This is a genomic window from Mitsuokella multacida DSM 20544, assembly GCF_000155955.1.
GTDB lineage: Bacteria > Bacillota > Negativicutes > Selenomonadales > Selenomonadaceae > Mitsuokella > Mitsuokella multacida.
The window spans coordinates 355689-412435 of sequence record NZ_GG697142.2; the positions used below are offsets into that span (position 1 = coordinate 355689).

52 protein-coding genes, 1 tRNA gene, 1 pseudogene, 2 riboswitches and 1 other annotated feature (1 of these 57 only partly in view) are annotated in these 56747 nt (G+C 60.8%); of the genes and pseudogenes, 43 read left to right on the plus strand and 11 right to left on the minus strand.

Going from position 1 to position 56747, the window contains the following annotated elements; translation table 11 throughout:
* Positions 1-29 precede the first annotated feature (29 nt).
* Entirely contained in the window at positions 30-1292 is a 1263-nt protein-coding gene (locus MITSMUL_RS08425; RefSeq protein ID WP_005841759.1) for an NAD(P)-dependent oxidoreductase, read from the minus strand.
* A gap of 377 nt (positions 1293-1669) precedes the next feature.
* On the opposite strand from MITSMUL_RS08425, the gene MITSMUL_RS08430 reads away from it, so the two are divergent.
* The 24 genes from MITSMUL_RS08430 to MITSMUL_RS08545 all read left to right on the plus strand — a co-directional run bounded on the left by MITSMUL_RS08430 (position 1670) and on the right by MITSMUL_RS08545 (position 26149).
* Positions 1670-3052, plus strand: coding sequence for a GntP family permease (locus MITSMUL_RS08430; RefSeq protein ID WP_005841761.1), 1383 nt, complete (start codon positions 1670-1672; stop codon positions 3050-3052).
* 103 nt (positions 3053-3155) lie between these two features.
* Positions 3156-4046 (plus strand): DMT family transporter, encoded by an 891-nt coding sequence (locus MITSMUL_RS08435; RefSeq protein ID WP_040636097.1) that lies wholly within the window; start codon positions 3156-3158, stop codon positions 4044-4046.
* Positions 4047-4370: 324 nt separating this feature from the next.
* Positions 4371-5564 carry a cell division protein FtsZ gene (gene ftsZ, locus MITSMUL_RS08440; protein ID WP_005841763.1) on the plus strand — a complete coding sequence of 398 codons (1194 nt, stop codon included), beginning with the start codon at positions 4371-4373 and terminating at the stop codon, positions 5562-5564.
* A gap of 98 nt (positions 5565-5662) precedes the next feature.
* The gene (locus tag MITSMUL_RS08445; RefSeq protein WP_005841765.1) at positions 5663-6379 is read left to right on the plus strand and encodes a tRNA threonylcarbamoyladenosine dehydratase; all 717 of its coding nucleotides are present in this window, start codon (positions 5663-5665) and stop codon (positions 6377-6379) included.
* Complete coding sequence (locus MITSMUL_RS08450; protein ID WP_005841767.1) at positions 6376-7338, plus strand: NAD(P)H-dependent glycerol-3-phosphate dehydrogenase; 963 nt, start codon at positions 6376-6378, stop codon at positions 7336-7338. Before MITSMUL_RS08445 ends, MITSMUL_RS08450 begins: the two co-directional genes overlap by 4 nt.
* A gap of 131 nt (positions 7339-7469) precedes the next feature.
* The gene (locus MITSMUL_RS08455) at positions 7470-8426 is read left to right on the plus strand and encodes an LPP20 family lipoprotein (RefSeq protein WP_005841770.1); all 957 of its coding nucleotides are present in this window, start codon (positions 7470-7472) and stop codon (positions 8424-8426) included.
* Between the two features lie 176 nt (positions 8427-8602).
* Entirely contained in the window at positions 8603-9097 is a 495-nt protein-coding gene (locus MITSMUL_RS08460) for a CarD family transcriptional regulator (RefSeq protein WP_040636102.1), read from the plus strand.
* A gap of 99 nt (positions 9098-9196) precedes the next feature.
* Positions 9197-10363 carry a PIN/TRAM domain-containing protein gene (locus tag MITSMUL_RS08465; protein WP_005841774.1) on the plus strand — a complete coding sequence of 389 codons (1167 nt, stop codon included), beginning with the start codon at positions 9197-9199 and terminating at the stop codon, positions 10361-10363.
* Positions 10364-10398: 35 nt separating this feature from the next.
* On the plus strand, positions 10399-11118 hold the full coding sequence (gene ispD, locus MITSMUL_RS08470; protein WP_040636103.1) for a 2-C-methyl-D-erythritol 4-phosphate cytidylyltransferase: 720 nt from the start codon (positions 10399-10401) through the stop codon (positions 11116-11118).
* 29 nt (positions 11119-11147) lie between these two features.
* On the plus strand, positions 11148-11624 hold the full coding sequence (gene ispF, locus MITSMUL_RS08475) for a 2-C-methyl-D-erythritol 2,4-cyclodiphosphate synthase (protein ID WP_005841777.1): 477 nt from the start codon (positions 11148-11150) through the stop codon (positions 11622-11624).
* 19 nt (positions 11625-11643) lie between these two features.
* Positions 11644-11851 (plus strand) — a binding site (T-box leader).
* A gap of 50 nt (positions 11852-11901) precedes the next feature.
* The gene (cysE, locus tag MITSMUL_RS08480) at positions 11902-12654 is read left to right on the plus strand and encodes a serine O-acetyltransferase (RefSeq protein WP_005841779.1); all 753 of its coding nucleotides are present in this window, start codon (positions 11902-11904) and stop codon (positions 12652-12654) included.
* A complete protein-coding gene (cysS, locus tag MITSMUL_RS08485) occupies positions 12647-14080 on the plus strand; it encodes a cysteine--tRNA ligase (protein ID WP_005841781.1) in 1434 nt (477 codons plus the stop codon). The genes cysE and cysS overlap by 8 nt, the downstream gene beginning before the upstream one ends.
* Positions 14077-14586, plus strand: coding sequence for a Mini-ribonuclease 3 (locus MITSMUL_RS08490; RefSeq protein WP_005841783.1), 510 nt, complete (start codon positions 14077-14079; stop codon positions 14584-14586). Before cysS ends, MITSMUL_RS08490 begins: the two co-directional genes overlap by 4 nt.
* Complete coding sequence (gene thyX / locus MITSMUL_RS08495; protein ID WP_005841785.1) at positions 14583-15275, plus strand: FAD-dependent thymidylate synthase; 693 nt, start codon at positions 14583-14585, stop codon at positions 15273-15275. Before MITSMUL_RS08490 ends, thyX begins: the two co-directional genes overlap by 4 nt.
* 1 nt (position 15276) lies before the next feature.
* Positions 15277-16146 (plus strand): 23S rRNA (guanosine(2251)-2'-O)-methyltransferase RlmB, encoded by an 870-nt coding sequence (gene rlmB / locus MITSMUL_RS08500; protein WP_005841787.1) that lies wholly within the window; start codon positions 15277-15279, stop codon positions 16144-16146.
* 108 nt (positions 16147-16254) lie between these two features.
* Positions 16255-16974: an RNA polymerase sporulation sigma factor SigH gene (gene sigH / locus MITSMUL_RS08505; RefSeq protein ID WP_040636328.1), complete on the plus strand. Its 720-nt coding sequence runs from the start codon at positions 16255-16257 to the stop codon at positions 16972-16974.
* Positions 16975-16989: 15 nt separating this feature from the next.
* Positions 16990-17171: riboswitch (cobalamin riboswitch) on the plus strand.
* 138 nt (positions 17172-17309) lie between these two features.
* On the plus strand, positions 17310-18302 hold the full coding sequence (locus MITSMUL_RS08510; RefSeq protein ID WP_005841791.1) for a sirohydrochlorin cobaltochelatase: 993 nt from the start codon (positions 17310-17312) through the stop codon (positions 18300-18302).
* 105 nt (positions 18303-18407) lie between these two features.
* A riboswitch (molybdenum cofactor riboswitch) is annotated at positions 18408-18548 on the plus strand.
* On the plus strand, positions 18541-19335 hold the full coding sequence (gene modA / locus MITSMUL_RS08515; protein WP_005841794.1) for a molybdate ABC transporter substrate-binding protein: 795 nt from the start codon (positions 18541-18543) through the stop codon (positions 19333-19335). (Overlaps the previous riboswitch by 8 nt.)
* Complete coding sequence (gene modB, locus MITSMUL_RS08520; RefSeq protein WP_005841797.1) at positions 19335-20006, plus strand: molybdate ABC transporter permease subunit; 672 nt, start codon at positions 19335-19337, stop codon at positions 20004-20006. The genes modA and modB overlap by 1 nt, the downstream gene beginning before the upstream one ends.
* Before the next feature lies 1 nt (position 20007).
* Complete coding sequence (locus MITSMUL_RS08525; protein ID WP_005841799.1) at positions 20008-21060, plus strand: sulfate/molybdate ABC transporter ATP-binding protein; 1053 nt, start codon at positions 20008-20010, stop codon at positions 21058-21060.
* Between the two features lie 76 nt (positions 21061-21136).
* Complete coding sequence (locus tag MITSMUL_RS08530; RefSeq protein WP_040636105.1) at positions 21137-22138, plus strand: HlyD family secretion protein; 1002 nt, start codon at positions 21137-21139, stop codon at positions 22136-22138.
* A gap of 17 nt (positions 22139-22155) precedes the next feature.
* Positions 22156-23919 carry an ATP-binding cassette domain-containing protein gene (locus MITSMUL_RS08535; protein WP_005841803.1) on the plus strand — a complete coding sequence of 588 codons (1764 nt, stop codon included), beginning with the start codon at positions 22156-22158 and terminating at the stop codon, positions 23917-23919.
* Entirely contained in the window at positions 23916-25037 is a 1122-nt protein-coding gene (locus MITSMUL_RS08540) for an ABC transporter permease (protein WP_005841805.1), read from the plus strand. Before MITSMUL_RS08535 ends, MITSMUL_RS08540 begins: the two co-directional genes overlap by 4 nt.
* The gene (locus tag MITSMUL_RS08545) at positions 25034-26149 is read left to right on the plus strand and encodes an ABC transporter permease (protein ID WP_005841807.1); all 1116 of its coding nucleotides are present in this window, start codon (positions 25034-25036) and stop codon (positions 26147-26149) included. The genes MITSMUL_RS08540 and MITSMUL_RS08545 overlap by 4 nt, the downstream gene beginning before the upstream one ends.
* Before the next feature lie 92 nt (positions 26150-26241).
* Here the strand turns inward: MITSMUL_RS08545 and MITSMUL_RS08550 are convergent.
* Both MITSMUL_RS08550 and MITSMUL_RS12540 read right to left on the minus strand, forming a co-directional pair.
* Positions 26242-26502: pseudogene (locus MITSMUL_RS08550) on the minus strand (inorganic phosphate transporter); the annotation flags it as partial.
* Positions 26503-26550: 48 nt separating this feature from the next.
* Positions 26551-27054 (minus strand): HMA2 domain-containing protein, encoded by a 504-nt coding sequence (locus tag MITSMUL_RS12540; RefSeq protein WP_005841809.1) that lies wholly within the window; start codon positions 27052-27054, stop codon positions 26551-26553.
* A 165-nt stretch (positions 27055-27219) separates the two neighbouring features.
* On the opposite strand from MITSMUL_RS12540, the gene MITSMUL_RS08560 reads away from it, so the two are divergent.
* The 5 genes from MITSMUL_RS08560 to udk all read left to right on the plus strand — a co-directional run bounded on the left by MITSMUL_RS08560 (position 27220) and on the right by udk (position 31189).
* Complete coding sequence (locus MITSMUL_RS08560) at positions 27220-27984, plus strand: ABC transporter ATP-binding protein (protein ID WP_040636107.1); 765 nt, start codon at positions 27220-27222, stop codon at positions 27982-27984.
* Positions 27985-27987: 3 nt separating this feature from the next.
* Positions 27988-28740, plus strand: coding sequence for an ABC transporter permease (locus MITSMUL_RS08565; protein WP_005841812.1), 753 nt, complete (start codon positions 27988-27990; stop codon positions 28738-28740).
* Between the two features lie 31 nt (positions 28741-28771).
* Positions 28772-29629 carry a metal ABC transporter ATP-binding protein gene (locus MITSMUL_RS08570; RefSeq protein WP_005841814.1) on the plus strand — a complete coding sequence of 286 codons (858 nt, stop codon included), beginning with the start codon at positions 28772-28774 and terminating at the stop codon, positions 29627-29629.
* A complete protein-coding gene (locus MITSMUL_RS08575; protein ID WP_005841816.1) occupies positions 29629-30471 on the plus strand; it encodes a metal ABC transporter permease in 843 nt (280 codons plus the stop codon). Before MITSMUL_RS08570 ends, MITSMUL_RS08575 begins: the two co-directional genes overlap by 1 nt.
* Positions 30472-30568: 97 nt before the next feature.
* On the plus strand, positions 30569-31189 hold the full coding sequence (gene udk, locus MITSMUL_RS08580; RefSeq protein ID WP_005841817.1) for a uridine kinase: 621 nt from the start codon (positions 30569-30571) through the stop codon (positions 31187-31189).
* A 116-nt stretch (positions 31190-31305) separates the two neighbouring features.
* Here the strand turns inward: udk and MITSMUL_RS08585 are convergent.
* From MITSMUL_RS08585 to MITSMUL_RS08600, 4 genes are all read right to left on the minus strand, one after another.
* Positions 31306-31380, minus strand: a tRNA-Arg gene (locus tag MITSMUL_RS08585).
* Positions 31381-31451: 71 nt separating this feature from the next.
* Positions 31452-31688 carry a hypothetical protein gene (locus tag MITSMUL_RS08590; RefSeq protein WP_005841819.1) on the minus strand — a complete coding sequence of 79 codons (237 nt, stop codon included), beginning with the start codon at positions 31686-31688 and terminating at the stop codon, positions 31452-31454.
* A gap of 214 nt (positions 31689-31902) precedes the next feature.
* Positions 31903-33090: a pyridoxal phosphate-dependent aminotransferase gene (locus MITSMUL_RS08595; protein WP_005841823.1), complete on the minus strand. Its 1188-nt coding sequence runs from the start codon at positions 33088-33090 to the stop codon at positions 31903-31905.
* Positions 33087-33566 carry an Lrp/AsnC family transcriptional regulator gene (locus MITSMUL_RS08600; protein ID WP_036373605.1) on the minus strand — a complete coding sequence of 160 codons (480 nt, stop codon included), beginning with the start codon at positions 33564-33566 and terminating at the stop codon, positions 33087-33089. Before MITSMUL_RS08600 ends, MITSMUL_RS08595 begins: the two co-directional genes overlap by 4 nt.
* Positions 33567-33868: 302 nt before the next feature.
* On the opposite strand from MITSMUL_RS08600, the gene MITSMUL_RS08605 reads away from it, so the two are divergent.
* The 4 genes from MITSMUL_RS08605 to MITSMUL_RS08620 all read left to right on the plus strand — a co-directional run bounded on the left by MITSMUL_RS08605 (position 33869) and on the right by MITSMUL_RS08620 (position 39662).
* Positions 33869-37645 carry a phosphoribosylformylglycinamidine synthase gene (locus tag MITSMUL_RS08605; RefSeq protein ID WP_005841828.1) on the plus strand — a complete coding sequence of 1259 codons (3777 nt, stop codon included), beginning with the start codon at positions 33869-33871 and terminating at the stop codon, positions 37643-37645.
* A 96-nt stretch (positions 37646-37741) separates the two neighbouring features.
* Positions 37742-38140: a dihydroxyacetone kinase phosphoryl donor subunit DhaM gene (dhaM, locus tag MITSMUL_RS08610; protein ID WP_005841830.1), complete on the plus strand. Its 399-nt coding sequence runs from the start codon at positions 37742-37744 to the stop codon at positions 38138-38140.
* Positions 38141-38263: 123 nt separating this feature from the next.
* The gene (locus MITSMUL_RS08615; RefSeq protein WP_005841831.1) at positions 38264-39169 is read left to right on the plus strand and encodes a DUF2156 domain-containing protein; all 906 of its coding nucleotides are present in this window, start codon (positions 38264-38266) and stop codon (positions 39167-39169) included.
* 97 nt (positions 39170-39266) lie between these two features.
* Entirely contained in the window at positions 39267-39662 is a 396-nt protein-coding gene (locus MITSMUL_RS08620) for a desulfoferrodoxin family protein (protein ID WP_005841832.1), read from the plus strand.
* An 80-nt stretch (positions 39663-39742) separates the two neighbouring features.
* On the opposite strand, the gene bioB is transcribed toward MITSMUL_RS08620, so the two are convergent.
* On the minus strand, positions 39743-40753 hold the full coding sequence (bioB, locus tag MITSMUL_RS08625) for a biotin synthase BioB (protein WP_040636108.1): 1011 nt from the start codon (positions 40751-40753) through the stop codon (positions 39743-39745).
* A gap of 209 nt (positions 40754-40962) precedes the next feature.
* On the opposite strand from bioB, the gene MITSMUL_RS08630 reads away from it, so the two are divergent.
* The 5 genes from MITSMUL_RS08630 to recO are packed head-to-tail and all read left to right on the plus strand — an operon-like array spanning position 40963 to position 44793.
* The gene (locus MITSMUL_RS08630; RefSeq protein ID WP_005841834.1) at positions 40963-41955 is read left to right on the plus strand and encodes a PhoH family protein; all 993 of its coding nucleotides are present in this window, start codon (positions 40963-40965) and stop codon (positions 41953-41955) included.
* Positions 41952-42416: an rRNA maturation RNase YbeY gene (gene ybeY, locus MITSMUL_RS08635; RefSeq protein ID WP_005841835.1), complete on the plus strand. Its 465-nt coding sequence runs from the start codon at positions 41952-41954 to the stop codon at positions 42414-42416. Before MITSMUL_RS08630 ends, ybeY begins: the two co-directional genes overlap by 4 nt.
* A 53-nt stretch (positions 42417-42469) precedes the next feature.
* Entirely contained in the window at positions 42470-43384 is a 915-nt protein-coding gene (gene era, locus MITSMUL_RS08640) for a GTPase Era (protein ID WP_040636110.1), read from the plus strand.
* Entirely contained in the window at positions 43384-44049 is a 666-nt protein-coding gene (locus MITSMUL_RS08645; RefSeq protein WP_005841837.1) for a DUF502 domain-containing protein, read from the plus strand. The genes era and MITSMUL_RS08645 overlap by 1 nt, the downstream gene beginning before the upstream one ends.
* A 3-nt stretch (positions 44050-44052) precedes the next feature.
* Positions 44053-44793, plus strand: a complete 741-nt coding sequence (gene recO / locus MITSMUL_RS08650; protein ID WP_005841838.1) for a DNA repair protein RecO — start codon at positions 44053-44055, stop codon at positions 44791-44793.
* Positions 44794-44864: 71 nt separating this feature from the next.
* Here the strand turns inward: recO and ppk1 are convergent, their stop codons facing one another.
* Positions 44865-46922, minus strand: a complete 2058-nt coding sequence (ppk1, locus tag MITSMUL_RS08655; RefSeq protein ID WP_040636112.1) for a polyphosphate kinase 1 — start codon at positions 46920-46922, stop codon at positions 44865-44867.
* Between the two features lie 2 nt (positions 46923-46924).
* Positions 46925-48460, minus strand: coding sequence for a Ppx/GppA phosphatase family protein (locus tag MITSMUL_RS08660; protein WP_005841842.1), 1536 nt, complete (start codon positions 48458-48460; stop codon positions 46925-46927).
* 269 nt (positions 48461-48729) lie between these two features.
* Here MITSMUL_RS08660 and MITSMUL_RS08665 point away from each other — a divergent pair, with 269 nt between their 5' ends.
* The 3 genes from MITSMUL_RS08665 (at position 48730) to glyS (ending at position 53494) form a co-directional block, all read left to right on the plus strand.
* The gene (locus MITSMUL_RS08665) at positions 48730-50256 is read left to right on the plus strand and encodes a Ppx/GppA phosphatase family protein (RefSeq protein WP_248614829.1); all 1527 of its coding nucleotides are present in this window, start codon (positions 48730-48732) and stop codon (positions 50254-50256) included.
* A 314-nt stretch (positions 50257-50570) separates the two neighbouring features.
* Positions 50571-51449, plus strand: coding sequence for a glycine--tRNA ligase subunit alpha (gene glyQ, locus MITSMUL_RS08670; protein ID WP_005841847.1), 879 nt, complete (start codon positions 50571-50573; stop codon positions 51447-51449).
* A 2-nt stretch (positions 51450-51451) separates the two neighbouring features.
* The gene (gene glyS, locus MITSMUL_RS08675) at positions 51452-53494 is read left to right on the plus strand and encodes a glycine--tRNA ligase subunit beta (RefSeq protein WP_005841850.1); all 2043 of its coding nucleotides are present in this window, start codon (positions 51452-51454) and stop codon (positions 53492-53494) included.
* 117 nt (positions 53495-53611) lie between these two features.
* Here glyS and MITSMUL_RS12755 read toward each other — a convergent pair whose 3' ends face one another.
* Positions 53612-54217, minus strand: a complete 606-nt coding sequence (locus tag MITSMUL_RS12755; protein WP_169627161.1) for an LptA/OstA family protein — start codon at positions 54215-54217, stop codon at positions 53612-53614.
* A 222-nt stretch (positions 54218-54439) separates the two neighbouring features.
* On the opposite strand from MITSMUL_RS12755, the gene MITSMUL_RS08685 reads away from it, so the two are divergent.
* Together MITSMUL_RS08685 and dnaG are read left to right on the plus strand one after the other, a co-directional pair.
* Complete coding sequence (locus tag MITSMUL_RS08685; protein ID WP_040636331.1) at positions 54440-55447, plus strand: deoxyguanosinetriphosphate triphosphohydrolase; 1008 nt, start codon at positions 54440-54442, stop codon at positions 55445-55447.
* Positions 55448-55723: 276 nt separating this feature from the next.
* Positions 55724-56747, plus strand: the 5' portion of a protein-coding gene (gene dnaG, locus MITSMUL_RS08690) for a DNA primase (protein WP_005841857.1). Its footprint extends 755 nt past the window's final position; the window shows 1024 of its 1779 coding nt (coding positions 1-1024); the start codon lies at positions 55724-55726; the stop codon falls past the right edge of the window.

The window sequence follows — 56747 nt, forward strand, 5'->3', positions numbered from 1 at the left end:
CTTCCCCTTCCGGGAAGTTTTTTTGTGCCTCATTCAGCTGTCTCTCTTGGGTAGGCATTCTTTTCGCCATTCTCGCGCTTGCGCGTGAGGTAGGCGTCCATGGCCTTGGCGACGTGCTTGGCGTCTTTGACGACTTCGACGACGTTGGCCGGGCCGAGGACGACGTCGCCGCCGGAGAAGACGCCTTCGCGCGTCGTGGCGCCGTTCTCGTCGACTTCGACGAGGCCGCGGTTGTCGACCTCGAGGCCCGTCGTCGTGCGGACAATCTTGTCTTTCGGGGCCTGGCTGACGGCGATGATTGTGCTGTCGGCCGGGTAGAGCTGTGGCTCGTCTTCACTGAGCAGATTGCCTTCCTTGTCGAAGTGGCGCTCGTAGAGCATCGGGCCGTCCTTCGTGATGGCGGCAACGCCCTTGCAGAGATCGAATTCGACTCCGTCGGCCTGTGCGTATTCGTACTCGCGGATGCTCGCGCGGACTTCGTTGCGGCGCGCGTAGACGGTGACGAAGCGGCTGCCCTTGCGGATGGCCGTGCGGGCGGCGTCCATTGCCGAATTGCCCGAGCCGATGACCGCGACGCGGTCGCCGAGGTGATAGACGTCCGGATTCTGCAGGTAGTCGACGGCGTAATGGCAGTTGCCGAGGCTCTCGCCACGCACGCCGAGGCCGCGCGGACGCCAGACGCCGGAGCCGATGAAGACGGCGTCATAGCCGTCTTGAAACAGGGTGTCGAGCGTCAGGATGCTGCCGATGGTCGTGTTCGGGCGGATATGGATGCCGAGCTCGACGAGCTTCTCCTGGTAGCGGTCGAGGATCTCGAGCGGCAGGCGGAAGGACGGGATGCCATAGCGCATCATGCCGCCAAGCTTGCCCTTGCGCTCGAAGATGGTCACGTCGTAGCCGAGTTGGGCAAGCTTGACACTGACCGTGATGCCGGCCGGCCCCGAACCGATGACGGCAACGTTCTGTCCCTTGGGCGGTTCATGCTCCATGATGACCTTGTCGAGGTAGATGTCGGAGATATAGTGCTCGATGCTCGAGATCTGGACGGGAGCACCCTTGCGGCCCTGGATGCAGTTGCCCTCGCATTGCTTTTCGTGGTCGCAGACGAGCGAGCAGACGATGCTCATCGGGTTATTGATGAAGAGCATTTCGCCCGCTTCGTTGATCTTGCCGTCGAGAAAGAGGCGAATCATCTCGGGAATGTTCGTCTGAGCCGGGCAGCCTTTGAGACGGCACAGCGGCTTCTTGCACTGGAGGCAACGGCGTGCCTCATTGATGACATGGATAGCCATGTACGATCACCTGTTCCTTCCCTTTGTTTCCCATAAATATTGGGAGAAAATATGTATTTCTTTCATTGTAACCGAAAGTCTTCAGCGAGACAAGTTTTAGCTAAATTCATAAGATTACATTATTACAAAATATTAAATGGCGATGCATTGACAATAAATGGGGGTAATGCTATGATAGACAAGGTAATGCGCATCATGCAAGATATCTGTTCCTATCGTGTATGACGCATGGCAAGACAACGGAAGGGCAGCCGGGTCAGCCAACCGGCCGCCCTTCTTCCATGTTCCGCACCAGGGGGGTTGTCGGAGCATGAAAGAAAGGGGACGATCCATCTGTGTTAGAAGGAATCTGTATTGCGGTGGCCCTCGTCGGTCTCATGTATTTTGCTTACCGCGGCTGGTCGATCATCCTGATCGCACCAATTTTTGCAGGTGTCGCAGCGCTTGCGAGTATCTTCGGTGTCCTGCCGACGTACAGTGAGCTCTATATGACACGCATGGCTGAATATACGAAGTCGTATTATCCGATTTTCTTGTTCGGCGCCGTCTTTGCGCGCTTGATGGAGAAAGGCGGGCTTGCGTCTTCGGTCGCAGCGAAGATCGTCGAGGTGCTCGGCGAGAAACGCGCTGTGCTGGCGGTCCTGCTGGGCTGCGGCGCTCTGACGTATGGCGGTCTTTCCGTCTTCGTCGTCGCCTTTGTCATGTATCCGTTCGGCGCAGTCGTCTTCCGCAAGGCAGACATCCCGAAGCGCCTGCTGCCGGCGACGCTCTGGGTTGGTATCTTCTCCTTCGCGATGGTCGCTCTGCCTGGCACGCCGCAGATCCAGAACATCATCCCGTCCTCGTACTTCTCGACGAGCACGTGGTCGGCTCCTATCATCGGTCTCTTCGCCTCCTTCCTGTTCCTGCTGATCGGCTGGGGCTGGGTGACGCGCCGTGCGAAGATCCTCAAGGCACGCGGCGAGGGCTATGGCCGTCACTTCGAGGGCGGCCCGCACCACAAGCCGAGCCCGAAAATCCACATCCCGTGGTACTGGGCCTTGCTGCCGCTCGTCATGGTCATCGTAATCAACATCATCCTCTCGAACCCGTTCAAGTGGGAATGGGGCTTCCATTGGGATCCTGAAGCACTTTCGGCGTTCCTGCCGCTCAAGCTCAGCCTGCTGGCGGCGAATGTCGGCAAAGTATCGGCTATCTGGTCCATCACGGTCGCGCTGATTCTCAGCAGTTTTGCAGCCGCGTTCATCGGCCGCAAGCGTTTCATGGTCATGGATGGTTTCCTGGCACCGATCAACTATGCAGCCATCTCCTCGGCGACGGCCGTCCTGAATGTCGCTTCGGGCTATGCTTTCGGCTGCGTTATTACGAGCCTGCCGGGTTTCGTGCCGGTCACGCAGGCACTCATCGGTATTGCGGATTCGTTCGGCCCTCTGCTCTCGGCCGTCATCACGACGAACATCATGGCCGGCATCACGGGTTCGGCTTCGGGCGGTTTGACCATCGCTCTCTCGATGCTCGGCGATCAGTGGGGCGCCATGGCACAGGCTGCAGGCATCCCGCTCGAGGTCCTGCACCGCATCGTCGCCATCGCTTCGGTCGGCATCGACCCGGTCCCGCACTGCGGCGCGCTCGTCACGCTGCTCGCCATCTGCGGCCTCACGCATCACGATTCGTACTTCGATATCGCAGTCATCATGGGCCTCAAGTTCTTCGTCCCGTTCCTCTGCATCCTGTTCTACATGGTCACAGGGCTTGCCTGAGGCGGGGAAACAGCATACAATAGAGACAGGCATGCGCATGCGTGCCTGTTTTTTCTCGCTTTTTTTGGCGATGGCATGACAGACGGATTGGAGGACTCTATTTATGCATTTACGCGGGAATCTCATGCTCCTGCTGGCCGCGTTCATCTGGGGCACGACATTCGTGGCGCAGATGGTCGGCATGGACGGACTCGGCCCATTCACCTATGCCGCGGCGCGCTATCTCTTAGGCTTCCTGTTCCTCGTGGGGCTCTGGTACGCTTGGCGCGGGCAGCGCGAGGGGGCGAAGCGTGCGGGCACTTATCGCGCGGGCTGGAAGGCCGGACTCGGTGCGGGCTGCATCATGCTAGTGGCGACGTCACTGCAGCAGGTGGCCATGCTCTACACGACGGCCGGCAAGACGGCCTTCATCACGGCGCTCTACATTATCCTCGTGCCGCTCGGCGCCGTGCTGCTCGGCAAGCGCATCCATCTGGAGAACTGGATTGGTGCGTTGCTGGCGCTCGCGGGCCTCTACTTCCTGTCCATCCGCGGCGCGGTCTCTCTTAGCTTTGGCGATGGGCTTGTCTTCATCAGTGCTCTGTTCTGGACTGGCCACATCCTCTTCATCGACCGCTTCGCGAGCCTTGTCGACCCGATTGAGCTCTCGGTCACGCAGATCGGCGTCTGTGCGGCAGGCAGCCTCATCGCGGCGCTCGGCTTCGAGACGGTCGCCGTGCAGCCGATACTCGATGCTTGGTTTGCTATCTTCTACGGCGGCGTCATGTCGGCCGGTGTGGCCTTCACGCTGCAGATCTTGGGGCAGAAGTACGCGGAGCCGGGGCAGGCAGCTATCATCATGAGCTTCGAGGCCGTCTTCGGTGCGCTCTCGAGCTGGCTGCTGCTCGGTGAGCACATGTCTGCCGTCCAGGTCCTCGGCTGTGCTCTGATGCTCTCGGGCATGATCGTGACGCAGGTACGGCCGCTCTTAGAAGATAGACGGCATGCATCTTGAAAAACAGGATGCTTCATTGTATAATCGTATACATTAGCAGATATGCCTGCTTGGAATCATTATGTTGCAATTGAAGTATGATGAGAATTGACGATGATAAGGAAGTGTTTTATTTGAAACTCGATAGCCTGAAGATTGTCCTGGCCTGCCTGGCCGTACTTCTCTTCCATTGATCCGCTATAGAGAACAGCAGGGAGCAGAGCCGCACGTGTGGCCCTGCTCTTTTCGATGAGAACGCCCTATATTTTCGCGCTGGGGCAGGAAATCGTTTTTGATATGGCGAAATAATTCCCAGAGATTCTGATTCGAGAGGGGTAAGAGCGCATGGCAGCAGAAGAAACGTTAATCATAAAGCCAAAAGTGAAGATCAAAGTATTCGGTGTGGGCGGCGGTGGCAACAGCGTCCTGATGCGCATGGGCCGTCATAAAGACCTCGACATCGATCTGATTGCCATCAACACCGATGCCAAGCAGCTCTCGCGCGTGGCGGAAGAGGGCGTTGAGACGCTGCAGATCGGCGAGGACCTGACGAAGGGCCGCGGCACGGGCGGCAACATCGCGCTCGGCGAGAAGGCGGCCCTCGATGCGGCGGACAAGATCCGCGAGTCGATGTCCGGTGCCGACCTCGTCTTTGTCACGGCCGGCCTTGGCGGTGGCACAGGCACGGGCGCGGCGCCTGTCGTCGCCAAGATCGCGCGCGACCTCGGGACGCTCTCGGTCGGCGTCGTCACGCTGCCGTTCAGCTTCGAGGGCAGCCGCAAGAAGCGTCTGGCCAATGAAGGCCTCGCCAAGATGCAGGCGCAGATGGATGCGCTGATCCTCGTGGCCAACGACAACCTCATGAAGCTGCCGGAGAACCGCCATATGACGCTCGTCAAGGCCTTCTCGTGTGCCGACGGCATCCTGCAGCAGGCCATCAACTGCGTGGCAGAGCTCATCCTCACGACGGGCGTCATCAACGTTGACTTCGCGGATGTCACGACGATTTTCCGCCAGAGCGCTTCAAGCGATGCGCTGCTTGGCATCGGTCGCAGCTCGCGCAGCGCGGTGGAGGCCGTCAAGCAGGCGGTCGACAGCCCGCTGATCAGCAAGAGCCTCGAGGGGGCGCGTGGCATCATCCTGAACCTGACGGGCGACAAGACGCTGAGCCTCTACGATGTCGATGAGGCGACGCGCTACATCTATGAACACACGGACCCCGAGGTCAACATCATCCTTGGCACGGTCATCGACAATTCGCTCGGCGGCGATGTGCGCGCGACGATCATCGCGACCGACTTCACGGACGGCGTCATGGTTAAGGATTCGCCAGCGCCGGCAAGGGGCGAGCAGGCTCCTCAGGCGAGCCAGCCGTCAGCGAAGCCGGCTGCAGCTGCGCCGAAGCGCGATGCGTTCACGCTTGAGCCGCCGCGCTTTATGCAGCAGCCCACGCGTCCGAGCCAGGCAAAGCCGAAGACCGAAGGCGCCTTCGCCTTCCCGGCCTTCCGCCTGACGCCTGATGACAAGGACCAGAAGTAATAGAGAAAACAGAAGGAATCGAGAAATAGAAAGGAACAGATATCTTGAGTAAATTAGGTCGTTTTTCCCGCACAGAGCTGCTGCTCGGCGAGGCGGGTATGGAGAAGCTGGCAAAGAGCACGGTGGCCATCTTTGGCGTCGGCGGGGTCGGCTCCTTCGTAGCCGAAGGGCTTGCGCGCGCTGGTGTCGGCCATCTCGTCCTCATCGACAATGACCTCATCTGCCTGACGAACATCAACCGCCAGATTCATGCGACCTCGAAGACCGTCGGCAAGAAGAAGACGGAGACGATGAAAGAGCGCATTCTCGACATCAATCCGAAGGCAGTCGTCGACACGATCGATGACTTCTACCTGCCCGACCAGGCGGACCGCTTCTTCGCGATGCACTACGATTATGTCGTAGACGCCATCGACACGGTGACGGGCAAGATTGACCTCGTCTTGCAGTGCCGCGACCGCCATATCCCAATCATCTGCAGCATGGGCGCCGGCAACAAGCTGGACCCGACGAAGTTCGAGGTCACGGACATCTACAAGACGAGCGTGGACCCCTTGGCCCGCGTCATGCGCAAGAAGCTCAAGGAGAACCGCGTCAAGAAGCTCAAGGTCGTCTATTCCAAGGAAAAGCCCCTGCGCGTCCGCCAGAGCGGCTGCGGCAAGAACTGCATCTGCCCGCCGGGCAGCGCGCGCAACTGCGATATGCGTCGCGCCGTGCCAGGCAGCATCTCTTTCGTGCCGTCGGTCGTCGGGCTCATCATCGCGGGTGAAGTCGTGCGCGACCTCACAGGGGCGAAAGTGGAGGTTTCGGCATGAACATTTCCGTACTTGGCTGTGGCCGCTGGGGCTCCTTCCATGCCTGGTATGCTGACCATATCGGCCACACGGTGACGCTCTGGGGCCGCAAGGGCTCCGGGCACCTCGCTGCTCTGATGGAGCAGCGCAAGAATGAATACCTGACCCTGCCGGAGTCCGTGAAGCTGACGGATGACCTCAGGGAAGCCGTCTCGGCGGCGGACATCGTCGTCATCTCGATCAGCTCACAGCAGCTGCGCGCCTTCTGTAGGGACCTCGCTGCGCTTGGGCTCGACCTTTCGGGCAAGCGCTTTGTGCTCTGCATGAAGGGGCTCGAGATTGGCACGGGCAAGCGCCTGACGACAGTCTTCTATGAGGAACTCGGCTCGGCGATGCGCGTGGCGGTCTGGGTCGGCCCGGGGCACGTGCAGGACTTCGTGCGCGGCATCCCGAACTGCATGGTCATCGCGGCGCGCGAGATGAAGCTCACGCGCGAGCTCGTCGATACGTTCTCGAGCCCCCTGATCCGCTTCTACTACGGAGAGGACCTGCTGGGCACGGAGATCGGCGCGGCCTCGAAGAACGTCATCGGCCTGGCCGCGGGCATGCTCGACGGCTTCGGCTACAGCAGCCTCAAGGGTGCGCTGATGGCCCGCGGCACGCACGAGCTCTCGCGCCTCATCGAGGCGATGGGCGGCGACCGCATGACGGTCTACGGCCTCTCGCATCTCGGTGACTATGAGGCGACGCTCTTCTCGCCGCACAGCAACAATCGCCGCTTTGGCGAAGACCTCATCACGGGCAAGCCGTTTGCAAAGCTTGCCGAGGGCGTCTACACGGTGGAGGCACTGATGGACCTCTCGCGCGAGTTCCACGTCGAATTGCCGATCTGCGCGACGGTCTACGCCATCATCCACGACCACAAGGATCCGAAGGAGCAGCTCACCCAGCTTTTCCTGCGCGCGACGAAGTCAGAATGATTGCAGGAGAAATAAAAATAGTTGACGTAGCATAATATTTTTATTTTCTTTGGGGAAATCTTAAGCTTGCGGGTGTATGCTCGCGGTATGAGATAAAAGAGCGTTCCGAGAGGAACAGAGGAGGAAGTAAGATGAGAAGACATATTTCCAAGTTGTTCATGGCCTGCCTGATGGCCATGACGTTCATGGTCGTCTCAGCAGCCAGCGCCTTTGCGGCGGGCACGGGGATGGACTGGAGCGGTGACAGCAAGATCACGGTACAGGGTACGGGCGTGGCCCCGACGTATGCCGTCAATGCCGTACAGGCGCGCATGCTCGCCCGCCGCGCTGCCGTCGTGGACGCTTACCGTCAGCTCGCTGAGATGGTCAAGGGCGTCAACGTCGACTCGGAGACGACGGTCGAGAACATGATGGTGACGAGTGATGTCACGAAGACGAAGGTCACGGCCCTCATCCAGGGTGCGCGCGTCGTCTCGGAGCAGGCAATCGATGGCGGCGGCTATGCGGTCACGATGGAGATGTCTGTCTTCGGCGCTTCGAATTCTCTCGCAACGGCTGTCCTGCCGACGAACACGGTGCCGACGAGTTTCCCGGCTCCGGATGCATCTGTCCCGGCCAGCACGCCGTCTTCCGTACAGGTCAATGTGCAGGTGACGCCGGGCACGACGACGCAGCAGACGCCTGCAACGACGCTGCCGTCTGTCATGGTTCCGTCGCATCAGGGCTCTTCGGCAGCTGCTGCCCCTGCAGGCCAGGCCATCGGCGGCTATACGGGCCTGATCGTGGACTGCCGCGGCCTTGGCCTCAAGCCGGTCATGTCCCCAGTCATCAAGAACGCCAATGGCGAACCAATCTACGGCTACAAGAACCTCGACTCCGCCACGGTCATCGCGAACGGCATGGCCAGCTACACGACAGATCTCTCGAAGGCAACCCGCGCAGGTTCGAATCCGCTTGTCGTCAAGGCTATCGGCCTCGACAATCACAACGGCAACCCGATCCTCTCGGTCGCTGACGCAAACCGCGTTCTCATCGAGAATGGTGCTACGGGCTTCCTCGACCGCACGAACGTCGTCTTTGTCCGCTGAGCAGTGCGATTCCATCAGGTCTCATAATGAGACCTGATTTTTTTATCTCTTGCTGTTGACGATATATGGTCATTGTGATAAAATAAAATATTTTACTTTTTTGAACGTTTATGGTACAATATTCTTGTAAATGCGTTGATGATGGTGGTTGGCTCGTGTGTAGAGGAGGGGTGCTCTTGTTACAGATAGGAGATAAGGTCGTCTATCCGATGCATGGTGCCGGTGTGATCTCTGGCATCGAGAATTGTGAGGTCCTCGGGGAGGGCAAGTCCTACTATGTCCTCGAGATGCCGCTGGGTAATATGAAGGTCATGATCCCGACGGACAACGCCGACAATGTCGGCCTGCGTGATGTCATTCCGCAGCAGAAGGTCGATGAGGTGCGCGAGGTGCTCGAGGAGGAGCCAGAGAAGCCGAAGGGAAGCTGGAATAAGCGCTTCCATGCCAACCTCGACCGCATGAAGAGCGGTGACATCTGCGATGTGGCCGCCGTAGCGCGCAACCTGATCCTGCAGGACCGCCGCCGTCATATCTCGTCGGGCGAACGTCGCCTGCTCGATCTCGCGAAGCAGATCCTCGTGAGCGAGCTCGTCTATGCCTGCGATAAGACACCGAAGGAGGTCGAGAATTGGCTGACGTCAGTCCTCTCGGCGAATGCGTTTGCGCATTGAGAATAAGAACCCGGATTTTGACAAGTCCAAGCAGAGTAGAGTATACTGATTCTGTTCGGACTTTTCTTTTTGTTTTTATCTATTTAAGGAGGTGAACGTATGCTTGATCGTGTCTTGCGTTTCTTTATCACATTATTCCTAGCGATTGCCGGTGGTGCATTGCTGGATCTTGCGAGCCCGGTGCTGACGATGTATGTCGGCACGGAAATCCTCAAGATGGAGATGGGCATCGTCCGCATCACCATGGGCAGCCTGATCTGTATCCTCTTGGGTGCAGTCCTCGGCGGCCTCATCGGCTTTCTGGCTTCCCCGTACTTCATTCGCTGCCTCAAGCGGTTCTCCGCATGGGTGGAGCAGCAGCTCGGCAAGATGCCAATCCACGACGTCATCGCTGGTGCCATCGGTCTTGCCATCGGACTCATAATCGCCAATCTTCTCGGCTATTCATTTGCGAAGATCCCTATCGTTGGAGATTACATCCCCGTCATCTTCAGCATCGTCTTTGGTTATCTCGGCATCACCATCACGATCAAGAAGCGCCAGGAACTCACGGGGCTCTTTGACTTCGTGCCGCGCTTCATGAAGGATTTCGCGAAGATGAAGGAGATGCGCGCAGGCGCTTCGCAGGCGCCGGCAGAGACTGCCAAGGCAGTGGCGCCGAAAGCAGAGGATAAGGCCTACAAGCTGCTCGACACGAGCGTCATCATCGATGGCCGCATCGCCGATATCTGCGATACGGGCTTTATCGAGGGGACGCTGCTCATACCGGTCTTCGTGCTCGAGGAACTCCAGCACATCGCGGATTCTTCTGATGTGCTCAAGCGCACGCGCGGCCGCCGCGGGCTCGATATCCTGCAGCGCATCCGCCAGAGCACGAAGGTCAAGGTCGAGATCACGAATGTCGACTTCGACGACATCGCAGAGGTCGACTCGAAGCTCGTGCGCCTCGGCCAGCAGGTCGGCGGCAAGATCATCACGAATGACTACAACCTCAACAAGGTGGCACAGCTGCGCGGCGTGGAGGTGCTCAACATCAACGAGCTCTCGAACGCCGTCAAGCCTGTCGTCATCCCCGGGGAGACGATGCACGTGACAATCGTCAAGGCGGGCAAGGAGCCCGGACAGGGCGTCGCCTACCTCGATGACGGCACGATGATCGTCGTCGAGAACGGCTACCATCACATGAATGAATCCATCACCGTCGAGGTCACGTCTGCACTGCAGACGGCGGCCGGCCGCATGATCTTCGCGAAGCCGGCGCGCTGAAGCGTCGTCGCGTGAGAAGAGAAAGAGAGGCTAACTTGGTCAGTGTCATCCTGCCCGCAGCAGGGCGCGGCAAGCGCATGAAGGCGGGCATCAACAAGGTATTCCTGGAGCTCTTGAGCGAGCCCATCCTGTGCCACACGCTGCGGGCGTTTGCCGCGCTGCCGGAGGTGCAGGAGCTCATCGTCGTGACGGGCAGAGACGAGGTCGAGCCGCTGCGCTGCCTCTTGGCCGATCGTACTGTCCTTGGCCCAGCTGAGGCCAGTAAGTCCATCAAGGTGGTCGAGGGCGGCAGTGAACGCCAGTATTCCGTCTGGAACGGCCTCAAGGCGTCCTCAGAAGAGAGCGATGTCGTGCTCGTCCACGACGCGGCGCGGCCGCTCGTCTCGCGCGCGACGATTGAGGCCGTCATCGAGGCGGCCCGGCAGTACGGCGCGGCGATTGCCGCCGTGCCGGAGAAGAACACGGTCAAGGTGGTTGAGGACGGCATCGTCACGGCGACGCCGGACCGCGCGAAACTCTGGGCCGTGCAGACGCCGCAGGGCTTTTCGAGGAGCCTGCTTGTGGCCGCCAATGAGAAGGCGGAGGCGGACGGCTTCCTCGGCACGGATGATGCGAGCCTCGTGGAGCGCTATGGCGCGAAGGTCCATGTCGTCATGGACTCGTATGAGAACATCAAGGTCACGACGCCGGAAGACCTCGTCGTGGCCGAGGCGCTGCTCCAGAAGCGCCAGGAGTGCAAGGAGTGCAAGGATTGAAGCGTTCAAGAGAGGATGGACTGATAGATATGACGCGTTTTGGCATGGGTTACGATGTGCATCGGCTGGTCGAGGGGCGCAAGCTCATCATCGGCGGTGTCGAGATACCGCATGCGCTCGGGCTGCTCGGCCATTCGGATGCGGATGTGCTGCTGCATGCCATCTCCGATGCGCTGCTCGGTGCAGCGGCGCTCGGCGACATCGGTCGCCATTTCCCCGATACCGACCCGCGCTATGAAGGGGCGGACAGCATGAAGCTGCTCGCAGAGGTGCGCCGCCTGCTTGCGGAGAAGGGCTACCGCATCGGCAATGTCGATGCGACGATTGTCGCCCAGAAGCCTAAGATGAAGGACTTCATCCCGAAGATGAACGAGAACATCGCGACTGTCTTGGGCGTCTCGCTCGATGACGTCAACGTCAAGGCGACGACGGAGGAGAAGCTCGGCTTCACGGGCGCAGAGCAGGGAATCTCGGCTTATGCGGTTGCAGGAATCGAGAAGCTGTGATAGAATGAATCCCGTATACGAAAAGGCGTAGAGCGGGAGAAGTAAGGCGGCGCGCTTCATGCAGAGAGGCCCCCAGATGCTGTGAGGGGGCTATGGAGACCCGACTGAAATGCACCTGGGAGCTGCAGGGCAGAAGACAGTAGGCCCTGACGCAGGAAGGCGTTATCTTCATGAGTGAAGGGCAGGAGCCCTTAACCAGAGTGGAACCACGGCCCCGCGTCTCTGAGGAGATGCGGGGCCTTTGATATAGGATGTGTATTGACTAGGAGGAAGGTCTATGAGTTTTTTTTCGCGGCTTCGCAAGGATATCCGCGTCGTCTTTGAGCGAGACCCCGCTGCGCGCAGCGTGATCGAGGTTCTCTTCTGTTATTCCGGCCTCCATGCAATCTGGTTCCACCGCATCTCGCATGCGCTCTACAAGCGCGGCTGGGTGCTCATCCCGCGCATGATCTCGAACCTGGCCCGTTTCCTGACGGGCATCGAGATCCATCCTGGTGCGACGATCGGCGAGGGCCTGTTCATCGACCATGGCACGGGCATCGTCATCGGTGAGACGGCCGAGATCGGCAACAACGTCACGCTCTATCAGGGCGTAACGCTCGGCGGCACGGGCAAGGAGAAGGGGAAGCGCCATCCAACCATCGGCAACAACGTCGTCGTGGCGTCGGGCGCCAAGGTGCTCGGCTCCTTCACGGTCGGCGACCATGCCAAGATCGGCGCGGGCTCCGTCGTCCTGAAGCCGGTGCCGCCCTATGCGACGGTCGTCGGCATCCCAGGGCGCATCGTCGTCATGCGCGGCAAGCGTGTCCACACGGCGCAGGAGCTCCGCCAAGCCCTGCGCGCGACGCGCCTCGTCGAGTCAGATGACAACATCACAGATATCGAGGAAGAGCTCGACGTCGATCTCGATCACGACATGCTGCCGGATCCGGACGAGGAGATGCGCGAGTGCATGATGCGCCAGATCCAGGCACTGGAGAAGAAAGTCGATGAGCTCGAGAAGAGATTGGAGGATAAAGAACATGCTTAAAGTCTACAACACGATGACTCGCCGCAAGGAAGAGTTCAAGCCGCTCAAGCCGGGCGAGGTCAGCATCTACTGCTGCGGCGTCACGCCGTACAACCACCCGCACATCGGCAATGCGCGTCCCTTCGTGACCTGGGACGTCATCCGCCGCTACTTTGCCAAGAAGGGCTACAAGGTCCACTACATTCAGAACTTCACGGATGTTGACGACAAGATCATCAATGCGGCCAACAAAGAGGGCGTGACCTGGAAGGACATCTCGGACCGCTACATCAAGGCGTACTTCGAGGCGATGGATGCATTGAACGTCCGCCATGCCGACGTCTATCCGCGCGTCAGCGAGACGATGCCGGAGATCATCGCAATGGTCCAGAAGCTCATCGACAAGGGCTATGCTTACGTCATCGACAACGGCGACGTCTACTACAGCGTCGAGAAGTTCTCGCATTACGGCAAGCTCAGCGGCCGCAGCCTCGACGACATGCAGGCCGGTGCGCGCATCGAAGTCAACACGGCCAAGCACCATCCGATGGACTTCGCGCTCTGGAAGGCCGCCAAGCCGGGCGAGCCGTCCTGGGACAGCCCGTGGGGCAAGGGACGCCCGGGCTGGCACATCGAGTGCTCGACGATGTCACTCAAGTACCTCGGCAAGAAGTTCGACTTCCACGGCGGCGGCAGCGACCTCATCTTCCCGCACCACGAGAACGAGATCGCGCAGTCGCAGGCCTGCATCGGCGACGACCACAGCTTTGCGCAGTACTGGCTGCACAACGGCTTCATCACGATCCACAACGAGAAGATGTCGAAGTCGAAGAATAACTTCTTCACGGTCAAGGACATCCTCAAGGAATATCCAGGCGAGGTCATCCGCTTCTTCATCCTGCAGACGCATTACCGCAGCCCGCTCGACTTCTCGGACGAACGCCTCAAGGAAGCGCAGACGAGCCTCGGACGCCTGCAGAACACGAAGGCGTATGTCGACGAGCTCAGCGCGAAGCAGGGCGAATCCGACACGGCAGCCGAGCTCGCCGCCAAGGCAGAAGAGCTCCGCAAGGCGTTCTACGAGGCGATGGACGATGACTTCAACACGGCACTGGCTATCAGCCAGATGTTCGCGCTCTCGAAGGACATCAACATCTATTACCAGGAAGTCGTGAACGGCACGAAGGCGTTCGATGCGGCAGACTTCAAGAAGGTCGCCGCGGTCTACGCGGAGATGGCCGAGATCATCGGCATCTTCGAGCAGCAGGAGAAGGCAGCAGCGGATGACGGCCTGACGGACAAGCTCATGGAGATCATCATCACGCTGCGCCAGGATGCCCGCAAAGAGAAGAACTGGGCCGTCGCCGACAAGATCCGCGATGCGCTCAAGGATGCCGGCGTCGTGCTCGAGGATACGCCGAGCGGCGTGCGGTGGAAGAAAGCATGAAGTTCTCACAGTTCAAGCTGCTCGTCGACATGATGTTCACGCCGGATGAGCAGGGCGGCATCAAGAAGCGCTATGACGGCGTCGACGTCCGCCAGATGCATCCGCTCGTGCTCGCTTACATCGGCGATGCCTTCTTCCACCTCTTCGTGCGCACGCGTCTGCTCTCGTATGAGCAGGCCAAGGTCCATGCGCTGCACGCCTTCAGCGCCCAGATCGTCTCGGCAGTCTGGCAGCACAAGGCGTACCTCGGCATCGAACCCATGCTGACCGATGAGGAGAAGGCCATCTACCGCCGTGGACGCAATGCCAAGAGCCATGCGCCGCGCAGTTCGAGCGTGGCCGAGTACCACTCGAGCACCGGCTTTGAGGCGCTCTTAGGTGCACTCTACCTGTCTGAGAAATTCGAACGCCTGCAGGAGATATCCGAGGCGTCCTTCGATGTCATCAGCAGGGCCATGATGGCAGAGATCCACGGGAACACGACGGAGGGAACAGAAGAAAAATGATTAAAGTCAAATTACTCGACTACACGCCGGAGCCGGAGCGCGTCGTGGCCATGGCCGCGCGCCTCTGCTACTCTGCCGCTGGTGCGGAAGAGCTCGCGGAGCGCCTCAGCGAGGAGAAGGTCCGTGAGATGGTCCGCAAGATGGTCAAGATCGGCCATGGCTCCACGCTTGAGCACGCCTCCTTCACCTTCGGCATCGAGGGTGTGTCGCGCGTGCTGACGCATCAGCTCGTGCGCCATCGCATTGCCTCGTACGACCAGCAGTCGCAGCGCTACGTCGCGGCGCACGGCTTCCAGTACATCACGCCGCCGACGATTGCCGAGCGGCCGGAGGCCAAGGCGAAGTATGAGGCGCTGATGGAGACCATCCGCGGCGTCTACGACGAGCTCACGGAGATGGGCGTGCCGAAGGAAGATGCGCGCTACGTCCTCGCCAATGCGACGGAGACGAAGATCCTCGTGACGATGAACGCGCGCTCCCTGATGCACTTTTTCAACCTTCGCTGCTGCAACCGCGCGCAGTGGGAGATCCGCGAGATGGCCTACAAGATGCTCGCCGAGGTCAAGAAGGTTGCGCCGACGCTCTTCTTCAATGCTGGCGCGAGCTGCGTCAACACGGGCCATTGCCCCGAGGGAGAGATGACCTGCGGCAAGTTTGCTGAGATGATCAAACTCAGAGAAAAGGATTGAGATGGAACAGAAGAGAAAGACGCGCCCGCAGGAGCGGCGCAGCAGGAAATTCGAGAAGGAAGCTCCGCGTCATAAGAGACCTCAGTCAGAGACAGAACCGAAGCGCCGCGAGGAGCCGCGCGAACTGCCCGATGACGTGCTCGTCGGGCGCAATGCCGTGACAGAGGCGCTGAAGTCGGGCCGCGGCATCAACAAGCTCTGGATCGCGAGCGGCGACCGCGAGGGCTCCGTGGCAGAGATCGCGGCGCTCGCCAAAGAGCGCGGTATCGTCGTGCAGTACGTGGAGCGCGCGAAGATCGAGGCGCTCGCCGGCGGCCACCGCCATCAGGGCGTGCTCGCCTACGTCGCGCCCGTCCCCTATGCCGAGCTCGAGGACATCCTCAAGGCGGCGGAGGCGAAGGGAGAGGCGCCGTTCCTCGTCCTGCTCGACGAGCTCGAGGACCCGCACAACCTCGGCGCACTCTTGCGCACGGCGGATGCGACCGGCGTGCACGGCATCCTGATCCCGAAGCGCCGCAGCGTCTCGCTCAATGCGACCGTTGCCAAGACGTCGGCGGGTGCCGTCGAGTACGTGCCCGTCGCCCGCATCGGCAACATCGCGCAGACGCTCAAGAAGCTCAAGGAGAAGGGGTTCTGGGTCGCCGGTGCCGACATGGACGGTGAGAAGGCCTACTACGAGGCCGACCTCACGGGCCCGCTCGTGCTCGTCGTCGGCAGCGAGGGCAAGGGCATGAGCCGCCTGACGAAGGAGGCATGCGACTTCATCGTCCGCATGCCGATGGTCGGCCGCATCAATTCGCTCAACGCCTCCGTGGCCGGCTCCATCCTCATGTATGAGTCCATGCGCCAGCGCCTCCAGAAGAAGGGCTGATGCCTTGAGCTTTTTGGCGAAAGAGCGTATAATCTCACTATAAGGGCCACGTGTTTGTCACAGTAAAAGGAGAAAAGTGCGATGGAAGAAGCAGCAGACACGGATATCATGGAGGACATGTACCGCGGATACGAGAATCTGACGGACGAAGAGATCCTCCTGGATATCAAGGAACACAACAATAAGGTCGCACTGGATTATCTGATCAACAAGTACCGGAACTTCGTCCGTGCCAAGGCGCGTTCGTATTTCCTCATCGGTGCAGATCGCGAGGACATCGTCCAGGAAGGCATGATCGGCTTTTACAAGGCCATCCGCGACTTCCGCGACGACAAGCTCTCGTCGTTCCGCGCTTTTGCGGAGCTCTGCGTGACGCGTCAGATCATCACAGCAATCAAGACGGCGACCCGCCAGAAACACATCCCGCTCAATTCGTATGTCTCGCTCAACAAGCCGATCTACGATGAGGATTCCGATAGGACGCTCCTCGACATCATCTCAGGTGCCAAGGTGTCCGACCCGGAAGAGCTCGTCATCAGCCAGGAGGAATTCGTCGACATCGAGAAGAAGATGGAAGAGATCCTCTCGGACCTGGAGTGGAAGGTGCTCATGAGCTATCTCGACGGCAAGTCGTATCAGGAAATCGCTGAAGACCTCGGCCGCCACGTCAAGTCGATCGATAACGCGCTGCAGCGCGTCAAGCGCAAGCTTGAGAAGTACATGGAGACGCGCAGCGATGACATCGACATCAACACGATCTACAAGGGACTCTCGTCCATCAACCGCCGCCTGCGTTCCGCTGACGGCGGCAAGGACGTCGCGCCCTGACCCGCATCATGACAATTCCATAAAGAGGGAACAGGTGACGCCGTAAGGCGCTGAAAAGAGAAGCCGGTCAAAGCCGGCGCGGTCCCGCCGCTGTAAGGGGAGCGAATCTGCATAGATATGTCACTGGATGAACATCTGGGAAGGCGCAGAGGAGCGATGAACCGAGCCAGAAGAACTGCCTGTCCGAAAATCACCGTTATGACCTGCGAGAGATGGGAAGGCGATTGATGTACACTGCACCTGTACTCTGTAGAGGTGCAGTCCATCATGGCAGCAAAGCTCTTCCGCGGAAGCGGAAGGGCTTTTTTATTTGTTTTGTCAAGGGAGGAAATATCATGAAGAATTGGAAGAAGATGCTGGCGGCAGGACTCGTCTGCGCGACGGCGGCGGCCTTCTGCCAGCCGGCAGAGGCGGCATATCAACTCAACCCGGAAGTGAAGAACGCGACGATGGCTTTGAAGGCGGCCTCGGAGATCGGCGTGCTGAAAAACGAAAACAAGGACCTCGCAAACCTTGCCGACAAGGATGCGATCGTCGTCATGACGTTCGGCACGACCTACAAGGATACGCGCGCCAAGACGATCGATGCGACGGTCAAGGCCATCGAGGCAGCGCACCCGGGTGTCAAGGTCGTGACGGCCTACACGTCGCACATCATCATCGACCGCGTGGCGAAGAACGAGGGCATCAAGTTCCCGACGCCTGAGGAGGCGCTTGATTCGCTCAAGGCCGAGGGCTACAGCCGCGTGGCGCTCGTCTCGCTCGACGTCATCCCTGGCATGGAGTACAACTACGACCTCGGTGTCTACCACAACTACAAGAACCAGTTCAAGAAGATGACGCTCGGCACCTCGCTGATGTACTGGCAGGGCCAGGAGAACCAGCCCGACGATGTGACGCAGACCATCAAGGCGCTCGCGACGCAGTTCCCGAAGCAGGGCAAGCACGACGCCATCCTCATCATGGCGCACGGCACGCCGCAGGTCTCAAATGCCTATTACTCCGTCATCCAGGCCAAGATCGATGAGCTCGGCTACAAGAATGTCTTCGTCTACACAGTCGAGGGCTGGCCATCTCTCGAGACGGTCCTGCCGAAGCTCAAGGCAAACGGCATCCGCCATGTCACGCTGATGCCGATGATGATGGTGGCGGGCGATCACGCCAACAACGACATGGCGGGCGCTGAGCCGGATTCGCACAAGTCCATCCTCGAGGCCGCCGGCTACAAGGTCGACGCTTACATCCACGGCATCGGCGAGAATCCGGCCATCCAGGCCGTCTACCTCGAGCGCGCCAACGACGCGTGGAATGCACTCGAGTCGAAGTGATGCAATCTGGACGGATATTTCCTGTTGTTTTGGCGTGATTCGACGGAAATCTATCGCGATGCGTGACTTTTCTCATGGCATACGGGTTTATTTTCCACTATAATGAGAAAATCGATACTCCGAGCGAAAGCACTCTAAGGATGTTCTTCTTCGCATCTATGAGGCTGAGCCTGGGTAAAACCCACAGGGAAGTGCTGGAAATGGCACTGCCTTCCGTTTTTGAAAAGGAGCGTATACCATGAAGAAATTATTTGCCCTGCTGGCAGCCGGCCTGCTCGCAGTCATGAGCGGCTGCGGCGGCCAGACGGCCAGCAACGAATCGAAGTCCTCTGCACAGGAGCCCGTGGAACTCCACGTCTCGGCAGCGGCGAGCCTGACCGATGTCATGAATGAGATCGGCAAGGACTACGAGGCTGAGCACCCGAACGTCAAGGTCGTGTTCAACTACGGTAGCTCGGGCGCGCTGCAGCAGGCCATCGAGAATGGCGGCGATGCGGACCTGTTCTTCTCTGCTGCCCAGAAGCAGATGAATGCCCTCGAGAAGGCGGGCCTGCTCGCCGATGGCACGCGCAAGGACCTGCTGCAGAATGAGGTCGTGCTGATCGTCCCGAAAGAGGGCGGCAAGGACATCAGTTCCTTTGACCAGCTGACGAGCGACACCATCACGCACGTCGCACTCGGTGAGCCGAAGGGCGTGCCGGTCGGCCAGTACTCGGAGGAGATCCTGACGAAGCTCGGCATCCTCGACGCCGTCAAGGCAAAGGCTGTCTATGGCTCGGATGTGCGCCAGGTCCTCGCCTGGGTCGCATCGGGTGAAGCCGATGCTGGTCTCGTCTATGCGACGGATGCTGCCATCTCGTCGGACGTCCGCGTCGTCGCGAAAGCACCGGCTGGCACACACAAGGATATCATCTATCCGGCTGCCATCCTGAAAGATTCGAAACATCTCGACACGGCAAAGGATTTCCTTGCCTTCGTCTCGAATGATAAGAACAAGGAACGCTTTGCGAAGTATGGCTTTGAGGTAAAATAATGGAATATGCACCGCTTATCATCACGCTCAAGACGGCTGTGGTGGCAACGGTGGTCACGTTCTTTCTCGGCATCGGCCTTGCTCTGGTCGTCGTGCGCATGCGGCGTTTCCAGGGCTTGGCCGATGCCGTTATTACGTTACCGCTCGTCCTGCCGCCGACCGTCATCGGCTTTTTCCTGCTGCTGGCCTTCGGCCGCCGCAGTCTCATCGGCAAGTTCCTCTTGCAGTTCGATGTGACCATCGTCTTTACCTGGAAGGCTGCTGTCATGGCGGCCATCGTCGTCTCGCTGCCGTTGATGTATCGCACGGCGCGCGGCGCGTTCGAGCAGATCGACCCGAACATCCTCGGGGCGGCGCGCACGCTCGGCGTCTCGGAATGGCGCATCTTCTGGCACATCCTCGTGCCGAATGCGCGCTCTGGCATCCTCGCGGGCCTTGTGCTCTCGTTCACGCGCGCACTCGGCGAGTTCGGCGCGACCATCATGTTTGCCGGCAACATCCCCGGCGTCACGCAGACGATGAGCACGGCCGTCTACGCGGCCGTACAGGCGAATGACTACGACCTGGCCTTCAACTGGGCCATCGTCATCATCGTCTTCTCGCTCGTCTTCGTCACCTTGATGAATGCCTTGATTGCACGGACGGGGGCGCCGCAGCGCCGGGAGGTTTGAGATGGAATTAGATGTCAAGATTGAGAAAGAGTTGCGTAATTTCACCTTGCGGGCGGATTTCTCGCTGCGCGATGAGGTCTTTGCTCTGCTCGGCGCTTCCGGCTGTGGCAAGAGCATGACACTCAAGTGCATCGCGGGCCTCGAGCGGCCGGACCGCGGGCGCATCGTGCTCGACGGCGAAGTCCTCTTTGACAGTGAGCAGGGCATCGACCTGCCGCCGCAGAAGCGCCGCGTCGGCTACCTGTTCCAGAACTTTGCCCTGTTCCCGAACATGACGATTGCCGACAACATCCGCTTCGTCGCGCGCGGCACGCGGCAGCAGCGCGAGGAGCGCGTGCGCGAGAATCTCGCGCGCTTTGCGCTCGCAGAGCTCGGGAATGCGTACCCGACGGAGCTCTCGGGTGGCCAGCAGCAGCGCGCGGCGCTCGCGCGCATCCTCGCGTCGGACGCGAAGATCCTGCTGCTCGACGAGCCGTTCTCGGCGCTCGACCATTACCTCAAGTGGAAACTGGAGCTCGAGCTCCGCGAAGTCCTGCGCGCCTACGACGGCGCGGCGCTGCTCGTCTCGCACGACCGCGGCGAGGTCTACCGCATGGCCAGCCGCGCGGCCGTCATCGACCGCGGCCAGATGCAGGCGGTGCACACGCGCGATGAGCTCTTCGAGAACCCGCGCACGCTCGCGGCGACGCTGCTGACAGGCTGCAAGAATGTCTCGAAGGCGGAGCGCCTCGACGCGCACCACATCCGCGCGGAGGACTGGCAGCTCACCCTGACTGTCACGGACGGCGAGCCGCAGCAGGTCGCCTATGCGGGCCTGCGCGCGCACTTCCTCAAGTACCGCGAGGGGACAGAGAATCCCGAAAAGAACATCTTCTCAATGGAAGTCACGGATGTCATCGAGGACACGTTCTCGTACCTCGTCATGATACGCCGCGCGGGGCATGAAGCCGCCAGTATCCGCTGGGAACTGCCGAAGGAAGAATGGCGTGCCATCGAGGCGCCTCGCCTCTCGGTCTACTTCCCACCGGAAAAGATCATGCTGATGGAGTCCTGAACCATGCCCCAGCATGGCTGGGAGAAAGTCTGCGCGTAGCGTGTCCGGCAAAGCGGCAAGGATAGGAGGGATCATCATGAAAAGGAGACAGAAAGGAATCTTGGCAGTCGTTTTCGTGCTACTGGCCGGTCTGGGGCTCTTTGCTTATCAGCAGCACGAGGCGGCGGTAAAGAGGGCCGCGACCCAGGAACTCACGCTCTCCGGCAATGTCGACCTGCGCGAGGTGACGCTCTCGTTCCGCGAGAGCGACCGCATCAAGGAGATGCTGGTGGAGGAAGGAGACACGGTCGAAGAGGGTCAGGTGCTCGCGCGCCTCGATACGGATGAGCTCACAATCAACCTGCGCAAGACGAAGGCACAGATCGCGGCGCAGCAGAGCACGGTCGAGAAGCTCCACAACGGCACGCGCACCGAGGAACTCCACCAGGCCGAACAGAAGCTCAGGGCGGCGGAGGCAGCAGCCTCCAATGCGCAGGGCGTCTATGAGCGCCGCCAGGCCGTCTACGACAGCGTGGAGGGCATCAGCGCGCAGGAGCTCGACAATGCCCGTACAGATGCCGAGGCGAAGCAGGCTGCGGTAGAGGAGGCGCGCGAGGCGCTCCGCGAAGCGCAGAACGGCCCGCGTCAGGAGGATATCGCGGCGGCGGAGGCCAATCTGCAGGCACTAGAGGAGGAGCAGTCGCGCGAGGAGTACCTGCTCTCGCAGTACGAATTGCGCGCGCCGACGAACGGCGTCATCCGCTCCCGCCTGCTGGAAGTGGGCGACATGGCCTCGCCCTCGACGCCTGTCTTCAAGCTTTCGCTGCTCGACAAGAAGTGGGTGCGCGCCTATGTCAAGGAGAGCGACCTCGGTCGTATCTACGAGGGACAGTCGGCCAGAGTCTACATCGACAGCCAGAAGGACAAGCCCATCGCGGGTCAGGTCGGCTACATCGCTGATACGGCAGAATTCACGCCGAAGACCGTGCAGACGGATGAGCTGCGCACGGCGCTCGTCTATGAGGTGCGCGTCTACGTCGACGATGAAGAGAACGTCCTGCGCCTCGGCATGCCGGCAACGGTCAAGATCGATCTCTGACGCGAGGGGGTAGTCATATGATGGTCATCGAGGCAAAGGGACTGACGAAGCACTTCCTGCAAAAGGATGGCGAGACGGTCGAGGCCCTGCGGGGCGTGGACATCTCAGTGCCAGAAGGCAGGCTTACGGCGCTCGTCGGGCCGGATGGCGCCGGCAAGACGACGCTGATGCGGCTGATTTGCGGCCTGATGACGAAGACCGCAGGAGAGCTTTCCGTCGTCGGGTTGGATGTGACAGAGCATCCGCAGGCGGTGCAGGACCTCCTGAGCTACATGCCGCAGAAATTCGGCCTCTATGAGGACCTGACGGTGCAGGAGAACCTGGACCTCTATGCCGACCTGCACGGCGTGCCGCAGGAATTGCGCGCGAAGCGCTTCGCGCATCTCTTAGCGATGACGGAGCTCGCGCCCTTCACGGGGCGTCTTGCGGGCAAGCTCTCCGGCGGCATGAAGCAGAAGCTCGGCCTCGCCTGCACGCTCGTGCGCTCGCCGAAGCTCTTGCTGCTCGACGAGCCGACTGTCGGCGTCGACCCGCTGTCGCGACGCGAGCTCTGGCAGATTCTGCAGCAGCTCGTGCGCGAGGAGCACCTCTCGGTGTTCGTCAGCACGGCCTACATGGAGGAAGCAGCGCTCTGCGAGACGGTCTACGTGCTCAACCGCGGCCGTTTCCTAAAGGCCGGTACACCGGAAGAGCTCCGAAGTGTCGCGAAGGGGACATGCTATGCGGTCCGCCCGCCAGAGGGCATGCCACTGCGCTCCTTGCAGAGCCGTCTGCTCGCAGAGCCTGGCATCCTCGATGCCGTGCCGTCTGGCGGTGTCGTGCGCTTCATCCTGCGCGGCAATCCGCAGGAGCTTTCGACGCTCGCAACGCTGAATCTTCTGGCAAAACCGATTGCGCCGCGGCTCGAGGACGGCTTCATGACGTTGCTCAAAGAGGATGCCGCGAAGGGAAGCACCCTCCCGGAACCGGCGAAATTCGGCGCATTTGCGGCCGCTTCGCCTGAGGAGGCGCCCGTGGAGATCGAGGTGCAGGACCTCGTGCGGAAGTTCGGCGACTTCACAGCCGTCTCGCACACGTCATTTGCCGTGCACCGCGGCGAGGTCTTCGGGTTGCTCGGCCCGAACGGCGCGGGCAAGACGACGACGTTCCGCATGCTCTGCGGCCTCTTGCCCGCGACGAGCGGCAAGCTCTCGGTGGCCGGTGTCAATCTGCGCACGGCGCGCATCGAGGCGCGGGCTAATGTCGGCTACGTTGCGCAGAAGTTCTCGCTCTACAGCAGCCTGTCGGTCTACGAGAACCTGCGCTTCTTCGGCGGGGCATACGGCCTGACGGGCGCACATCTCTTCCAGCGCATCGAGGCGGTCATGGAGGAATTCCACCTGAGAGAAGTGGCTGACCATGCGGCGGGCAGCCTGCCGGGCGGCTACAAGCAGCGCCTCTCCATGGCTGCGGCGCTCATTCACGAACCGAAGATCCTGTTCCTCGACGAGCCGACGAGCGGCATCGACCCGCTGGCGCGCCGGACGTTCTGGCGCGAGATCACGGCGCTCTCGGAGCGCGGCATGACCATCATCATCACGACGCACTTCATGGAAGAGGCGGAGTACTGCGACCGCTTCATGATCCAGGACCACGGCAGGATGCTCGTGCTCGGCAGTCCGGAGGAGATCCGCCAGCGCATGGGCTTGCAGGATGCGACCATGGATGACATCTTCGTCGCGATTGTCGAGCAGTCGCGGCGCGAAGAAGAAGCGAACGAGAAAAAGGGGGCGGCAGTATGACAAAGGGATTCTGGCGCAGGCTCATCGCCCTGACGCGCAAGGAGACGCGCGAGCTCCTGCGCGACAACAGCAGCCTGGCACTCGGCGTCGTGCTGCCGCTCGTGCTCATCCTGATCATCGGCTACGGCATGAGCCTCGATGTCAAGGAAGTGCCGACGGCCGTCGTCCTCGAGGATAGCTCGCCTTTTGCGCGCGAGGCCGTGCGCTTCACGCAAGGCTCGGAGTATTTCGCGCCGGTCTACGTCACATCGCTTTCAGAGGGCGAGGCGATGTTGCGCCGCCATGAGGTCGACGCGATGCTCGTCGTGCCGCCGGACTTCTCGGCGCGCTTCGCGGAAGGGCGGGCCAAAATGCAGGTCATCCTCAACGGCACCGAGGCGACGACGGCCATGAGCGCGCAGGGCTACTTCGAGGCCGGTGTCCTGACCTGGGCCACAGGAGAAGGAGCAAAGCGCGGCCTGTCCCCGGGCGGCATTGCCATCGAGTCGCGTATCTGGTTCAACGATGCGAATACGAGCACGTGGTTCTACGTGCCGGGCATCCTCATGCTCGTGCTGACGATCAGCGGCGTATTCCTGACGTCGGTCGTCATGGCGCGCGAATGGGAGCGCGGCACCTTTGAGTCGCTGTTTGTCACGCCGATGAAGATTCTCGAGCTCATTCTCGCTAAGACAATCCCGTACTTCGTCATCGCGATGCTCGGCATGGTCCTCTGCCTCGTCGTCGGTCGGGGGCTCTACGACCTGCCGATGCTCGGCTCGCTCGTGCTGATCCTCGGCGAGTCGATGCTCTACCTCGTCGTGGCGCTCGGCATCGGTCTCGTCATCTCGGGGCTGACGAAGAACCAGTTCCTCGCCTGCCACGTGTCACTGATGATCAGCTTCCTGCCGTCTGTCGTCCTCACGGGCTTCCTGTTCGACCTGCATGCCGAGCCTATGGCCATCCGCGTCGTCAGCAGCCTGATCCCGACGACGTACTACCTCGAGCTCATGAAGTCGCTGTTCCTGTCCGGCAACTACTGGCCGCTCATCGTGCGCGACACGGCCGTGCTCCTCGCCTTCGCCCTGTTCTTCCTTGGCTGGGCCTTCCGCATCACGCGAAAGAAGGTGGAACCATGACTACCCTCAGCCGTTTTCTCCACCATCTCTACTTTCTCTGCCAGAAGGAACTCCTGACCCTGTTCAAGGACCCGCGCATGCGCATCCAGCTCATCATGCCGGTCATCATCGAGGGCTTCCTGTTCGGCTATGCGGCCAACTACAACATTGAAGAGGTTCCTTATGCCGTCGTCGACACGTCGGGCACGTCTTCTTCGCGCGACTTCCTCGCGCACATCGCGCAATCGCCGACGTTCTCGTGTGTCGCCATCTGCGGCAATGCCACAGAGATCGGCCCGCTGATCGATGCAGGGGACATCCTCGCAGCTGTCGTCATCCCGCAGGACTTCGAGAAGCAGCTGCTGCACGGCGGGCAGACGCCCGTCCAGGTCATCACCGATGGGCGCAACCCGATGATCGCCTCCATGGCCACGAACTACATCACGCACATCGCGGCCGACTGGAGTGCGAAAGAGGGCTTCGCGCAGCCGCCCGTGACGATCGAGACGCGCACCTGGTTCAACCCGAATCAGCTATCGCGCTGGACCTTCCTGCCATCGTTCCTCGCGATGATCGCCTTCGTGCAGGTCATGTTCCTCGCGGGGCTCTCGATTGCCAAGGAACGTGAGCAGGGGACGTTTGACCAGCTGCTCGTCACGCCGTTCTCACCGACGGAGATCCTCATCGGCAAGGCGACGCCGCCCGTGCTCGTCGGCCTCTTTCAGGCGGCGATGGTCTTCCTGATCGCGCGCTACTGGTTCGAGGTCCCATTTGCAGGCAATCTCTTCACGCTGTTCCTGACGCTCCTGATCTTCATGGTCAGCACGACGGGGCTCGGTCTCTCCATCTCGTCGGTCGCCCGCAATATGCAGCAGGTGCTCGTCTACCTGCTCGTGCTCATGGTCCCGATGGTCCTGCTGTCGGGCCTCGTGACGCCGGTGGACAACATGCCGGCCTTCCTGCAGGCCGTGACGTATGCTGACCCGATGCGTTTCGTCATCGATGCCGTGCGCCGCATCTACCTCGAGGGCGCTTCTCTCGGAGAGATCGCCTGGGACTTCGTGCCGATGCTCGCCGTGGCGGCCGTGACGATGCCGCTAGCCGGCTGGCTCTTCCGCCATAAGACGACTTGAGATAAAAAGACGCGAAAAAGAGCTGTCCAATGCTTGGGCAGTTCTTTTTCTTGAGAGATATAAGAATGGGAAATTGAGAATGGGGGCTGAGGTTAGAAGAGATTGTGCACGACGAGGTACGCGAGGGCACCCATCAGGGCTGTGCAGGGGATGGTCATGACCCAGGCCGTGACCATCTGGCGTGCGACATCCCAGTGGACTGCCTTGACGCGCTCAGCCGAGCCGACACCCATGATGGAGCCGGAGACGACATGCGTCGTCGAGACTGGCAGGTGCAGCAGCGTGGCGGAGAAGATGACCAGCGAAGAGTTGAGGTCCGCTGAGAATCCGTGAATCGGGTGCATCTTGAAGATAATAATTCATTCATGTTAGTTTGTGCTGATACTCATTTGCACGGATGCTCAGTGTATCTTGGCGTGCTCGCGGATGAACGCTTCGACATTGGCGAGGTGCGGGTTCTTGCGCAGAGTTTCTGGCTCGTAGGTGATGAGCAGGCTGCCCGTGGGCAGGGATACCACGGCATCCTCGACGCCGTCGAACGAGCGGATGAACGAGGTCACCTGTTCGGCGAGCTTTTCGTTGCCGGCAAGGGCGAGGTTGTAGACGCGCACGCGGCCTGGCAGGTAGCTGGCAATATCCGTGCCGGCGAGGAAGGCGTGCAGCGAGATGGACTCTGCAGTGCCTGCTGCCTTGCGCGCCGTGCGGCCGATGGCAGCTTCGGCATCGTGCTTGAGTTTTCCCGCATGCTGGAGGCCGTGCAGGATGGAGAGCACGCCCCAGACGGCGCCGCAGGCGGTGTGGATTTTCTTGCCGGCGAAGATCGTGGCGATGGTCGCGATGCCGCTGGCCGTCAGGGGCAGGCCGAGCGGCAGTTTCTGAAAGGATTGCTTGAATGATTGCTTCATGAAGATAACCTCCTTAGGTCATGTGTTCCGATATATGAGAATGATTCGCCGCCAAATAGAGAAATCCTCTCAGAAATACTTTCCATCTGCGAAATTTTATGAGAGAATAAGGAAGCATGCAGTCGATTAATACGTCGATTAATGATAGGAAGGATTTTTAGCGATATGATAGAAGTGCAGCATCTCTGCAAGCAGTTCCCGCATCGGACGAAAGACGGACGCCAGGGATTCAAGACGGCCGTCGACGACCTGACGCTGAGCGTCGGGCGCGGTGAGATCTTCGGTCTGCTCGGCCCCAATGGCGCGGGCAAGACGACGACCATCCGCATGATGACGATGCAGACGAAGCCGACGGCGGGGACCATCTGCTACGACGGCCTCGACACGCGCCATGATGCACGGCGCATCAAGTCCCTGATCGGCGTCGTGCCGCAGCACATCAACTTCGACCAGGACCTCACGGTCGGGGAGAACCTGGAGCTTCACGCGCGCCTGCATCACATGGCGAGGGCAGAGCGGCGCGCGCGCATCGAGGAACTCCTGCGCTACGTCGAGCTCACGGATGTCGTCAACGATGGCGTCCGCAGGCTCTCGGGCGGCATGAAGCGGCGCCTGCTCATCGTGCGCGCCCTCTTGCATCGTCCGCGCATCCTGTTCCTCGACGAGCCGACGGTCGCACTCGATCCTCAGGTGCGCCGCCGCATCTGGTCGCTCGTGCAGGATATGGCGAGGAATGGCGTGACGGTCTTCTTGACGACACATTACATCGAGGAGGCCGAGGCGCTCTGCGACCGCGTCGCCATCCTCGCGAAGGGGCACCTCGTGGACCTCGACACGCCGCAGCGCCTGCGCCAGAAGATGGACCTGCCGAATCTCGAGGAGGTATTCCTCGCGCTGACGGCGGAGACACAGGCGAAGGAGGGACGGTAGAAGATGAACATCAGGGAAAATCTCATGGATATCGCGACGGTGTTCTGGCGCGACTGGGTCGTGCTCAAGCGCCGCCTCGCGAAGTTCATCCTCTCGCGCATGGTCGCGCCGATGCTCTACCTCGTCGCGTTTGGCTGGGGGCTCGGGCGCAGCATCGAGATCAGCTCCGGCACGTATCTCGACTTCCTCGTGCCGGGCATCCTCGCGCTCAACTCCATGAACATCAGCTTCAACAGCATCACGCCGGTGCATGCGGAGCGCATCTACCACAAGAGCCTCGAGGAGTACACGATCGCGCCGATCTGGCCCGACGCCTTCCTGATCGGCAAGGTGGCGGCCGCCGTCGTGCGCGCGCTGATTTCGTCGGCCATCATCGTCGTGCTGGCCGTGCTCTTCGGCGCGCACTTCCAGATGACGCCGCTCTTCCTGCTCGTGCTCGTGCTCAACTGCGTCGTCTTTGCCGAGATCGGCTTTCTCGCGGCGATGAAGATCCGCACCTACGAGGAGATGGCGCAGGTCAATACCTACATCCTCCTGCCGATGTCCTTCCTCTGCGGCACCTTCTTCTCGACGCAGGCGCTGCCGGCGGCCGTGCGTTATTTCATCGAGCTGCTGCCGCTCACGCACACGAGCTATCTCTTGCGCGGCATCGGCAGCGGCGCGGATGTCTCGTATCTCTCGCTGCTCGTGCTCGTCCTCTACGCCGTGGCGGGGTGGCTCTGGGGGAGCCGCGCCTTCCGCAGGCTGACGGAATAGACTACCACTAACAATAGAAAGGAACAGTACCTTGTTCAAGACCATACTTCATCATCATGCCTCATCGTGCTCCGACTGCCAAAAGCTCTGCTGCACGAAGATCGAGGACTTCTCGGTCAAGATCGGCCGGCTGACCATCTTCGACCACGTCAACATCCACATCCATTGCGGCCAGCTCACGGCGCTCATCGGGCCGAACGGCGCTGGCAAGAGCACGCTTCTCAAAGCCATCCTCGGCGAGGTGCCGCATACAGGCAAGCTCCACTACGTCGATGCGAAGGGCAAGCACACGGGTCATCCCGTCATCGGCTATGTGCCGCAGTATCTGCGCTTCGACGTGAGCTCGCCGACGAGCGTCATGGATATCTTCATGGCCTGCCTGACGCGGCGCCCCGTCTGGCTCTGCTCGGCGAAGTCCCTGCGGCCGCGCGTCCTGAAGAGCCTCGAGCGCGTGCGCGCCGCGCACCTCATCGACCGCCGGCTCGGCGCGCTGTCGGGCGGCGAACTCCAGCGCGTGCTCTTAGCGCTCGCGCTCGACCCGATGCCGGACCTCCTGCTGCTCGATGAGCCAGTCTCCGGCGTCGACCAGAACGGCCTCGAGCTCTTCTACGAGATCGTCGCGGACCTGCGCGAGAAGGAGGACATGGCCATCATCCTGATCTCGCATGACCTCAACATGGTCGCGAAGCACGCCGACCAGGTCGTCCTGATGAACAAGGGCGTCGTCATGAGCGGTACGCCGGAGGAAGTCTTCGCCGACCGGCGCACGAAGAAGATCTTCGGCATGCTGGCGGGCGAGTCGGCGCAGGAAGCGGCGACTCGCCCGCCAGCGGGTGCCTCGGATGGGGCAGAACGTGCAGATGATGAAGAGAAGGGGGCGCATGCGTGATGGATATGATCTACAGCTTGATGACGACACTCCTGCCATTTGACTGGCTCAGCAGCAACTTCATGAAGAACGCCTTCCTGGCCGTGCTGCTCGTCACGCCGCTCTTCGGCCTCATCAGCACGATGGTCGTCTCGAACCGCATGGCGTTCTTCTCGGATTCACTCGGCCACGGCGCCTTCACGGGCATCGCCATCGGCGTGCTCTTGGGTTCTGTCTCGCCGCTCTTGTCTCTCGTCGTCTTCTCCGTCGTCTTTGCTCTCTTCATCACCTACATCAAGAACAAGAGCACGGCTTCGACGGACACGATCATCGGCGTCTTTTCGGCGACGGCCATCGCGCTCGGCCTCATGATCATGAGCCACGGCGGCGGCTTCAACAAGTTCTCCTCGTTCCTCATCGGCGACATCTTGTCGATCACACCGGATGACCTCTCGGCGCTGGCCGTCGTCTTCGTGCTCGGCCTCATCGCCTGGGGCCTGCTCTTCAACCAGCTGCTCGTGCTCTCCATCAATTCGTCGTTCGCGCGCAGCCGCGGCATCCCCGCGTTCTGGATCGAGAGCGCCTTTGCCTCGCTGCTCGCCGTCGTCGTCTCCATCAGCATCCAGTGGGTCGGCATCCTGATCATCAACGCGATGCTCGTGCTGCCGGCGGCCGGCGCGCGCAACATCGCCAACAACGTCAAGCAGTATCATCTCTTCTCGATGCTCATCGCGATGTTCTCGGGCTTCCTCGGCCTGATGCTCGCCTATTACTTCGACATGGCCGCCGGCGCGACGATCGTCGTGATCTCTTCGGTGCTGTTCTTCCTGACGCTTCTGCTGAAGCCGTACTTCAGCCGCTGAAGCTGGATATTATCCGTTCACTGGGGGCAGACAGGACGCGGGATATGTGGTAGGATAATAGGTAATGTTCATATGACACAGGAAGGGGATTCCAGAATTGAAGACGACGATTATCGGCATTGCGGGCGGCACGGGCTCGGGCAAGTCCACATTCACGAACCGGCTCAAGGCGCATTTCGGGGACAGCGTCACGGTCATCTACCACGATGACTACTACAAGGCACACGACGACATCCCGTTTGAGAAGCGCCAGTACATCAACTACGACCATCCGGACTCGCTCGAGACGGACCTGCTCGTCGAGCACCTCAAGGCACTGCGCGCGGGCAAGAGCATCGAGTGCCCTGTCTACGATTTCACGCGCCACACGCGCTCCTCGAAAACGAAGGTCATCGAGCCGAGCCATGTCATCATCGTCGAGGGCATCCTGATCTTCCAGGACGAGCGCCTGCGCGACCTCTTCGACATCAAGATCTTCGTCGAGGCCGACGCCGATGAGCGCATCCTGCGCCGCGTGCTGCGCGACATGAACGAGCGCGGCCGCGACCTCGAGAACATCATCAGCCAGTACCTGACGACGGTCAAGCCGATGCATTACCTCTACGTCGAGCCGACGAAGAACCTCGCCGACATCGTCATCAACAGCGGCCTCAACGACGTGGCCTTCGACATCATGAAGACGAAGATACAGGACATCCTCGCAAACGCAGAGTCCTGACATCTGGATATGAGAAAAGCAGCCTGCCCGAAAGGGAAGGCTGCTTTTCTGCATCATGGGCAAATCGAATCTTGCCAACAAAAAACCGCTGCAAGAGCAGCGGTCAATCTTTCAGATGGTGCGCTCGGGCAGAGTCGAACTGCCGCTTTCGGCTCCGGAGGCCAACGTCCTATCCACTGGACTACGAGCGCGATTCGTTCACTGGGAACAAAAAATAGTATATCATGAAACGCACTCGCTTGTCAATTTGAGATGCGCGGCGTCAGGGGTCCGTGCGCATGCCGCGGCCTCTGCTGCGGCCGTTCTCGATGAAGTCGCAGACGTGATCCGTCAGCGCGGCGAGCGCGAAGTAGAAGAGCACGCAGATGGCGAAGATTGCGAGCGGTGCGGCTGCGACCATGATAGCGATCTCAAGGATGTGGTAATCCACGCGCAGGCGGATGTACTCGCAGAGGAATGCGGCGAGTGTGATGAGCAGGTAGCCTTTTGCCCAGTCCATTCTAGTTCTCCTTTCTGTTGGTATGCCGGTCCGTCGGCCGGCTACTTGCATGAAACGTCGAATCTGTCTTTTGAAAACGTTTTCATTATAGCACGGAGTCCCTCGATGGCAAGGACAAAATGGCGATTTTTGAGCAGTGCGATGAAGAAAAAGCAAGTAAGAAAAAACCGCCCGGTCAGTACGCGCGATACGGACGGGCGGTCTTGTGGCATTATCACCGCTTGTGGTTCTTGAGGAAGTTCTCGATGCGCGCGAGCGCTTCGGAGATCTTATCGATGGACGTTGCGTATGAGCAGCGCACGTGGCCTTCGCCGCAGGCGCCGAAGGCGGAGCCCGGGATCAGGGCGACGTGCTCGGTTTTGAGGAGCTCTTCGGCGAACTCGTCGGAGGTGTAGCCCGTGCTCGTGATGTCCGGGAAGATGTAGAACGCGCCCTTCGGCTCGAAGCACGGCAGGCCCATCTTCGTGAAGCCGTCGTAGATCAGGTGGCGGCGGCGGTCGTACTCGGCGACCATCTTTTTCATGTACTTCTCACCGTGGCGCAGCGCCTCGATGGCGGCAATCTGGGCCGTGATCGGCGCGCAGAGCATCGTGTACTGGTGAATCTTCGTCATAGCGCTGATGAACGCCTTGTTGCCGAGCGCATAGCCGATGCGCCAGCCCGTCATCGCGTAGGCCTTCGAGAAGCCGTTGAGGAGGATCGTGCGCTCCTGCATGCCGGGCAGCGAGGAGAAGCAGACGTGCTTCTCGCCGCCGTACGTGAGGTCGCCGTAGATCTCGTCGGAGATGACGATGAGGTCGTGCTTCTCGGCGAAGGCGGCGATAGCGAGGAGGTCCTTGCGCGTCATGATGGCGCCCGTCGGGTTGTTCGGGTAGCCGATGAGCAGCACCTTCGTCTTAGGCGTCACGTGCTCCTCGAGCTCGTCTGGCGTGATGCGGAACTCGTTCTCAATCTTGGCCGGCACGGCGACGGGCTTGCCGCCCGCGAGGATCGTGCAGGCCTGATAGGAGACGTAGCACGGCTCCGGGATGAGGACTTCGTCGCCCGGCGCGAGGATGGCGCGCATGACGAGGTCGAGCGCCTCGCTGACGCCGACCGTCACGAGGATGTCCGTGTCAGCATCGTAGGAGCAGTCGTACTCCTGCTGGTAGTGCTTGGCAATCTCCTCGCGCAGTTCGGGCAGGCCGCGGTTAGCCGTGTACGAGGTGTAGCCCTGCTCGAGGCCGTAGACGCAGCTCTCGCGGATGGACCACGGCGTGACGAAGTCCGGCTCGCCGACGCCTAACGAGATGACGTCTTCCATCTTGGCGGCGATGTCGAAGAACTTGCGGATGCCGGACGGGGCGATGGCGTTGACGCGCGGCGAGAGGCGCTCCTGCCAGTCAGTTCTCTTCTCGATCATGGTGTCACCACCAGTCTGCGGTCGCGCTCTTCGTCGTTGATGATGACGCCGTCCTTCTTGTAGGGCTTGAGCATGAAGTGGCTGCGCGTCTGCGTGACGCCCTCGATCGTGGCGAGGCGCGTCGCGACGAAATTCGCGACATCCTTGAGGGATTTACCCTCGATGATGACGAGCAGGTCGAAGCTGCCGCTCATGAGGTAGACCGTGCGGACCTCATCGAAGCGGTAGATGCGCTCCGCGATGGCGTCGAAGCCAACCTCGCGCTGTGGCGTCAGGTTGATCTCGATGACGGCCGTCACGGTGTCCGTGCCGAACTTCTCCCAGTTGATCAGCGTGTTGTACGACAGGATGATCTTGTCCTTCTCAAGCTTCTTGATGTCCTGCTCGACTTCATACTCGCTGCGGTGCAGCATCGAGGCCAGCTCGTTGACCGGCCGGCGTGCGTCGTGCTCGAGGAGCTCCAGCAATTCTTTCATGTAAAATCCCCCTTGCTGTTCGGAATCTGTGTGAAACATCGTGTGAAATCAATTCGTAGAAATCAGAATAATTATATCATATCTGTATCGTGAGGAAAAGCAAGAATGAATCCTGAGACAATCCGTTCCACTCGATAGAGACAAATGGCGAATGGCATGTGGTCAGGCGTCTCTTTGCGAAAAGATTAGGAAGCCTTCTTGCATCTGCCAACCGTTTTGGGTACAATAAATCTTGAAGAAGAGACAAGCTCTCTTAGACGAAGTGTTCCCGATCTGTTTTGCGTTTGGAGGAAAAAGCACTCATGACGGTAAGAAGAATTTTCGTAGAAAAAAGACAGGGATTCGATATCCCGGCTCAGCAGCTCTGCGACGATCTGAAAGAAACCTTCCATCTCGATGGCCTCGAGGCGGTCCGCATCATCAACCGCTACGACATCGAGGGCCTCAGCGATGAGGAGTACGAGAAGGTCAAGTTCGTCGTCTTTGCGGAGGCGCCTGTTGACAAAGTCTATGAAGAGACGCTGCCAGCATTTAAGGATTCCCGCATGTTTGCTGTCGAGTACCTGCCGGGCCAGTACGACCAGACGGCAGACTCCGCAGCGCAGTGCGTCCAGCTCGTCACGCAGAAGGAGCGCCCGCAGATCGCGACGGCACGCGTCATCGTCCTGACGGGAAAAGTCGACGATGAGACGCTGCAGAAAATCAAGGACTACTGCATCAATGCGGTCGAGAGCCGCGAGGCCTCGCTAGAGAAGCCGGAGTCTCTCGACATGGTCACGGAGGAGCCGGCTGACGTCGAGGTGCTGGATTCGTTCAATGCGATGAGCGAAGAGGAGCTGCATGCATTCATGGATGCGCGCGGCTTTGCGATGAGCTTCGAGGATCTCAAGTTCTGCCAGGAATATTTCCGCGATACGGAACACCGCGCGCCGACTATCACGGAGCTGCGCGTCATCGACACGTACTGGTCGGACCACTGCCGCCACACGACGTTCACGACGGCCATCGACGACGTCACGATCGAGGACGGCTACTTCTCCCCAGCGCTGACGGCTGCCTACCGCAAGTACAAGGAAGACCGCGATACGCTCTACGGCGAGGCGACGGACCGCGCGGTCACGCTGATGGACATCGCCGTCATCGGCGCCAAGGCACTGCGCAAGGAGGGCCTGCTCGATGACCTCGACAAGTCCGAGGAGATCAACGCCTGCAGCATCGTCGTCAAGGCGGACATCGGCGGCAAGCAGGAAGACTGGCTCGTCATGTTCAAGAACGAGACGCACAACCATCCGACGGAGATCGAGCCGTTCGGCGGCGCGGCCACCTGCCTCGGCGGTGCCATCCGCGATCCGCTCTCGGGCCGCTCGTATGTCTACCAGGCCATGCGCGTGACGGGCGCCGCTGACCCGCGCCGTCCGTTCAGCGAGACGCTGCCGGGCAAGCTGCCGCAGAAGAAGATCACGCTCGGCGCTGCCGCTGGCTACAGCTCGTACGGCAACCAGATCGGCCTCGCGACGGGACAGGTCCGCGAGGTCTATCATGAGGGCTACATGGCGAAGCGCATGGAGATCGGTGCCGTCATCGCGGCTGCACCGAAGGAGAACGTCGTGCGCGAGCGCCCGGCAGCCGGTGACATCATCGTGCTCGTCGGCGGCCGCACGGGCCGCGACGGCTGCGGCGGTGCGACGGGCTCGTCGAAGGAGCACACGGAAGAGTCGCTGACGACCTGCGGCGCAGAGGTCCAGAAGGGCAACCCGCCGACGGAGCGCAAGATCCAGCGCCTGTTCCGCAACCCGAAGGTCTCCCGCATGATCAAGCGCTGCAACGACTTCGGTGCCGGCGGTGTCGCCGTCGCCATCGGTGAGCTCGCCGACGGCCTCGTCATCGACCTCGATGCAGTCAAGAAGAAGTACAAGGGCCTCGATGGCACGGAACTTGCCATCTCCGAATCGCAGGAGCGCATGGCTGTCGTGCTCGACCCGAAGGATGTCGAGGCCTTCCAGAAGTTCTCGGATGATGAGAACCTCGAGGCGACGCCGGTAGCCGTCGTCACGGAGCAGCCGCGCCTGATCATGAAGTGGCGCGGCAACGAGATCGTCCAGATGAACCGCGCGTTCCTCGACACGAACGGCGTGCGCCAGCATGTCACGGCTGTCATCGCCCAGCCGGATACGGCGAAACGCTACCTTGCAGAAATCTCGGCAGCCGTCAAGGCCTGCGGTGAGGACCTCCAGAAGGCATGGCTCACGAATCTCCAGGACCTCAATGTCTGCAGCCAGAAAGGTCTTGCCGAGCGCTTCGACTCGACGATTGGCGGCAACACGGTGCTCATGCCGTTCGGTGGCAAGACGCAGCTGACGCCGGCTGAGGGCATGGTCGCCAAGCTGCCGGTACTCGGCGCAGAGACGACGACGGCCACGGCCATGACGTTCGGCCTCAACCCGGCCTTCACGGAGTGGAGCCCGTTCCACGGCGCCCTCTACTCGGTCGTAGAGGCGGCGGCCAAGATGGTCGCACTCGGCGGCGATGCCGCGAAGATCCGCCTGACGTTCCAGGAGTACTTCGAGAGCCTCGGCAAAGACCCGGCGAAGTGGGGCAATCCGTTTGTCGCTCTCATCGGTGCGCTCTGGGCACAGCATGAGCTCGGCATCCCGGCCATCGGCGGCAAGGATTCGATGTCCGGTACGTTCGAGCACATCCACGTACCGCCGACGCTCGCAGCATTCGCGGTCGACGTCATGAAGGCCGATGCAGCCATCTCGCCGGAGTTCAAGCAGGCGGGCAGCCATGTCTACGCTGTGCCGGCCGAGAAGGACGCGCAGGACCTGCCGGTCTTCCCGAAACTGCGCGCAAACTTCGAGAAGATCCGCCAGCTCACGGCGGCGGGCAAGGTCCGCGCGGCGCAGAGCATCGGCGTCGGCGGCATCGCAGCTGCCGTCACGAAGATGACGCTGGGCAATGGCATCGGCTTCGCCTTTGCGAAGGCCATGACGGCAGAGGAACTCTTCTGCGCCGACTACGGCACGATCCTGCTCGAGCTCGCGGACGATGTCGATGTCGCAGCAGCGCTTGCGGACACGGGCGTCTATGAGCTCGGTCAGACGACGGCTGAGCAGGAGATCCGCGTGAACGGCGCTGTCATCCGCATTGCTGAGGTGGAGCAGGCCTACACGACGCCGCTCGAGAAGATCTTCCCGACGAAGACGAAGAAGGTCAGCGGCACGGCGACGTACGTTCCGTACACGAAGGGCAACGGTATCCAGCCGACGGTACACATTGCGCGCCCGCATGTCATCATCCCGGTCTTCCCAGGCACGAACTGCGAGTGCGATTCGGCGCGCGCTTGGGAGCGCGCCGGTGCGACGGCAGAGACGATCGTCGTGCGCAACCTGACGCCGACGGCTGTCGAGGAGACGGTAGACGCGCTCGTTGCTGGCATCAAGCGTTCGCAGATCATCATGCTGCCGGGCGGCTTCTCCGGCGGCGATGAGCCGGACGGCTCCGGCAAGTTCATCGCGGCGATGTTCCGCAACCCGCGTATCAAGGAGGAGGTCATGGAGCTCCTGCAGAAGCGCGACGGCCTGATGATCGGCATCTGCAACGGCTTCCAGGCGCTCATTAAGCTCGGACTCGTGCCGTACGGTGAGATCCGCGACCTCTCGGAGAACTCGCCGACGCTGACGCACAACACAATCGGCCGCCATGCCTCGTGCATGGTCGAGACGCGCGTCATCTCGAACCTCTCGCCGTGGTTCAACAACGTCAAGGTCGGCGACGTCCACACGATCGCCATCTCGCACGGCGAGGGCCGCTTCGTGGCGGATGCCGAGACGGTCAAGAAGCTCCAGCAGAACGGCCAGATCGCGACGCAGTATGTCGATGCAGCCGGCAACCCGTCGCTCGACATCGCCTTCAACCCGAACGGCTCGGTCGACGCCATCGAGGGCATCACGAGCCCAGATGGCCGCGTCCTCGGCAAGATGGGCCACTCCGAGCGTATCGGCGCCTCGGTCGCGAAGAACGTCCCGGGCAACAAGGACCAGCAGCTCTTCGAGGCCGGTGTCCGCTACTACAAATAAGTAGACGATGCACCGCTGGCGTGATAAAATAAAAGAATAGTTGACAAATGCGGTCAGTGGCTACTGGCCGCATTCTTATATCAGGGGGGTATCACTTTGGTTGGTATCGTAATCGTTTCACACAGCCAGAAGCTGGCCGAGGGCGTCAAGGAACTGGCGGAGATGATGGCGAACGACGTGCACATCGAAGCGGCAGGAGGCCTCGATGAGGGGCTGCTCGGCACGAGCTTCGAGCGCGTCAAGGTCGCAATCGAGGATGTCTGCGGCACAGACGGTGCCGTCGTGCTCATGGACATGGGCTCGGCCGTCATGACGGCCGAACTCGCCGTCGAGGAGTGCCGCGACGAGGCTGTGCGCCTCGTGGACTGCCCGATTGCCGAGGGCGCCGTGCTCGCGGCGCTCGCCGCGGCGAGTGGGGCAGGCCTTGACGAAGTCGCGCGCAGGGCAGAGTCCGCGCGCGACATGGAAAAGTTGGAAAAAAGTGGGGAGGCGTGAGCCAGTCACAAACTTCCATTGACAAGGTTGCTATAATGTATAGCTGTAAGAGTATACGTGACAGACACTTGGCGCGTCTGGCGTCTGTCTCGTGTGGGTCCCTGTAAGGCGCGTATCGGGAGGATGAGAACCATCAATTTCCAGGATTTAAAGAAAGAAGACAAGCCGGTGCTGGACCGTCATTTTTCCAGCGGCTACTACGAGAATTCCCATTTCAATTTCACGAACTTCTTCATGTGGCGCGAGCCGTACCATGTAAAGTGGGCAGAAGATGACGGTGTGCTCTACATGACGTGCGAGTGGGAAGGGGAGCTCATGGCCATCCAGCCATTCTGTGAAGAAGAGAAGTGGCCGGAGGCAACGGCGGCCATCATCGCTTACTTCGAGCAGCAGGGCCGTCCGCTCGTCTTCACGGGCATCGAGAAGGCCTATGCGGAGTTCCTCGGGCAGTACGACGGTGCGGATTTCGAGATCGAAGACGATCGCGATAACTGGGACTACGTCTACGAGGCGGAGAAGCTCATCAGCCTCTCGGGCCGCAAGCTCCACTCCAAGAAGAACCATCTCAATGCCTTCCGCAAGATGTACCCGCAGGCGGAGTACCTGCCCATCACCGAGGACATCATCACGGCCTGCAAGATCGAGCTCAACAACTGGTACAAGCTGCGTATCCAGGATGAGCCGGACGACCCCTTCATCGGCTGGGAGCGCAAGGCCATCATGGAGATCTTCAACGACTTTGACTATTTCAAGCTCAAGGGCGGCGCCATCCGCCTCGACGACCGCATCATAGCCTTCACGTTCGGCGAGGCGCTCAATGCCGACACGGCCGTCATCCACGTCGAGAAGGCTGACCCGAACATCCGCGGCGCTTACCCTGCCATCAACCAGGGCTTCGTCGAGCACGCCTGGAGTGCGATGACCTATATCAACCGCGAAGAGGACATGGGCCATGAGGGACTGCGCAAGGCCAAGGAATCGTACAAGCCGTTCAAGATGATCGAGAAATTCAATGCGCGCCGCAAGTGATTGACCTTGCAACATGCGTTTGGATTCGCTACAATGAAGATGCAAGACGTGAGTTGAATCTGTGTAAGATCGAATCATTATTAGGGGAGGTATTTTTATGGCAAAGCGTTTTTTCAGATGTGAGAAATGTGGGAACATCGTCGGGCTCATCAAGGACGCTGGCGGCCCGCTGAGCTGCTGCGGCCAGCCGATGACGGAGCTCATCCCCAATACGGTCGATGCGGCTGCTGAGAAGCATGTGCCGGTCATCACGCTGGACCGCGAGGGCGGCGAAGTGACGGTCCAGGTCGGCACGGTCGCGCATCCGATGCTGCCGGAGCACTTTATCGAGTGGATTCACCTCGAGACAGAGAACGGCGCGCAGATCAAGCACCTCAAACCGGGCGATGCGCCGGAGGCCGTCTTCATGCTGGCGGGCAGCGATAAACCCGTCGCTGCGTTCGCTTACTGCAACCTCCATGGCCTCTGGAAAGCGGAATTCCACGAGGATTGAGTACATCAGAGTATAAAGAGAGAGGAAGGATTCCCGAGTGAATCCTTCCTCTTTTTTCGTGCTGCTTTTATGCAATTGTATCAGCGCGCGCCGCATGTCCCCGTGACGGCCTGGCAGTCTTCTGTGCGGTTCGTCAGGCCGAGCGCTGCGATCATCGCCATGTCCTCTTTGATGGTCGTGCCGGATGTCGTGAGCATGTTGCCCGTGATCGAGGCGGAGGCACCGGCCCGAAGCGCCGTGGCGCCGTTCTCGGGCAGCAGCTTGCGGCCCGCGGCCAAGCGGATGTTGGCTGTCGGATTGATGTAGCGGAAGAAGGCAATCGTGCGCAGGATGTCAGCGGCTGGCAGCTGCGGGCGTCCTTCCATGCCCGTGCCGGGGATCGGCATGAGCGCGTTGATCGGGATGGACTCGATGCCGAGCTCTGCGAGGGAGACGGCCATGTCGAGGCGGTCCTCCCAGGTCTCGCCCATGCCGATGATGCCGCCCGAGCAGACGCAGAAGCCCTCTTCCTGCGCCATCTTGATGGTCCGGATGCGGTCGTCGTAGGTGTGCGACGTGCAGATCTGCGGGAAGAAGTGGCGGCTCGTCTCGATGTTGTGGTGGTAGCTCGTGACGCCGGCTGCGTGCAGGCGGCGCAGCTGCGCGCGCGTCAGCAGGCCGTGCGAGGCGCAGAGGTCGATGTGGCAGGTCGCGCGCATGGCCTCGTAGGCCTCGATGGCCCGGTCGAAGTCGCGGCCCGCAAGCGCGCGGCCCGAGGTCACGATGGCGAAGCGGTTGGCACCGGCCGCCTCGTTGGCGCGTGCGTGCGCGAGGATCGTCTCCTGGGGCAGGAAGCCGTACTCCTCGATGCCCGTGTGGTGGCAGGCCGCCTGCGCGCAGTACTTGCAGTTCTCGCCGCAGTGGCCGCTGCGCCCGTTGATGATCGTGCAGAAGTCGACGTGTTTGCCGCAGAAGTGGTCCTGCAGCAGGCGGGCGCCCTCCTGCAGCTCGGCGAGCGGCGCCTTGAGGAACAGCGAGAGGTCATCCCCGCGCTTGATGCGGTAGCCCGCAATGATTTTCTTGGCCAGTGACAGACAGCTTGTTTCCGACATGATAAGACCTCGATTCGTATGATGCGTCAGGAGAGACTGGATGATTATGGTCAACATTATACGTCTTTATTGGTTTACCGTCAACCTGAAGCGCTGTAGAGATTTACGAAACGATGGATTTCATTGACAAATCATCTAGGTGTTGTACAATGAAGCTATATCGGAAATTCTATCTCTATATAGTAGAAAGAAGCAGGTGAAGTATTTCTTTGCAGCAGGCATTGGAAAGACAGATTGTCTTTGAAGACCATAAAGAAGCGTACGCGCTGCTCGGGGACCGGGACGAGTTCCTGCAGGTGCTGCGCGAGAATTTTGACTGCCAGTTCATCAGCCGCGGCGAGCAGCTCGAGATCCTCGGCGAGGCCGCTGAGGTCAAGATGGCGGCAACGCTCGTCGAGGAGCTCCAGTATCTCTACCGCCAGGGCACGACGATCACGATGCACGAGGTCCGCTACGGCATCGGGCTCGTGCGCGGCGGCAAGGGCGAGGCGTTGCATACGCTGTTCGGTGACACCATCCTCGTGACCTCTAGGGGCCGCCACGTGCGCCCGAAGACGCTCGGACAGCGCCTCTATCTCGACACGATCCGCCATAATTCCATCACGTTCGGCATCGGCCCGGCGGGCACGGGCAAGACGTACCTGGCCGTCGTCATGGCCGTCGCCGCCCTGCGCAACAAAGAGGTGCGCCGCATCATTCTGACGCGCCCTGCCGTCGAGGCGGGCGAGCGCCTCGGCTTCCTGCCGGGCGACCTGCAGGACAAGGTCGACCCCTATCTGCGCCCGCTCTACGATGCCTTGCAGGACATCCTCGGCCAGGACAGCTACCAGAAGCTCATGGCCAAGGGCATCATCGAGATCGCGCCGCTCGCCTACATGCGCGGCCGTACGCTCGAGGACGCCTTCGTCATCCTCGATGAGGCGCAGAACACGACGGACAAGCAGATGAAGATGTTCCTGACGCGCCTGGGCTTCGGCTCGCGCATGGTCGTCACCGGCGACCTCGGACAGGTCGACCTGCCGCGCGGCGTCGCTTCGGGCCTGCGCGAGGCCAGCCAGGTCCTCAAGGACGTCAAGGGCATCGGTATCGTGCGCATGGCGCCGGTCGACGTCATCCGCCATGATGTCGTCACGCGCATTGTCGAGGCGTACGGAGCCTGGGAAGAGAAAAAGAAGAAAGAGAAGGAGGCTCGCGCCAAGTGAATGTCATCATCAGCAATTATCCAGAAGACCTTGAGGTGCCGCAGGAGTACGTCGCGAATGTGACGGCCGCGGCCCAGAAGGTCGGCGAGCTCTACGGCGTCGAGAACGGCGAGGTCAGCATCACGCTGACCAACAACGCCTACATCCACGAGCTCAACCGCCAGTACCGCGGCATCGACCGCCCGACGGACGTCCTCTCCTTCGCGCTCAATGAGAGCGAGGAGCCGGAGGTCACGGGTGGCGCCGACATCAATGTGCTCGGCGACCTCGTCATCTCGGTGGAGCGCGCGGAGGAACAGGCCAAGGACTTCGGCCACAGCGTCAAGCGCGAGATGGCCTTTCTGACCGTGCACGGCATGCTGCATCTCCTGGGCTACGACCACATGGAGGAAAAGGAGCGCCTCGAGATGGAGCAGGAGCAGCGCTTCGTCATGGAGAAGCTCGGAATCCCGCGCGAATGACGCAAGACGGATACCACATACAAGAAAAGCAAGCTAGAAAGAGAAGTGAAGATATGGAACAGAACGCAAAGCAAGCAAAACATAAGTCGGGCTTCATCGCCGTCATCGGCCGCCCGAATGTCGGCAAGTCGACGCTCATCAACACGCTGATCGGCCAGAAGATCGCCATCATGAGCGACAAGCCGCAGACCACGCAGAACCGCATCCTCTGCATCCTGACGGAGCCGGATGCCCAGATCGTCTTCCTCGACACGCCGGGCATCCACAAGCCGAAGCACAAGCTCGGCGAGTACATGGTCAAGGCGGCAGAGGGCACCTTGAAGGAAGTCGACGCCATCCTCTTCGTCGTCGATGCGACCGAGAAGATGGGTCCGGGCGAGTACTACATCCTCGAGCGCCTGCAGGCGACGAGCAAGCCGGTCATCCTCGTCGTCAACAAGCTCGACCTCATCGAGAAGGAGCAGGTGTTGCCAATCATCTCGCGCTATGCGGACAAGTACCCGTTCGTCGGCGTCGTGCCGATCTCGGCCAAGGCAGAGACGAATCTCGACTCCCTGCTGACGGAAGTCAAGAAGTATCTGCCAGAGGGACCGCAGTACTATCCGGAAGACATGGTCACGGACCAGCCGGAGCGCCTGATCGTCGCCGAGCTCATCCGCGAGAAGGTCCTGCAGCTCACGCGCGACGAGGTGCCGCATGCGGTGGCTGTCGAGACGGATGAGATGACGACGCGCCCGAACGGCGATGTCTACATCCGCGCGACCATCTACGTCGAGCGCGACTCGCAGAAGGGCATCATCATCGGTGCCAAGGGCGCGATGCTCAAGGAAATCGGCGCCCTCGCGCGCAAGGATATCGAAGCCCTGCTCGGCTCGCGCGTCTTCCTCGACCTCTGGGTCAAGGTCAAGAAGGATTGGCGCAACCGTGAAGGCGTGCTCCACAATTTCGGCTTCGGGGTGGAATCGTAATGTCAGAGGAGCATAAGAGCCGCCTCTCTAAGCGCATCTCGCGCCGCTTCGTCAACGGCCTGATCCTGCTCGTGCCCATCGTCATCACGCTGCTCGTCGTCAGTGAGGTGCTGCACTTCACGGAGGGCGTGCTCGGCAAGCATCTGCCGTTCTACTTCCCGGGGCTCGGTATCATCACGGTGGTGCTCGGCATCTACTTCGTCGGCTGGATCTCGTCGTATTGGATCATGCGGCGGATGATCCATTATGGCGAGGTCCTGCTCGGCAAGATTCCCGTCGTCAAGTTCATCTACAACAGCGTCAAGCACCTCTCGACGGCTGTCTTCGAGTCGAACAACATGTTCGACCACGTCGTGCTCGTGCCGTTCCACCAGTCGAAAGCGCTGGGCTTCATCATGGCCGACGTGCCGCCGGTGCTCAAGGAGAAGCTCGGCGACGACTACGTCTGCGTCTTCGTGCCCTGGAGCCTCAACATGACCTCGGGCACGAATCTCTTCGTGCGCAAGCAGGATGTCATCTATCTCGACATCAGCAGCGAGTCGGCCCTGCAGTACATGCTGACGGCAGGCGCCGTCATGCCGAGACGGCTGGCAAACGAGGCAGAGCCGCAGTCGAATCTCTCGGCGGAGGCAGCGGCCGAGCTCGCCAAACAGAAGAAGGGCTGACCGATGGCACTCTATCAGACGGAAGCCGTCGTGCTCGGCTCGAAGAACTGGGGCGATGCCGACAAGATGATGACTTTCTTCACGAAGGAGCGCGGCCTCGTGCGAGCGGCTGCTTTCGGCTGCCGCAGGCCGAGGAGCCCGCTGGCCGGCGGCATGCAGATGTTCTCGTACCTCGACCTGCAGCTCTCAGAGGGCAGGCGCGTCGACACCGTGCGCCAGTGCCTGCTGCGCCGCCACTACAGGAAGCTCAGCGAAGACCTCACGGCGATGGCCTACGGCAGTTTCGTTGCCGAGTTCCTGCGCGAGTTCCTGCCGGAGGGCCAGCCGGAGCCGCGGATGTTTGCCGCACTCTTAGACATCCTCGATGCCTTCGAGCGCCGCAATCCGCGCGTCACGGCCGTGGCGGCCGTCTATCAGCTCATGGAGTTCACGGGCCTGCAGCTTCGCTATGAGAACTGCGTCCACTGCGGCAGGAAGATCGAAGGGGATGCCGCGTTCTCCATGCACGAGGGCGGCGTGCTCTGCAGGGACTGCGCGACGCCGGACGCCAAGGCATTCCCCGAGGAACTGCGCCATTTCATCGTCGGCCTGCGCGACTTTGACTGGCAGCGCGGAGAGCTGCGTCTTTCCTCGGCCAAGCTTATCGCAGCGGAGCAGCTGCTGCTTGCCTACCTGCAGGACCTCTTAGGCCGACCGCTCAAATCGTTGGCCTTCATCCAGCAGCTCAGCATGACGGGCTCATGAATCACTTGTATACAGAAAAAAACGCTCACATCTTTTGGGATGTGAGCGTTTTTTGGTGGAGTCGTGGTAGCTCAGCCGAGCGTCTTGCCTGAGAGCGCCGTCTCCATGAAGGTCTTCTGGGCGCCAATCGGCGTCATGCCCTTGCGGCACGAGGCGCGGACGTACGAGCCGTCGGAGCGCATGAGGTATGCCTTCGTGTTGTCCTTGAGGTACGTCTGCAGGATGGCGTGCAGGCGGTCCTTGTGGTCCTGCTCGCGGATCGGGATCATGAGCTCGACGCGGTTGTTGAGGTTGCGCGGCATCCAGTCGGCCGACGAGATGAAGACGTCTTCGCGGCCGCCGTTGTAGCAGTAGAGGATGCGGCTGTGCTCGAGGAAGCGGCCGACGATGCTGCGGACGTGGATGTTCTCGCTGATCTCCGGCAGGCCCGGGCGCAGGACGCAGATGCCGCGGACAATCAGGTCAATCTTGACGCCGGCTGCCGATGCCTCGTAGAGCTTGGCGATGATCAGGCGGTCGAGCAGGGAGTTCATCTTGGCGGCGATGTAGGCGCGCTCGCCGCGCTTTGCGTGCTCGATTTCCTGATCGATCTCGGCCATGATCGTCTCGCGCAGGTTGAGCGGTGCGACGATGAGCTTGTTCCAAGCCGGCGGATCGGAGAAGCCGGAGAGGAAGTTGAAGAAGCGGGAGCCGTCGACGCCGATCTCGTTGTCGGCGGTCATCAGGCCGATATCGGTGTAGATCTTGGCCGTCGAGCCATTGTAGTTGCCCGTGGCGAGATGGCAGTAGCGGCGGATGCCGTCTTCCTCGCGGCGCACGACCATCGTGATCTTGGAGTGGGTCTTGAGGCCGAGGATGCCGTAGATGACGTGGCAGCCGGCTTCCTCGAGGCGGCGGGCCATGATGATGTTGTTCTCCTCATCGAAGCGCGCCTTGACCTCCATGAGCACCGTGACCTGCTTGCCGTTGCGCGCGGCGTCGGCGAGGGCGGAGATGATCGGCGACTTGCTCGAGACGCGGTAGAGCGTCTGCTTGATGGCCAGCACGGCCTCGTCGTCGGCTGCCGTGCGGATGAAGTTCTCGACCGTCGCGAACGTCTCGTACGGATGGTGGACGAGGATGTCCTTCTCGCGGATGGCCTTCCAGATGTCCTTCGTCTTGCGTGCGGCGAGTTCGATCGACGGCTGCGGCACGAAGGGCTCGTAGCGCAGTTCATCGTAGCCCTTGATGTTGGCGAACGAAGAGAAGAAGGCGGCGCCGAGCGGACCGTCGATCGTGTAGACGTCGAGGTCGTCGAGCTCGAGCTCCTTCTGGAGCGTCTTGCGCGTCTCCTTGGAGGCCGCTTTGGCGATCTCGAGGCGGACGGCAGCGCCTTTGCGGCGCTTTTCGAGGGATTTCTCGACCTCGAGGAGCAGGTCGTCGACGTCCTCGCGGATGTCGAGGTCGGCATCGCGCGTGACGCGGAACGGCGTCGTCTCGAGGATCTCGTAGCCCGTGAAGAAGCGCTCGGCGAAGTAGCTCAGGATGTCTTCGAGGTAGAGGTAGTGCTGGAGCTCTGGCACCTTGATGAGGCGGCCGAGAACGGAGACCGGCACCGGTAGGATGGCGAGGCGGACTTCCTTGTCCTCAGGGCGCTTGAGGTGGACGGCGAGGTTGAGGCTCTTGCTCGTCAGGAAGGGGAAGGGGTGCGAGGGATCGATGCCCATCGGCGTGACGACCGGGAAGATCTCGCGCTCGAAGAACTCGGTCAGCCAAAGCTCCTGCTTGGCGTCGAGGTCCGTCGGCTGGACGAAGCGGATGCCGTGTGCCGTGAGCTCTTTAAGCGTCGCCTTGAGGCAGCGGTCGATGTCGTGCATCTGGTCGTGCGCGATGCGGCTGACGGCGTCCATCTGTCCCTGCGGCGTCAGGCCGCTGATGTCGTGGTGCTTGACGCCGCTCTCGATGAGGTGCTTGAGGCCGGCGACGCGGATCATGAAGAACTCGTCGAGGTTGGAGCAGTTGATGGCGATGAAGCGCAGGCGCTCGAGCAGGGGATTGTCCTCGCAGGTGGATTCGCGCAACACGCGCTGGTTGAAGCTCAGCCAGGTGCACTCGCGGTTTAGGTAGTATTGACGGTCATTGAAGTCCATGTTCATTTCCTCCTTAAGACGGGCTCGATGCCGAAGATCTCGCGGAACAGCACTGAGGCTTGTGCGAAACTCCAGCGGATCAGCGAGATATCGTATTCTGACGTGTAGTTGACGTAGAGTTTTTCCTTGACGAGGCGCACGGAAAGGTCCTGGATGCGGCCGCTGTGGCCCTGGTCAAGGGCGTCGGCAAGGCGCAGGATCGCGCAGCACTTGTCGGCGATGATCTTCTGGTCCTGCGTCAGGCGCTGGTAATGCACGTCCTTCTTGCCGGGGTTGTCGCGGTGGTAGTAGTAGCTGATGCAGGCGATGACTTCCTTCTCGGCGTCCGTGATGCCGAAGATGTCCGTGCCCATGATGATCTGCCAGGAGTGCAGCGGGTAGTTGCGCAGGTTGACGAACTTGCCCGTCTCATGCAGCAGTGCGCTCATGCGCAGCAGCAGGCGGTGGCGCGTCGAGAGGCCGTGCACGCGGCGCAGCCCGTCGAAGAGCTTCGTCGCGTACTCGTCGATGCGGCTGATGTGCGGCAGGTTGCAGTTGTAGCGCATGGCCGTGCTGCGCGCGAGGTCGAGCAGCAGGTCGGCCTGCTCGGAGATGGCGCTCGGGCTGATGCGCTGTGCGCCGCACCAGGCGGCGTAGCCGTAGAGGAAGGTCGTGTTCATGACGAGGATCGTGTCGATGTTGAGTGTGCGCACGACTTCCTCGTAGAGCAGCAGCGTCGGCAGCAAGAGCTGAGCCCGGCGCTCGCTGATGTCGAAGACCTGCATGAGCTTGTGCGCCGTCAGCGGCATCAGCGATTCCATGATCTGCAGGAATTCCTCCGGTGCGATGACAGCGGGGTACTCTGCCGCGCTGCCCAGCAGGTGCGAGACGAGGATGCGCGCCTCGAAGCCCGTGAGCACGAGTGTGTGGATGTCCGCATGCTCGATGCGGGGCCAGAGCGAGGAGAGCGAGGCGTGCAGGTAATCGCGCACGGCCGACGGGAACATGACACTGACGCGCTCTTCCTCGGTGAAGTGCTCGAGGACGCTGAGGCGCCCCCCAGTGACGTTCGTCTGGAAGAGCAGCGTGCTGTCCTGCCAGCCCGTGAAGCCGAGGCCGCCCGATGTGACGTCGAGCAGCAGCGTCGGCTTCGTGCCGACCTGCTCATTCTTTTTGAGGAAGTGGTGCAGCGCGAAGAACTTGTAGTAGACTTCCTCCGTCATGTCGGCGACGTGGAAGCGGAAGCCCGTGCGCATGTAGAGGAGGTCGAGGATGCCGAGGCGGTTCTCCGCCTCGCGCACGACGGTCGTGGCAATCGGGTAGACCTCGGAGACGCGGTAGTCTAAGAGGAGCTGCCGGAAGCCCTGCAGGATGGTGCTGAGCGCATGGATGGACGCGAAGGAGAGGCGGTGCGTGCGGAAAACCTCCTCGCCGAGCGGCAGCTCTTTATTGGCGGAATCGATGACCTCGATCTGTGTCGGAGAATGATATTTCACAATGGCCATGCTCGTGTGGATGGAGCCAATGTGGATGATGCCGAATGTCGATGTTTTCTTCATGCCATAACATCCTTTCTGGAATGGGAGAGGCTCTGGGCAGATGAGCCTGTTTCTTATTATAGGGAGCAAGCAGCAGGACTGCGTTGCTATTTCGTAAATTTTTTGTTAATACCCTATATTATACAGCATCTAACGGAAATTTTGAATTGTCTTGAAGCATCGCGCCTGAATTGATATACTGGAAGAAAGTGCAGGAATCGCGAAAGAATGATAGACTGCAATACAGAGTAAGGGAGCGTTCGTTTATGGAGAGAGTGGCAATCATTGATATGGGGTCGAATTCGATCCGCTTCATCGTCATACAGGTGGCCGACAATAAGTCCTACCGTCTCGAGTACCAGCAGAAGGAGGCCATCCGTCTCGGCCGCGGCATGTCGGAGACGGGCAGGCTCAATCCGGAGGGTGTGGAGCGCGCCATGGCCTGCCTCCATGTCTACAAGCACATGATGGAGGTCCTGCAGGTCACGAAGTGCATCGCGGTCGCGACGGCGGCGGCGCGCAATGCTGCGGATGGCGAGGCATTCATCGCGCGCATCAAGCAGGAGACGGGCATCGACATCGAGGTCATCTCGGGCGAGCGCGAGGCGTACCTCGGCTACCTCGGCGTCGTCAACACCATCGACGAGCGCAACTACCTGCAGTTCGACCTCGGCGGCGCTTCAATCGAGGTCTCGCTCGTGCGTGACCGCAAGATTGTCGAGTCGGTCTCCGTGCCGATCGGCGCCGTGACGGTGACGGATGCCTTCAACCTCGCCGACAAGGTGACGGGCGCGGCCGTCGAGCGCTGCTGTGACTTCGTGCGCAAGAAGTACGAGGAGATGATCCCGTGGGCCGAGGGGCTCAATCTGCCCGTCATCGGCGTCGGCGGCACGGTCCGAAACCTCGCCAAGATGGACCAGGCCCAGACGAACTACCAGCTTTCACGCATCCACAACTACATCATCCCGCGCCGCCGCTTCGAGGAGATGTACACGAGCATCGTCAAGTCGAACCTCTCGAGCCGCAAGCGCATGAAGGGGCTCTCGTCGGAGCGCGCCGACCTCATCGTGGCGGGCGGCATCATCATCAACACACTCATGCAGTTCACGGGCGGCCAGAACATCATCGTCTCGGGCTGCGGCCTGCGCGACGGCGTCTTCTTCGAGTACTACGGCGAACAGTACGGCTACGGCGAGAAGGCCGAGAAGGGACCCATCGTGCCGAACGTGCTGCGGGAGAGCGTGCACAACTACCTCTTGAGCGCCGACCACCGCATGGAGCACCTCGAGCGCGTGCGCAACCTCGCGCTGAGCCTCTTTGACCAGCTCAAGCGCTCACATGGCGCGACGCGGCGCGACCGCAGCCTCCTGGAGGTCGCGGCCTGGCTGCACGACTCGGGCAAGGTCGTCAACTACTACGATCATGCGCGCCATTCGGCCTTCATCATCGCGCATGCGCCGCTCTACGGCATGCGCCAGCTCGAGCAGCTCAAGGCTGCGTTTATCGCGGGCTTCCACCACGGCATCAGCAACAAGATCATGCGCGCCTACCGCTATGCGATGATGCTGACGCAGGCCGACTGGAAGAAGGTCCGCCAGCTCGCGCTGCTCCTGGCCCTCGCTGAGGCGGCCGATGTGACGTACGAGGGCGTCGTGCACAAGATCGACGTCGCCGACGACGAGGAGGCCGTCGTGCTCTCGCTGCGCGGCAAGAAGGGCGAGGACCACAGCGCAGCTGAGTTCGAGATGAAGTCGTACTGCAAGCAGTTCAAGAAGGAGTACGGCAAGCCGCTGATCATCATGTGGCAGAAGAACTGAGGTGCGGACCTGGTTGACAAGTCACGTGACTTTTGCTAGACTCGTAGGTAGCAATGAGGAAGAAGAGTAATCTCATCCTGCAGCGAGGCGGCGATGGTGCGAGGCCGCCCATGATCATGAATGTGAACATGAAATGAGATGAAAGGCGCTTCGGAGCATAATCCCATAATTTGAGCGGGCTTTCCTTTCGGAAGTCAATCAGGGTGGAACCGCGGTACTTGAAGACAAGTCTCGTCCCTGTAACGTTACGTTGCAGGAACGAGATTTTTATTTGTTCCTGTGGCAATAGACAATGGTGAAAAGGAGTTGTTCCCATGAAATTTCAGGAAATCATCCTGGCCCTGCAGAAATTCTGGTCGGAACAGGGCTGCATCCTGGCAGAACCGTATGATGTCGAGAAGGGCGCGGGCACGATGAATCCGTCGACATTCCTGCGCGTGCTTGGCCCGGAGCCCTGGCACGTCGCCTATGTCGAGCCGTCGCGCCGCCCGGCCGATGGCCGCTACGGCGATAACCCGAACCGCCTCTACCAGCACCACCAGTTCCAGGTCATCATGAAGCCGTCGCCGGACAACATCCAGGAGCTCTACCTCGAGAGCCTTGAGCGCCTCGGCATCGACCCGAAGCAGCACGACATCCGCTTTGTCGAGGACAACTGGGAGTCGCCGACGCTCGGCGCCTGGGGCCTCGGCTGGGAAGTCTGGCTCGACGGCATGGAGATCACGCAGTTCACGTATTTCCAGCAGGTCGGCAGTCAGGACATCAAGCCGGTCGCCTCGGAGATCACGTATGGCCTCGAGCGCCTCGCGATGTACATCCAGGGCGTCGAGAACGTCTACGACATCCAGTGGACGGACGATTACACGTACGGCGATGTTTTCCACCAGAATGAGTACGAGCAGTCGGTCTACGCCTTCGACCTCTCGGATGAGGCGCTGCTCTTCGACCTGTTCGACAAGTACGAGAAAGAGGCCGTGCGCGTCATCGACAAGGGCTATGTTCATCCGGCCTACGACTACGTGCTCAAGTGCTCGCATACGTTCAACCTGCTCGATGCACGTGGCGCCATCTCGGTCTCGCAGCGCGCTGCCTTCATCGGCCGCGTGAGAAAGCTCGCGCGTCTCTGCGCCGAGTGTTATCTGAAACAGCGTGAGGAGCTCGGCTATCCGATGCTCCACAGAGGGGAGAAGTGAGCATGGCTAAGGATCTGTTATTTGAAATCGGCACGGAAGAAGTTCCGGCCCACGTAATGCCGGGCACACTCGCCCAGCTCAAGGAGAATGCCGAGAAGGCATTCAAGGAGAACCGCATCGCCTTCAAGGCAGTCCGCACGCTCGGCACGCCGCGCCGCACGGCACTCATCGTCGAAGGCCTCGCGGAGAAGCAAGAAGATGTCGCGAGCGAGAACCGCGGCCCGTCCGTCAAGATCGCTTTCGACGCTGAGGGCAACCCGACGAAGGCGGCGCAGGGCTTTGCGCGCGGCCAGCACGTCGACCCGAAAGACCTCGTCGTCAAGGACGGCTACGTCTACGCTGAAGTCCACGAGGAAGGCCAGCCGACGGCCAAGATCCTCGAGACGCTGCTGCCGGAGCTCGTCTGCGGCCTCTCATTCCCGAACAACATGCGCTGGGGCAATCTCGACTTCAAGTTCATCCGCCCGATCCGCTGGTTCGTCGCGCTCTACGGAGCCGATGTCATCCCGTTCGAGCTCGCGAACGTCAAGTCGGGCCGCACGTCGCGCGGCCACCGCTTCCTCTCGCAGGGCGACTTTGAGATCGCCGATGCGAAGAGCTACGAGAAGGCCTGCGAGGAGAACTTCATCATCGTCGACCAGGACAAGCGCAAGCAGATGATCCGCGAGCAGATCGAGGCCGTCGCCAAGGCGAACGGCGGCCAGGCTGAGATCACGGAAGACCTCTTAGAAGAGGTCCTCTACCTCGTCGAGTACCCGACGGCGCTCTGCGGCAAGTTCGAGGAGAAGTACCTGCAGCTGCCGCCGGAGGCCGTCATCACGCCGATGCGCGACCATCAGCGCTACTTCCCGGTCAAGACGGCCGAGGGCAAGCTGCTGCCGCTCTTCATCACGGTTCGCAACGGCGGCAAGGAATACCTCGAGACGGTCCAGCACGGCAATGAGCGCGTCCTGCGCGCCCGTCTCGCCGATGCGCAGTTCTTCTTCGATGAAGACCGCAAGAAGACCCTCGAGGAGCACCGCGAGAAGCTCAAGACGGTCGTCTTCCAGCAGGGCCTCGGCACGATGTACGAGAAGACGGAGCGCCTTGAGAAGCTTGCCGATTTCATCGCCGATGCCATCGGCGCCGACGAGAAGGCCCACAAGCACGCGCGCCGCGCGGCCATCCTCTCGAAGGCTGACCTCGTCACGGGCATGGTCACGGAGTTCACGGAACTGCAGGGCATCATGGGCCGCGAGTACGCGAAGCTCGATGGCGAGTGCGAGAAAGTCGCCATCGCCATCGACGAGCACTACAAGCCGCGCTTTGCCGGCGACAGCCAGCCGCAGACGACGGCAGGCCGCATCGTGAGCCTGGCCGACAAGATCGACACGATCGTCGGCACCTTCAGCCTCGGCAAGATCCCGACGGGCTCCCAGGACCCGTTTGCGCTGCGCCGCCAGGCACTCGGCCTCGTCAACATGATTATCGAGGCCAAGTACCACCTGAGCCTTTCCGCCATCGTCGCCAAGGCCATGGACCTCTATGGCATCGAGGATGAGAAGGCCCGCGCGAAGATGCAGCAGGATGTGGCCGACTTCATCCGTCTGCGCCTCAAGAACGTCCTCGAGTCCATCCGTTACGACGTCGTCGACGCGGTCCTTGCCGATGTCGATGACATCTACGCCGTCGCCCTGCGCGCCAAGGCCGTCGCGGACTACGTGGCTTCCACGGATGCAGCCGCTGGCATCCAGGCGTTCGTGCGCGTGGCCAACCTCGCCAAGAAGGCAGAGTCCGCTGAAGTTTCGGCGGACCTCTTCCAGACAGATGCCGAGCGCAATCTCTTCGCCGCTTACGAGAAGGCCTCCGCTGCCGTCGCTTCGGAGTCGTATGCAGAGGCCATCACGGCACTCGCTGCACTCGCTGCTCCAATCGACACGTTCTTCGACGATGTCATGGTCATGGACAAGGATGAGAAGATCAAGAACAACCGCCTTGGCCTGCTCAAGAGCATCGACCAGCTCGTCAGCCGCATCGCCGACTTCACGAAGATTGTCCTCGCATAAGCCGCAAGCGGCCGCGCGAGTGCATGGCAACAAATAAAGAAGGACCTGACAGCCAGTCGGTGCTGGCTGTCAGGCCCTTCTTTTTGTTCTCTCGATGCGGCATCGGTGCGGTGCCGGTCAGACGATCTTGTTCTTACTGAAGTCGTACTCGACGTGGACGAAGACCTTCTCGCCGTCGCCGTCGATGTAGAGCACATGTCCGTCGAAGATGCCGAGTTTGTCCTGCCAGCGGTACTCGATGGAGTCGCTGTCGATGGCGAGACCGGGGCGCTTGAGCTTGCAGCGCGTGCCGAAGAAGAACGCCTGTCCTTCCAGGGGGCGCGCGTAGATGGCCTCGCTGCAGAACACGTTCTCGCCGTCGATGAGGCGGGCCGTGCCCTGCGTCCAGATGGTGCTGAGGTCGCTCGTGATCTGCGCTTCATCGGCCGTGATCAGGCGGTCGCCGAGGGTGATCCTCACCGTGCCGTGGCAGATGTAGCGGCCAGATTTCTCGTCGTACTGCACGGAGCGCGCCGATATGGCGGGGCGCTCGTCCTCCAGGAACGAGCTGACGGGATGCACCTCCGTGACATCCGTTACGGAAGTAGCAGATGTCGTGACGGGCTCTGTCACGGCCTTTGCTGCGGCGGGCGCTGTCGTGCTCGTCAGGAAAATCAGCAGGAGCGGCAGTGCTGCTCGGGGCAGGTCTTGCGTGATGTTTGCTAGTTGTCGAAATATAAGCAACAGGATCACCTCATTAAGATTCGCTGATTCTATTTTACTCCTGTCATGCCTATTTTGCAAAATCACAAGAAAAGAGCGGCAGGCGGCAGGAAATTCCGCATTGTGCGCGTAATATATAATTATATGATAAAAGAGCGTTTTTGTCATCTCTTGCCCGCCCATCTCCAAGCGATAGGCGTGATTTTTGAGACAAGAAGAGAGGAAAGGAGAGGGGGAATGGCTTTGAATATCCGGGAACGGACCGAGGCGCTTGAATATGAGTATCTTGCGCCCGAAGCAGCCAAGAGCCGCGAGGCCGGGCGCAAGCGGAAGGATGCGGAGTGCGCGCTGCGCACGAAGTTCCAGCGCGACAGGGACCGCATCCTGCACTCCAAATCCTTTCGGCGGCTCAAGCACAAGACGCAGGTCTACATCATGGCGGGCGACCACTACCGCACGCGCATGACACACAGCCTCGAGGTCGCGCAGATCTCGAGGACGATTGCGCGCGGCTTGCGCCTCAACGAGGACCTCGTCGAGGCGATCGCGCTCGGCCACGATGTCGGCCACACGCCGTTCGGGCATGCGGGCGAGTCCGTCATGGATGAGCTCACGGGCCATTTCGCCCACAATGAGCAGAGCCTGCGCGTCGTGGAATTCCTCGAGAAGGGCGGCAAGGGGCTCAATCTCACGTATGAGGTCAAGGATGGCATCGTCAACCACACGGGACCGCATCTGCCGAAGACACTCGAAGGGCGCATCGTGCGCACGGCAGACCGCATCGCCTACCTCACGCATGACTATGACGACAGCCTGCGCGCGGGCCTGCTGAAGGATGGCGACCTGCCCGCTGCGGTCTACGAGCGCTTCGGTCGGGACACCTCCTCGATGATCACGAGCATGGTGGCCGACATGATCGAGAGCTCGGCGGACCTTGCGGACATCCGCCAGTCGGACGAGGTGCGTGAGACCATGGACCTCTTCCGAAGCTTCATGTTCGAGCACATCTACCTGTCAGATGCGCTAGCGCACGAGCGCCGTCAGGCCGGCTTCATGCTGCGCCAGCTCTACGCCCACTTCCTCGAGCATCCTGAGGAGTTGCCGCAGGAGTTCTGCCAGCGCGAGGAGCGCTGGGGACGCGAGCAGACCGTGACGGATTACGTCGCGGGTCTGACGGACAGCTACGCCGTGCAGCTCTTCTCCGAGATCTTCATCCCGCCCGTCGGGCGCGTCATCCGCTACAGCCGCTAAGCGGCTGCTGTGCTGTCCTGTGCCCGCCGTGTGTGCGATGTGCGAGAAAATTTTCGGGATGAAAAAGGAAATCGGGAGTTTTTGCGGAATATATATCTGAAAAACCTGCGCAGAAGACGATCAAAGCGCTTTGTCAAGTGTCTCGAGACGTTTTTTTGAGTGCGCAGGAAGGTTTTTCGCAGATGGCAGCGAATATACTAAAGTACCCCTTTGATGCGCGCTTGGAGGCGGCATCGGGGGCCGGAAGTATGGAAGGATGGAATTCAATTGGAACGAATGCGGAATGAGGCGATGGAGGCCTTCGTCGAGCGCGTGAGTGAGCAGACGGATATCCTGCGCATCGTGCAGGGCTACGTGCCGCTCAAGCGCCGGGGCAATCGCTACTGGGGATGCTGCCCGTTCCATCAGGAGAAGACCGCATCCTTTTCTGTCCTACCCGACAAGGGCTTCTTCTACTGCTTCGGCTGTCATGCCGGCGGCAACGCGTTCAAGTTTCTTTCGCTTATCGAAAACATCTCGTATTTTGACGCGATCAAGCTGCAGGCAGAGAAGCTGGGCATCCCGCTGCCCGAGCGCAAGAGAAGCCCGCAGGAAGTCGCGCGGGACCGCGAGATACAGGACCTGCGCAAGGTCAATGAGCTCGCGCGCGACTTCTTCCACAACTGCCTGACGATGACGCGCATGGGCGAGCGGGGCAAGGCCTACTTCGCCGCGCGCGGCATCCGCCAGGAGACCATCGAGGAATTTCAGCTCGGCTACGCACCGCCTGCCTGGGATAAGTTGTCCACGGCTTTCCTCAAGCGTGGAATCAAGCAGGAGTTTTTGCTGGCAAGCGGTCTTTGTGCCGAGCGCAAGCAGGGAGGCGGCCTCTACGACCGCTTCCGCGGGCGCGTGATCATCCCGATTGCGGATGAGCGCGGGCGCGTCGTCGGCTTCGGCGGCCGCGTCCTCGATGATTCGACACCGAAGTATCTCAACACACCGGAGACCGTCCTCTTCAATAAGAGGAAGCTGCTCTTCGGCCTCGACCGCTCGCACCGCGCCATCCAGCAGGAGGGCCGGGCCATCGTCGTCGAGGGTTACATGGATGCGATATCGGTGTTCGACGCCGGCGTGCACAATGTGGTCGCATCGCTCGGCACGGCGTTCACGCCGGAGCATGCGAAGAAGCTCTTGCACTACGCACCGGAGATCTGCTTCTGCTACGACAGCGACGAGGCGGGGCAAAAGGCAACGATACGCGCACTGTCCATTGTGCGCGATACGGGGGCCCGCGTCCGCGTCATTGTCGTGCCAGACG

Excerpts from the sequence above, each read along its gene's own strand:
- glyS (WP_005841850.1), top strand. The coding sequence starts at position 51,452 with ATGGCTAAGGATCTGTTATTTGAAATCGGCACGGAAGAAGTTCCGGCC.
- MITSMUL_RS08660 (WP_005841842.1), bottom strand. The coding sequence starts at position 48,460 with ATGAAGAAAACATCGACATTCGGCATCATCCACATTGGCTCCATCCAC.
- MITSMUL_RS08615 (WP_005841831.1), top strand. The coding sequence starts at position 38,264 with ATGAGAACCATCAATTTCCAGGATTTAAAGAAAGAAGACAAGCCGGTG.
- MITSMUL_RS08465 (WP_005841774.1), top strand. The coding sequence starts at position 9,197 with ATGCTTGATCGTGTCTTGCGTTTCTTTATCACATTATTCCTAGCGATT.
- MITSMUL_RS08445 (WP_005841765.1), top strand. The coding sequence starts at position 5,663 with ATGGAGAAGCTGGCAAAGAGCACGGTGGCCATCTTTGGCGTCGGCGGG.
- bioB (WP_040636108.1), bottom strand. The coding sequence starts at position 40,753 with ATGTCGGAAACAAGCTGTCTGTCACTGGCCAAGAAAATCATTGCGGGC.
- cysS (WP_005841781.1), top strand. The coding sequence starts at position 12,647 with ATGCTTAAAGTCTACAACACGATGACTCGCCGCAAGGAAGAGTTCAAG.
- ftsZ (WP_005841763.1), top strand. The coding sequence starts at position 4,371 with ATGGCAGCAGAAGAAACGTTAATCATAAAGCCAAAAGTGAAGATCAAA.
- modB (WP_005841797.1), top strand. The coding sequence starts at position 19,335 with ATGGAATATGCACCGCTTATCATCACGCTCAAGACGGCTGTGGTGGCA.
- MITSMUL_RS08605 (WP_005841828.1), top strand. The coding sequence starts at position 33,869 with ATGACGGTAAGAAGAATTTTCGTAGAAAAAAGACAGGGATTCGATATC.
- MITSMUL_RS08435 (WP_040636097.1), top strand. The coding sequence starts at position 3,156 with ATGCATTTACGCGGGAATCTCATGCTCCTGCTGGCCGCGTTCATCTGG.
- MITSMUL_RS08665 (WP_248614829.1), top strand. The coding sequence starts at position 48,730 with ATGGGGTCGAATTCGATCCGCTTCATCGTCATACAGGTGGCCGACAAT.
- glyQ (WP_005841847.1), top strand. The coding sequence starts at position 50,571 with ATGAAATTTCAGGAAATCATCCTGGCCCTGCAGAAATTCTGGTCGGAA.
- MITSMUL_RS08645 (WP_005841837.1), top strand. The coding sequence starts at position 43,384 with ATGTCAGAGGAGCATAAGAGCCGCCTCTCTAAGCGCATCTCGCGCCGC.
- MITSMUL_RS08490 (WP_005841783.1), top strand. The coding sequence starts at position 14,077 with ATGAAGTTCTCACAGTTCAAGCTGCTCGTCGACATGATGTTCACGCCG.
- modA (WP_005841794.1), top strand. The coding sequence starts at position 18,541 with ATGAAGAAATTATTTGCCCTGCTGGCAGCCGGCCTGCTCGCAGTCATG.
- MITSMUL_RS08545 (WP_005841807.1), top strand. The coding sequence starts at position 25,034 with ATGACTACCCTCAGCCGTTTTCTCCACCATCTCTACTTTCTCTGCCAG.
- MITSMUL_RS08530 (WP_040636105.1), top strand. The coding sequence starts at position 21,137 with ATGAAAAGGAGACAGAAAGGAATCTTGGCAGTCGTTTTCGTGCTACTG.
- MITSMUL_RS08425 (WP_005841759.1), bottom strand. The coding sequence starts at position 1,292 with ATGGCTATCCATGTCATCAATGAGGCACGCCGTTGCCTCCAGTGCAAG.
- sigH (WP_040636328.1), top strand. The coding sequence starts at position 16,255 with ATGGAGGACATGTACCGCGGATACGAGAATCTGACGGACGAAGAGATC.
- cysE (WP_005841779.1), top strand. The coding sequence starts at position 11,902 with ATGAGTTTTTTTTCGCGGCTTCGCAAGGATATCCGCGTCGTCTTTGAG.
- recO (WP_005841838.1), top strand. The coding sequence starts at position 44,053 with ATGGCACTCTATCAGACGGAAGCCGTCGTGCTCGGCTCGAAGAACTGG.
- MITSMUL_RS08565 (WP_005841812.1), top strand. The coding sequence starts at position 27,988 with ATGAACATCAGGGAAAATCTCATGGATATCGCGACGGTGTTCTGGCGC.
- MITSMUL_RS08535 (WP_005841803.1), top strand. The coding sequence starts at position 22,156 with ATGATGGTCATCGAGGCAAAGGGACTGACGAAGCACTTCCTGCAAAAG.
- ppk1 (WP_040636112.1), bottom strand. The coding sequence starts at position 46,922 with ATGGACTTCAATGACCGTCAATACTACCTAAACCGCGAGTGCACCTGG.
- MITSMUL_RS08510 (WP_005841791.1), top strand. The coding sequence starts at position 17,310 with ATGAAGAATTGGAAGAAGATGCTGGCGGCAGGACTCGTCTGCGCGACG.
- MITSMUL_RS08590 (WP_005841819.1), bottom strand. The coding sequence starts at position 31,688 with ATGGACTGGGCAAAAGGCTACCTGCTCATCACACTCGCCGCATTCCTC.
- MITSMUL_RS08560 (WP_040636107.1), top strand. The coding sequence starts at position 27,220 with ATGATAGAAGTGCAGCATCTCTGCAAGCAGTTCCCGCATCGGACGAAA.
- MITSMUL_RS08430 (WP_005841761.1), top strand. The coding sequence starts at position 1,670 with ATGTATTTTGCTTACCGCGGCTGGTCGATCATCCTGATCGCACCAATT.
- era (WP_040636110.1), top strand. The coding sequence starts at position 42,470 with ATGGAACAGAACGCAAAGCAAGCAAAACATAAGTCGGGCTTCATCGCC.
- MITSMUL_RS08620 (WP_005841832.1), top strand. The coding sequence starts at position 39,267 with ATGGCAAAGCGTTTTTTCAGATGTGAGAAATGTGGGAACATCGTCGGG.
- rlmB (WP_005841787.1), top strand. The coding sequence starts at position 15,277 with ATGGAACAGAAGAGAAAGACGCGCCCGCAGGAGCGGCGCAGCAGGAAA.
- MITSMUL_RS08525 (WP_005841799.1), top strand. The coding sequence starts at position 20,008 with ATGGAATTAGATGTCAAGATTGAGAAAGAGTTGCGTAATTTCACCTTG.
- ispF (WP_005841777.1), top strand. The coding sequence starts at position 11,148 with ATGACGCGTTTTGGCATGGGTTACGATGTGCATCGGCTGGTCGAGGGG.
- MITSMUL_RS08595 (WP_005841823.1), bottom strand. The coding sequence starts at position 33,090 with ATGATCGAGAAGAGAACTGACTGGCAGGAGCGCCTCTCGCCGCGCGTC.
- MITSMUL_RS08575 (WP_005841816.1), top strand. The coding sequence starts at position 29,629 with ATGGATATGATCTACAGCTTGATGACGACACTCCTGCCATTTGACTGG.
- MITSMUL_RS12540 (WP_005841809.1), bottom strand. The coding sequence starts at position 27,054 with ATGAAGCAATCATTCAAGCAATCCTTTCAGAAACTGCCGCTCGGCCTG.
- MITSMUL_RS08450 (WP_005841767.1), top strand. The coding sequence starts at position 6,376 with ATGAACATTTCCGTACTTGGCTGTGGCCGCTGGGGCTCCTTCCATGCC.
- MITSMUL_RS08600 (WP_036373605.1), bottom strand. The coding sequence starts at position 33,566 with ATGAAAGAATTGCTGGAGCTCCTCGAGCACGACGCACGCCGGCCGGTC.
- MITSMUL_RS08540 (WP_005841805.1), top strand. The coding sequence starts at position 23,916 with ATGACAAAGGGATTCTGGCGCAGGCTCATCGCCCTGACGCGCAAGGAG.
- thyX (WP_005841785.1), top strand. The coding sequence starts at position 14,583 with ATGATTAAAGTCAAATTACTCGACTACACGCCGGAGCCGGAGCGCGTC.
- MITSMUL_RS08455 (WP_005841770.1), top strand. The coding sequence starts at position 7,470 with ATGAGAAGACATATTTCCAAGTTGTTCATGGCCTGCCTGATGGCCATG.